Annotated in this window: 43 protein-coding genes (2 of these 43 cut by a window edge); 19 read left to right on the top strand and 24 right to left on the bottom strand. The window is 62.4% G+C overall.

All coding sequences use genetic code 11. The annotated features are described in order from the left end of the window. The 6 genes from G3N95_RS12170 to G3N95_RS12145 form a co-directional block, all read left to right on the top strand. Positions 1–539, top strand: partial view of a hypothetical protein gene (locus G3N95_RS12170; RefSeq protein ID WP_205970234.1) — the 3' portion only. It extends 145 nt beyond the left edge of the window; the window shows 539 of its 684 coding nt (coding positions 146–684); the start codon falls outside the window, past its left edge; it ends in the stop codon at positions 537–539. A gap of 546 nt (positions 540–1,085) precedes the next feature. After that, on the top strand, positions 1,086–1,589 hold the full coding sequence (locus G3N95_RS12165) for a lysozyme (RefSeq protein WP_205970233.1): 504 nt from the start codon (positions 1,086–1,088) through the stop codon (positions 1,587–1,589). A gap of 14 nt (positions 1,590–1,603) precedes the next feature. Further along, positions 1,604–2,701, top strand: coding sequence for a hypothetical protein (locus G3N95_RS12160; RefSeq protein ID WP_205970232.1), 1,098 nt, complete (start codon positions 1,604–1,606; stop codon positions 2,699–2,701). A gap of 76 nt (positions 2,702–2,777) precedes the next feature. Beyond that, positions 2,778–4,208, top strand: coding sequence for an alkaline phosphatase family protein (locus G3N95_RS12155; protein ID WP_205970231.1), 1,431 nt, complete (start codon positions 2,778–2,780; stop codon positions 4,206–4,208). A 138-nt stretch (positions 4,209–4,346) separates the two neighbouring features. After that, positions 4,347–5,195: a hypothetical protein gene (locus tag G3N95_RS12150; protein WP_205970230.1), complete on the top strand. Its 849-nt coding sequence runs from the start codon at positions 4,347–4,349 to the stop codon at positions 5,193–5,195. Further along, complete coding sequence (locus G3N95_RS12145; protein WP_205970229.1) at positions 5,195–8,962, top strand: hypothetical protein; 3,768 nt, start codon at positions 5,195–5,197, stop codon at positions 8,960–8,962. Before G3N95_RS12150 ends, G3N95_RS12145 begins: the two co-directional genes overlap by 1 nt. Positions 8,963–9,040: 78 nt before the next feature. Here G3N95_RS12145 and G3N95_RS12140 read toward each other — a convergent pair whose 3' ends face one another. From G3N95_RS12140 to G3N95_RS12070, 15 genes are all read right to left on the bottom strand, one after another. Beyond that, positions 9,041–12,889 (bottom strand): DUF4157 domain-containing protein, encoded by a 3,849-nt coding sequence (locus tag G3N95_RS12140; protein WP_205970228.1) that lies wholly within the window; start codon positions 12,887–12,889, stop codon positions 9,041–9,043. Continuing rightward, the gene (locus G3N95_RS12135) at positions 12,886–15,069 is read right to left on the bottom strand and encodes an ATP-binding protein (protein WP_241018425.1); all 2,184 of its coding nucleotides are present in this window, start codon (positions 15,067–15,069) and stop codon (positions 12,886–12,888) included. The genes G3N95_RS12140 and G3N95_RS12135 overlap by 4 nt, the downstream gene beginning before the upstream one ends. Positions 15,070–15,082: 13 nt before the next feature. After that, positions 15,083–16,333 carry a DUF4255 domain-containing protein gene (locus tag G3N95_RS12130; RefSeq protein WP_205970227.1) on the bottom strand — a complete coding sequence of 417 codons (1,251 nt, stop codon included), beginning with the start codon at positions 16,331–16,333 and terminating at the stop codon, positions 15,083–15,085. 29 nt (positions 16,334–16,362) lie between these two features. Then, entirely contained in the window at positions 16,363–19,716 is a 3,354-nt protein-coding gene (locus G3N95_RS12125) for a hypothetical protein (protein ID WP_205970226.1), read from the bottom strand. Between the two features lie 114 nt (positions 19,717–19,830). Continuing rightward, the gene (locus tag G3N95_RS12120) at positions 19,831–22,401 is read right to left on the bottom strand and encodes a hypothetical protein (protein ID WP_205970225.1); all 2,571 of its coding nucleotides are present in this window, start codon (positions 22,399–22,401) and stop codon (positions 19,831–19,833) included. Then, on the bottom strand, positions 22,398–25,151 hold the full coding sequence (locus tag G3N95_RS12115) for a hypothetical protein (protein WP_205970224.1): 2,754 nt from the start codon (positions 25,149–25,151) through the stop codon (positions 22,398–22,400). Before G3N95_RS12115 ends, G3N95_RS12120 begins: the two co-directional genes overlap by 4 nt. After that, positions 25,148–27,685, bottom strand: coding sequence for a hypothetical protein (locus tag G3N95_RS12110; protein ID WP_205970223.1), 2,538 nt, complete (start codon positions 27,683–27,685; stop codon positions 25,148–25,150). Before G3N95_RS12110 ends, G3N95_RS12115 begins: the two co-directional genes overlap by 4 nt. A 1-nt stretch (position 27,686) precedes the next feature. After that, positions 27,687–28,067 carry a GPW/gp25 family protein gene (locus G3N95_RS12105; RefSeq protein WP_205970222.1) on the bottom strand — a complete coding sequence of 127 codons (381 nt, stop codon included), beginning with the start codon at positions 28,065–28,067 and terminating at the stop codon, positions 27,687–27,689. A gap of 11 nt (positions 28,068–28,078) precedes the next feature. Then, positions 28,079–28,408 carry a hypothetical protein gene (locus tag G3N95_RS12100; RefSeq protein ID WP_205970221.1) on the bottom strand — a complete coding sequence of 110 codons (330 nt, stop codon included), beginning with the start codon at positions 28,406–28,408 and terminating at the stop codon, positions 28,079–28,081. After that, complete coding sequence (locus tag G3N95_RS12095; RefSeq protein WP_205970220.1) at positions 28,408–28,917, bottom strand: phage baseplate assembly protein V; 510 nt, start codon at positions 28,915–28,917, stop codon at positions 28,408–28,410. The genes G3N95_RS12100 and G3N95_RS12095 overlap by 1 nt, the downstream gene beginning before the upstream one ends. Positions 28,918–28,927: 10 nt before the next feature. After that, entirely contained in the window at positions 28,928–30,127 is a 1,200-nt protein-coding gene (locus tag G3N95_RS12090; RefSeq protein WP_205970219.1) for a hypothetical protein, read from the bottom strand. Further along, complete coding sequence (locus G3N95_RS12085) at positions 30,127–30,411, bottom strand: hypothetical protein (protein WP_205970218.1); 285 nt, start codon at positions 30,409–30,411, stop codon at positions 30,127–30,129. Before G3N95_RS12085 ends, G3N95_RS12090 begins: the two co-directional genes overlap by 1 nt. Positions 30,412–30,420: 9 nt before the next feature. After that, positions 30,421–31,161 (bottom strand): hypothetical protein, encoded by a 741-nt coding sequence (locus tag G3N95_RS12080; protein WP_205970217.1) that lies wholly within the window; start codon positions 31,159–31,161, stop codon positions 30,421–30,423. Positions 31,162–31,166: 5 nt separating this feature from the next. Then, positions 31,167–31,409 carry a hypothetical protein gene (locus G3N95_RS12075; RefSeq protein ID WP_205970216.1) on the bottom strand — a complete coding sequence of 81 codons (243 nt, stop codon included), beginning with the start codon at positions 31,407–31,409 and terminating at the stop codon, positions 31,167–31,169. Next, entirely contained in the window at positions 31,410–31,769 is a 360-nt protein-coding gene (locus G3N95_RS12070; protein WP_205970215.1) for a hypothetical protein, read from the bottom strand. It lies immediately after the preceding gene. Positions 31,770–31,944: 175 nt separating this feature from the next. Between G3N95_RS12070 and G3N95_RS12065 the strand changes: the two genes are divergently transcribed. Further along, on the top strand, positions 31,945–32,262 hold the full coding sequence (locus G3N95_RS12065) for a hypothetical protein (RefSeq protein ID WP_205970214.1): 318 nt from the start codon (positions 31,945–31,947) through the stop codon (positions 32,260–32,262). 55 nt (positions 32,263–32,317) lie between these two features. On the opposite strand, the gene G3N95_RS12060 is transcribed toward G3N95_RS12065, so the two are convergent. The 3 genes from G3N95_RS12060 to G3N95_RS12050 form a co-directional block, all read right to left on the bottom strand. Beyond that, positions 32,318–33,055, bottom strand: coding sequence for a hypothetical protein (locus tag G3N95_RS12060; protein ID WP_205970213.1), 738 nt, complete (start codon positions 33,053–33,055; stop codon positions 32,318–32,320). 111 nt (positions 33,056–33,166) lie between these two features. Further along, entirely contained in the window at positions 33,167–33,676 is a 510-nt protein-coding gene (locus G3N95_RS12055) for a phage tail protein (protein ID WP_205970212.1), read from the bottom strand. Positions 33,677–33,726: 50 nt separating this feature from the next. Beyond that, positions 33,727–35,523, bottom strand: coding sequence for a phage tail sheath C-terminal domain-containing protein (locus G3N95_RS12050; RefSeq protein WP_205970211.1), 1,797 nt, complete (start codon positions 35,521–35,523; stop codon positions 33,727–33,729). Between the two features lie 390 nt (positions 35,524–35,913). On the opposite strand from G3N95_RS12050, the gene G3N95_RS12045 reads away from it, so the two are divergent. The 3 genes from G3N95_RS12045 (at position 35,914) to G3N95_RS12035 (ending at position 40,320) form a co-directional block, all read left to right on the top strand. Beyond that, a complete protein-coding gene (locus G3N95_RS12045) occupies positions 35,914–38,262 on the top strand; it encodes a class I SAM-dependent methyltransferase (RefSeq protein ID WP_205970210.1) in 2,349 nt (782 codons plus the stop codon). Positions 38,263–38,560: 298 nt separating this feature from the next. Continuing rightward, positions 38,561–39,184, top strand: a complete 624-nt coding sequence (locus G3N95_RS12040; protein ID WP_205970209.1) for a response regulator transcription factor — start codon at positions 38,561–38,563, stop codon at positions 39,182–39,184. Beyond that, complete coding sequence (locus tag G3N95_RS12035) at positions 39,181–40,320, top strand: ATP-binding protein (protein ID WP_205970208.1); 1,140 nt, start codon at positions 39,181–39,183, stop codon at positions 40,318–40,320. Before G3N95_RS12040 ends, G3N95_RS12035 begins: the two co-directional genes overlap by 4 nt. A 118-nt stretch (positions 40,321–40,438) precedes the next feature. On the opposite strand, the gene G3N95_RS12030 is transcribed toward G3N95_RS12035, so the two are convergent. The 4 genes from G3N95_RS12030 to G3N95_RS12015 form a co-directional block, all read right to left on the bottom strand. After that, a complete protein-coding gene (locus tag G3N95_RS12030) occupies positions 40,439–41,785 on the bottom strand; it encodes a glutamine synthetase family protein (protein ID WP_205970207.1) in 1,347 nt (448 codons plus the stop codon). Positions 41,786–41,933: 148 nt separating this feature from the next. Next, positions 41,934–42,488, bottom strand: coding sequence for an XRE family transcriptional regulator (locus G3N95_RS12025; protein ID WP_205970206.1), 555 nt, complete (start codon positions 42,486–42,488; stop codon positions 41,934–41,936). Positions 42,489–42,503: 15 nt separating this feature from the next. Beyond that, positions 42,504–43,793: an FAD-binding oxidoreductase gene (locus G3N95_RS12020; protein WP_205970205.1), complete on the bottom strand. Its 1,290-nt coding sequence runs from the start codon at positions 43,791–43,793 to the stop codon at positions 42,504–42,506. A 106-nt stretch (positions 43,794–43,899) separates the two neighbouring features. After that, positions 43,900–44,790 carry a LysR family transcriptional regulator gene (locus G3N95_RS12015; RefSeq protein WP_205970204.1) on the bottom strand — a complete coding sequence of 297 codons (891 nt, stop codon included), beginning with the start codon at positions 44,788–44,790 and terminating at the stop codon, positions 43,900–43,902. 179 nt (positions 44,791–44,969) lie between these two features. Between G3N95_RS12015 and G3N95_RS12010 the strand changes: the two genes are divergently transcribed. From G3N95_RS12010 to G3N95_RS11990, 5 genes are all read left to right on the top strand, one after another. Beyond that, positions 44,970–45,746, top strand: a complete 777-nt coding sequence (locus G3N95_RS12010; protein WP_205970203.1) for an SDR family oxidoreductase — start codon at positions 44,970–44,972, stop codon at positions 45,744–45,746. 45 nt (positions 45,747–45,791) lie between these two features. Next, complete coding sequence (locus G3N95_RS12005; RefSeq protein WP_205970202.1) at positions 45,792–46,979, top strand: YncE family protein; 1,188 nt, start codon at positions 45,792–45,794, stop codon at positions 46,977–46,979. 39 nt (positions 46,980–47,018) lie between these two features. After that, a complete protein-coding gene (locus G3N95_RS12000; protein WP_205970201.1) occupies positions 47,019–48,002 on the top strand; it encodes a D-glycerate dehydrogenase in 984 nt (327 codons plus the stop codon). Between the two features lie 13 nt (positions 48,003–48,015). Further along, on the top strand, positions 48,016–48,867 hold the full coding sequence (locus G3N95_RS11995) for a shikimate dehydrogenase (protein ID WP_205970200.1): 852 nt from the start codon (positions 48,016–48,018) through the stop codon (positions 48,865–48,867). Positions 48,868–48,978: 111 nt separating this feature from the next. Then, a complete protein-coding gene (locus G3N95_RS11990) occupies positions 48,979–50,400 on the top strand; it encodes an MFS transporter (RefSeq protein WP_205970199.1) in 1,422 nt (473 codons plus the stop codon). Between the two features lie 112 nt (positions 50,401–50,512). On the opposite strand, the gene G3N95_RS11985 is transcribed toward G3N95_RS11990, so the two are convergent. Next, complete coding sequence (locus G3N95_RS11985; RefSeq protein ID WP_205970198.1) at positions 50,513–51,370, bottom strand: AraC family transcriptional regulator; 858 nt, start codon at positions 51,368–51,370, stop codon at positions 50,513–50,515. A gap of 238 nt (positions 51,371–51,608) precedes the next feature. Here G3N95_RS11985 and G3N95_RS11980 point away from each other — a divergent pair, with 238 nt between their 5' ends. The 4 genes from G3N95_RS11980 to G3N95_RS11965 all read left to right on the top strand — a co-directional run bounded on the left by G3N95_RS11980 (position 51,609) and on the right by G3N95_RS11965 (position 56,541). Then, positions 51,609–53,147, top strand: coding sequence for a GMC family oxidoreductase (locus G3N95_RS11980; RefSeq protein WP_205970197.1), 1,539 nt, complete (start codon positions 51,609–51,611; stop codon positions 53,145–53,147). Between the two features lie 15 nt (positions 53,148–53,162). Continuing rightward, the gene (aroE, locus tag G3N95_RS11975) at positions 53,163–54,011 is read left to right on the top strand and encodes a shikimate dehydrogenase (RefSeq protein WP_205970196.1); all 849 of its coding nucleotides are present in this window, start codon (positions 53,163–53,165) and stop codon (positions 54,009–54,011) included. Between the two features lie 174 nt (positions 54,012–54,185). Beyond that, entirely contained in the window at positions 54,186–54,863 is a 678-nt protein-coding gene (locus G3N95_RS11970; protein ID WP_205970195.1) for an esterase, read from the top strand. A gap of 55 nt (positions 54,864–54,918) precedes the next feature. Further along, complete coding sequence (locus G3N95_RS11965) at positions 54,919–56,541, top strand: ATP-binding protein (RefSeq protein WP_205970194.1); 1,623 nt, start codon at positions 54,919–54,921, stop codon at positions 56,539–56,541. Between the two features lie 40 nt (positions 56,542–56,581). On the opposite strand, the gene phaC is transcribed toward G3N95_RS11965, so the two are convergent. Continuing rightward, positions 56,582–57,671: the 3' portion of a class I poly(R)-hydroxyalkanoic acid synthase gene (gene phaC / locus G3N95_RS11960; protein ID WP_205970193.1), read on the bottom strand. Its footprint extends 605 nt past the window's final position; the window shows 1,090 of its 1,695 coding nt (coding positions 606–1,695); its start codon lies beyond the right edge, outside the window — the gene reads right to left on this strand; it ends in the stop codon at positions 56,582–56,584.

Genomic DNA, 57,671 nt, shown 5'->3' with positions numbered 1-57,671 from the left:
ACTCGCCGCTCTCTGCGCAATTGCACGATAACGGAGCGGCCTCCGCTGCGGTTAAAACACTGGCGTATCACCTGGCGGACTGCCTGGGGATGTTAGGTGGCAACTATCGTCGACTCGATCGATTCGACGAAGCCCAGGCCTGCTTCGAACGAGGACGAATTTATGAAGATTCACCAAGACTGGAAGTTGCGAGTTCGTACAATCTGGTGAACGCAATCACTTTGCCGTTGGAGAGAAGATCATCTCGGCTCGACGAGCAAACGGAAGAATTGCGTCGGGCAGTGGGAGCAATCAGTCGACAGATACAAGGTGAACGGAGAAACGATCGTTGGGCGTGGGCCGATCTTGCAGAATGTCAATTGCTCCTAGGGCTGGGCGATGAAGCTTGGCGGAGCTACCGGCGAGCAAGAGACCTTGGCGATGAAGATACGGTAAATTCAATCGTCTCCGTCTTGCAACGGCTAGAGGCAGTTCTGCATAACGGCGAGCAGGAGGCTGCAAAAAATATCAATGAAGCAATCCAGGCTCTGCGTGGATAGAGATGTTGTCGGTTCATATCACCGATCAGCGCCCCCGGCGTTGATGGGCGAACGTCGGCGAATGCCGATATCCAACGAGTGGGGCACGGTCGTGCTGGTCCGTTCGTTCATTTTTGAGGCGCCAGTTCGGAGACCTCCTGGATAGGTGCTACCTCATAAGGTTTTCGATTGCGTGCGCGCTACCGATGCGTGCAACTGCCTGTCCCCTGGTCGCCACGATCAACGCGGTTCGTCGCCTCAACTCATGTCACGTCTAGTGCAGATCCACGTTGTGTGATGCCCCTTTAGATTGACGAAGAATCGCGCTGACACCGAAACCGGTAACGCGCGGGTGCCGCTTGTGAATATTGGTAAGCGTGCTGAAAGGGATGTGGGCGATAAGTCGGGTCTCGCAGTGCCGTTGTGAAATGTCGCCGGATTGTGTGTGCCAGCGAACATATCTCCGTCCATTCGACGTGACAGATTCTTCAGATAACAACTCACAACGAATACCGGATAGCCGGTTAGAAACACGAGAGAAACGGGGTATCAGACGAAGAGGGCACCATGGCACAACCACGTCCTGTCGATCTCGACACCATCAACCTCGTCAAATGCTTCGAGGGCATTCCCGGCCTCGCGGTCGGCGACATTCATCCGTACATGGACCCCGTCGGAATATGGACGATAGGGTGGGGTCACGCAATTTCCGTCGACGGGCAATTTCTGCGCGGGAGCACCAATCTGAACAGAGTCAAGGCACTCTACCCCGACGGAATCAGTCTTAATCAGGCAGACGCGCTGCTCGCCACGGATCTGATGCAGGCCGGAAGCGGTGTGCTGTCGGTGGTGACGGTTGCGCTAAACAATTTTCAGTATGGCGCGTTGTCGAGCTTCGTGATGAATTTAGGGTTGGCTAACCTCCGATCGTCTACGTTGCTCAAAGAGATCAACGCAAACCAGATGCAGGCGGCCGCCAATCAGTTTCCACGGTGGTGTTACGCGCAGGGGAAGTTTCTAAAAGGTCTTCTCGATAGAAGAAACGCCGAACGCGCACTGTTTCTCAAATGACAACGGAGGAGATCATGAGAGCGATCACGCGTTGGTTCGCGATGCTTGTCATCGTGTCGGTTTCGTCTTCTATGCATGCAGTCGCGACACCCGCTGCCGGTTCACCCGACTCGACGGCACTGGGCGACATAGTCTCCGTTCCCATTGGTACCCCTTGCCCACCACTTTCTGTTGTTACGAAGTACAAGCTTCTTGTCGACGGCGCCTATACGGGCATCGCGGCGCAGGGTTGCAGAAACTATAAAGATCATGTCGCAGCCGGCACGCCCGATCAGGAGATCGGGCACATACAATTTCTATTGCGAAAGGACTCGGATCCTCCTGCGCCTGAAACGGCCGTCGCGTGGCGCACGTTGATCGGCTCGCCCTGGGCCGGACCGGGTACGGCCAGGGTCCGGCAGATCGATGTCGGCGTATCCGACGAAAGCGACAAGGACATCGCTGTGAGCGGCGCCTCCGCGCAGTTCGTCTGGTCGCCGTTATGGAAGTTATGGGCGGGTGTGTTTGCGTTTGTCGTGGTGGTCGCGCTGTTCGTTTATCTGGGTGCGAAGACGTCGCTATTGCGTGACGTCGGGAGCAGTACGAGTGTTGACTTCAACAAGAGAACATTCAGTCTTGCGCGCACGCAGATGGCGTGGTGGACCGTGATCATAGTGGGTTCATACATTTTCGAATGGATCGCGTCAGGAACGATGCCACCGCTTTCGGCGCAGGCACTTGCACTCATGGGTATCTATAGCGTGCTGACTGTCGGTTCTCGCGGCGTCGATCTGGCGCGGGAAACGAGCTTTCCCAGTGAAAAGATGCCGCGCTTTTTCCGAGATCTCGTCAGCGATGAAAGCGGTGTCGCAATACATCGCGTGCAGATGCTGGTGTTCACGGTTGTCGTCGGTGTGATGTTCATCTATCAGGTGGTCGCGACTGCGTCGATGCCGGCTCTCGAACCCTATACGCTGATCATGATTGGCATCAGCGGGGCGACGTATATCGGTTTGAAATCGACTGAACCACAGCCAAAAAGCGACAACGAAACGGACGCTGCTGCAGGATCGGGGCCGCCGGCAGGCAACGACATCAAATCTGGCTACTCAACGGTCGAATCGACTCCTTGAGCGCGACGCATTCGCCTGTCGTTGAGTCATACAGCGCCGGGTCTTGTACCGTACTCACCACATTAAAGAGTGTGACATGGCTAACCTTTCCAACATAAAGCACATCGTTGTTCTGATGCTGGAGAACCGCTCCTTTGACAACGTCTTTGGATTTTTGCAGCCCGCATCAAGTCAGTTTGACGGGCTCAAGGATAACGCAACTGCAGGAAACGACGGTGTGGCGCCATGGACCAGAAAGAATGGTATGACCGACTACAGCAAGATTCCGAGCCCCGATCCCGGCGAGAGCTTCAAAGATATCCAGCAGCAGATTTTCAATGGGGGCGCTACTCCAACCATGGGCGGTTTCAGGGCGAATTACGCGGCAAATGACGGCGCGGCGGACGACATCATGCATTGCTTCCAACCGGATGATCTTCCCGTGCTGAGTCAACTTGCCACCAGTTACGCCGTCTCGGACCGATGGTTCGCCTCTGCACCATGTCAGACATGGCCGAATCGCTTCTTTGCTCATGCCGGCACCGCGCACGGCTATGAGAACAATGCCGTCGAAGGTTTTCCCTTTCCGATGCAAACCATCTTCAATGAACTGGATGGCATCGTTCCATGGAAGATCTATTTCCACGATTTTCCTCAAGCTGCATTGCTGTCGCGCCTATGGCCGCACTTCGATCATTTCAGGCAATTCAGCGAGTTTCTCAACGATGCGGCGCAAGGACACCTGCCCGGATATTCCTTTATCGAGCCGATGTACTATCCGAATCTCGGTGTGCCGCCAAACGACATGCATCCGCCGCACGATGTCGAGATGGCGGAAGCGCTGGTCGCGAAGGTCTACAACGCTGTGCGTGCATCTCCGAACTGGACATCCACGTTGCTGGTTATCACATTCGACGAGCACGGCGGGTGCTTCGACCACGTGCCTCCTCCTGCGGCAACCATGCCCGAGCCGCCGCGAGAAGGGCATTTTGCGTTCAACACGTTCGGTGTACGCGTACCTGCTGTGGTGATATCTCCATACACGAAGAGTGGCACGGTACTGAGACCGCAAGGGAGCACGCCATTCGACCATACGTCGATTATTCGCACGGTGCGCAACTGCTTCGGTATAGCAGGACCGCTTTCCGCACGTGAAGCCGCCGCGCCGGATCTCTCCTGCGCGCTCAACGACGAGTTCGATGCCAATCGGAGTCCCGTAGCGGTGACGCCTCCCAATCCCGGACAACTGGATGTGTCGGCTGTGCTGCAAAAGCAGGTCAACGATCTGCAAGATCTCCTGCAGATCGTTGCAGTCAACCTGAAGCGATACGCCGATGAACCGACCATTGAAGGCTTGCTGCAACGCATTCTCGAGTCGAAAGATCCGGATCCGCCACGGGCGAATACGGCGGGTAAGGCAAGCGAGACCGTGCGCAGCGCCATGGAGGCCGTACTTGCGAAATTTTCCGCGCCGGGTACGCCCGGGGCGAGCGGCAATGGAGCGAACAACATCTATCGCGGACATTGAAGCAGGGGCGTCGTCACCAGAGGAAAGGGGGACGCAATGACGGAGATTGGATACGACAGCAGGATTTCCAGGCGGATCCTCCCACGTGCGCGCAGAAGGCGTTGCACGGCTTGTATGCGCGCGGCCGGGGTTGTGGTGATGCTGACGCTTCCCCTTTCGACGTCCGTTCGGCTTGCAGTCGCGGCAGAGGTGTTGATGCAGGGAGCGCAGCAAGCATGCGTCGACACCGGACGACGCTCGGATACGCATTCGTCGCGCGCTGCATCGAGCCGGTATAAGCACATCGACAACCTGAACGTCACGTTGGATTGCGTATACCCGATGGCGGCGGCGTCCGACGTGATGCCACATCGTCCTGTTGACGAACTCGTAATCGCGAAGCCAGGTGTGGCTGACGTCATTGTGGTTGCTGCATCCAATGTGGCGGGTTCCAGCGCGAGTGCGAAACCTGCGGAATCGAGCGGTGCAAGTCGCGTCGATAGCGCGGCCAGTCACGGTGCTGATGCGGCCAGCCAGGCAGACGAAGGCGCCGGCGGTCGGGCCGTTGCACCGCAGACTGACTGGGCGCATCTGGTTTCGCTTCTGTTCACCGGCGTCGTACAGGTGATCCCACTTATGGCGACGGGGCTGGTCAGGCTGATCGCGATTGGGGCGGTCGCTGCCGCGACGGTGATCCTGGCACGCGGCGCACTCGGTATTTTTACCGTCATGCTTGGCGAGCGAGCCGATTCCTTTTCGTTCCGACGCCACTGGGGCGGCTTCGGCGGTGCATCGTCTTCGGGCTGGTATGTTTCGCCGGCGCTGATCCGGCTTATCGTGGCTCTGGCGCTGACCGGCGGCGCGGTGCTGTTAGGGATCGTTGTGCTGGAGATGGCCTTCGCGCCTGCTGCGGGGCAGGACGGGCGGCACGGCGCGGCAGCGTCCGAGGCATCGTCGGCGGCGTCCGCGCCACACGCATCGCGGCCGGCGCACACCTCAAGTGAGTGATGATCATGGTGATCCGGATCAGACCGACGTGCGACCCGCTGAACCCGAGCGAGGACGAGTCGGTAATCACGGCCCGCTCTGAAGCGGGACGGATTCTCGAGCACGAACTTCGACGGTATTGCAACGGACAGATTCAGGGGCGCTCGTTCCTGATTGCAGGGCACCGGGGCGCGGGCAAGACGACGATGGTGTCCGACGTCATCCACCGGATGACGCTGGAGTGCAAGGCGACTAATGCGCGAATGCGGCCACTGGCAGTCTATCTGCATGGGCCGAGCCTGTTCCTGTCGTTGAGTGAAGTGTCCGACGACGACGATCTGGAAGGTGATGAGCCGTCTGGGTTCGAAGATAGACCCGATCAACCCGTTGGAGCCCGGGTTGGATCCGGCGCAGAGGCTGCGGATAACGAAGATGAAAGAGACGCTGTAGTCCGACCCGCCGCGATAAACCGTGCAGAAGGGCCCACCAACGAGTCATTGGGCAACACGCTTCAACCGAACGGCGAAAAGCCCGCTTTCGAGCAGGTCGTACGCGGACTCTACGACGCCGTCACTACCGCGCAAAACAAAGAGAAGGCGGAGAAAAAGAAGGAAGTGGGTGACGGAGTCGAGGCGCACGCGCAACATGCATTAGAGCAGGTGATACTGGGTTTGCATCGGGCGGTGGTCGGGGAGTACGCGGAAGCATACCGTCGATGGATACTCGAAGCGATGACTCCCGTCATACCGCCCGCCGATCCATTGACCACCGCGCCGCTCCCGGTGCAGCCGCCCGCGTCTTCCTCGTCGGACGGCGCACTGGTTCAGGACAGTCAGGAATGGCCTGAGCTCGCCGCCCAGTTCGAAATCGAACTGATGGAAGACCCGACCGCTGTCCGTCTGCGGGAGTTCTACGCGGGTATCGGCGCGCTTTCGACGGGTATCCTGCACGGGCCGGCGCGGTCGGGAGGCACCGTACACGCGCCCGCGGATCAAGGCGCGCGCGAACTGGTCGCGCTCAACGGCATCTGTATGGCGCATCAGCGGATATCGGGCGAACTCAACGAGCGCAGTCGAGATGCCGCACGCGCTGAACAGGAGACGCGCACGGAGTTGAGATCCACGTGGCAGAACGGCAACGTCGTCAAACCGCTCACGTCGGTGCTCTCCGGTGTGCTCGTCATGGGCGGCGCCGCTGCGGGACAACACGCGCTATGGTCGTCAGCGTTGCTGGGCCTCGCGACTGCAATCGGAGCCTCGTTTGTCTTCAAACACTCGTCTTCGCATATGACCCGGCGCGAGCGCGAAGTCGATCGTACCTTCATCCCCGATCTTTCGTTGCGAACGCTGGATCGCGTGCTGCCGACGTTATTGAAACGGTTGATAAGCGCCGGGCTTGCGCCCGTGCTGGTGATCGATGAGCTGGACAAGCTGGGTGAAGTGTCGTGGCGGCTCGAGTCGATGGTGCGTCATCTGAAGAAGTTGATGGCCGAAAATGTGTTTTCGTGTTTCCTGACCGATCGCGGCTATCTCGAACTCGTTTCGCTGGCTGAGCGCAACAAGGCTTATGCGAAGACCTATTCGTACTTCTCGCATCAGCTTTTCGTCACTTACGAACCGGGTGATCTGGACGTGTACATGTCCAATCTGTTCGATACGTCGGGCGATACATCCGCGATGATCGACTGCGAAGTGTTGAAATGGATGCTGCGGCATCGGTCGCAAATGCATGCACTCGCGTTGAACCGGGAAATTGCAGCGATCCGCAGTGATATGGGCATGGTGTCGATTGCCGATGGCGATGTTCGTTCGTTGCCCGTATACAAGATCGACGTGACCCTGCAGGTTGCCATCGAGCATCGTTTGAATAAGGACGACGTGACTGGCTGGCTGATGCAGCGAGGCAAGATGCGCCTGACGCTGCTGGATGCGCTCTATTACATTTCGCGTGAATGGCGGCGCGGCGCGGCAAACATCGATCTCTGCGAAGAGGGGATCAAATCGCTCTGGAAGGACCTGGAAAAGCGCATGAATCTTGGCGAAGTGCGTAAATCGTCGACCCAGCACGCGTATGCCGCCAATGGGCGCACCGCTGTGTTGACGGACGACGACAAGCGGATACTCTCTACCGTCGTCCGGGATCTCGCGATAGCGTTGTCGGATTTGTTTCCGGAGTTCATGCAGATCAGTGTGCAACCCACCCCTCAAACCGGCGGTCAGGCACGATGGGTTCCCGTACCCGATCAACGGGTTCTCGATGCGGTACTGTCAGGTCCCGATTCCGTTCTGATCAGGCTCGATGAGGCCGGCACCTGCTTCGGCTTCCGGTACTGGCAATCGGGCAAGATGCGCGACAGTGCCGATATAAAGATGTGCAAGCGGGAAGCAGGTGATCAGGTGCCGCCGGAAGGCCCGGTGCCGCCGACCTCCGTGGCAGAGCCTGTGCCTTCACCCGTGCCTCCACCTGTGTCTGCGCCGCCGCCTGCGCCGAAAGTAGAGCAGCTTCGTGCATTGCGCGATCAGTCGCTGGCATCTGCGACGTATCTGGACAGTTTTGAAAGGGAGCTTTGGCCGGTTCTTTTTGATGAGCCTCTTCCCGCATCGACAGGTGGACGCCTTTATCAGTTTCTCGCCGACCAGCTGAGTGTACTGCCCACGACACCGGCGTGGTCGCATGTTCAAGCGGGGAAGGTGCGTCTCGATCAGGCGGTCTACGGGCAAGGTGTTCCTGCCGATCTGCAACTCGATCTCAACACGCTAGATCAATTTGCCGCCATCGTCCGTGCAAACACGGATCTGATCGCACTCGTCCTCGGCACTGCGGCGCAACTCACAGCATTTGGAGACATCGCCAGGACGCCGAATGAAATGTATAGAAGTCTCAATTCACTTTCCGAAGGACTCAAGTTCCGGCAACTGGATTCTGCGGGGGTACGTCTCGTCGTCGCCGAGTTTCGGAAGGATTTGCGTGTGAGAGTCCCGAATCTCATCGAGTCGACGAACTGGGCCGAACGCGATCAAGCGGGAGCAGTTGAAGATGTTACGCGTACTATCAACGATTCGTACAACAACGGAATCACGGCAAGAAAACAGGTGGACTGGGTCGCGATTGCTGACCGGGCGTGGACGAATTTCATCATGGGTCACGGAGGTGAACTTTTATCGGATCTGAATCGGCCCGCACAGGTCGATCTGATCATATGCGGGGCCCTGGCCAAGGGACCTGCCCGGTTCTTCATGTTCAGTGTGTTCGCGCCACCGTTGGAGGACTGGACGAATGTTGTCATGGCCGGCTTATCGGGGCCGCAAAACGTGGCAAAGGAAGACATGCTGCCGCCTGAAAAATTCGCGCTTGCCTTGCGGGTGCTCGGCTTTCATCTTCTGCGCCGTGATCTGTTGCAGCCATTCCTTGATGCTTGCGGACCGCAAGCTGCGATGGCATTCGATGACCTGATGCGCACGACGGGCGAAGGAGAAGGGAAGGAGCGGTCAGCGAGCGAATCGTATGTTGACGCGATCGTGCTAGTCTTGGGCTCTTTTCCCTACAACGCAACGCTCAGTTGGACTGCGCCTCAGCGGCGTGCAACGATGTTGGTCATGGGGTCCTGGAAGCTTTCTTCTTTGCCGCCACTTGGTATGAGCTTGCTTGCGGTGACAGGAAAAATTCGTCTGTGGTGGGACGGAAGTCCGACCCAGATGGAGCGTGAGAGCGTGCGGAGCTTCCTCTCAGATAACCTGGGGAAGGTAACTGTTGAAATCGCGGCAACCGAGCCGTCCGCATTCGGATGATCTTTTTGCCGCAATGACCTGCCTGTTTCAAATCTTCGCGCAAGCCCCCACGTTCTTGTCGTCCGGACAAAAGAGCCGTTATTTTTTGCCCTTGGCTGCTTTATCGTCAACGGCATCACAGGCCTCTTCCACGGCACCTTCCGGCAATGACATATCCGATCCAGGCGCGTAAGGAAATTCCGGCACGTTCTTGATGAGTTCTTTCTTCGACGCTCCTTCCGGATCCCGCTTCCATTGTTCGGGCGGCTTGTTCGCGTTCGGTTTGAGTTGATACCACTCGCAATCGAAGCCCCGCGTCAATATGGTTTCCGCCGGGGCCACGCTTTCAGGGACTGTCCCGCCCTCGGGCGGAAGAACCTTGACCGTGTAATTGACGTAGATGACATTCGACTGCTTACCTTTGGCCATCAGATCCTTGAGGGGCTGTTCGATTTGCTTGAGGTGATTGCTGTTGGCCCTGTAGGTGATCGGCCGGAGATTCTTGTTCGTGCCCGGGCCGCCCAGATTGTGGTTGAGCAGATGTCCCCTGACATATAGCCGAACGCATCCGCCGCCCGGGCGCCGGCGTTTCAGCACGCCAGGTTTCACGCCTTGCCACTCGCTCGACTCCTCTTGCGGCGTCGCTCCACCGCCCAGATCATTCGATGCAAGCGGCGTCGCGGTCATCGTCGTTTCACCGTTTTCGCTCTCTGGAGTCCAGCGGACCATCGATTTGACTTTCCCGGGCGCAACGTTCTTTTCCGTTTTGGATTCGCTCGGACTGGCGCCCGCAGTGAGCACGAACGTACCGTCGTCCTGGGGTGTCAGAGATAGCTGGTTGAGCCGATGCTGCTTTTGAATAACAGGAAGCTGCTTCGTAACGGTATCGGCGTCGGCATTTTCCGCATTACACAACTTGTCCGCCTCTATCAGCCCCTGATGCACATCGCTAGCCTTCTGCTCAGGTGTCCGCTTATCCGGTTCCTCGCCTAACCCTAACGCGCCGGCCAATCCCTTCGCGGCGGCGATGGCCTGTCCAACCAGCCAGTCGAGCGCCGAATCGATCCGCGCCTGAATTCCCAGCACGATCTCACGAATCTTGGGCCCGGGATCGCTAAACCCCAGCCACTGGGCAAAAAAACCAATCAGCGACGAAACACTGCCCGCCAGCGCTTTTTCAATCGCGTTGGCCGCTGCATCGATCTTGCCCGCTGCGATGTTCGCAATCGAATTGACCACGCTGTCGACCAGCGCAAGAATCTGATTGACCTTCGACGCAATGAAGGTGAGCGCCTCATAGATGGTATGCAGCGCCTCGATGATCGCGCCCGCGGGATTCGACATCTCGACGAGCTTGACGATGCCCGCCTTGATCAGACTGGTGGACACCCATTCCGCTATCCCGCCGATGATGCTCGTCCACAGGTCGGACAGTTTTCCCTTGAGCTTTTCCCACAAGCCACCCCAACCGCCCGTGATCAGTGCGGACAGCCACTCCCACGCTTTGTCGAAGATGCCCATCGCCTTTTCGCCGATCACCTCCTTCGCCTTCTTGCGCAGTTTGTCCCGCGTGATACCCAGAATCTGCATCGCGAGATCGAGCAGGCCGGACAGCGTGAGCGGCGCGCGCGGCGGCGTGACGCCGAGATCCTTGACGGACCCCAGCAACCAGCCGAGCAGTCCGTTCATCAGATGATCGCCAAGCGCACCCAGAAACTGCCCCGTGCCTTTCTTGAGCGCGCCGAACAGATTCTTCAGAAATTCGACCGGATGCATCATCACGTCGTCGAGGGTATCGATCGCGTTGGCGAAGACACGCAGCATCAGGTCGACATCGACGCCGATGGCTTCGAGCACGAAACGGATCACCTTCATCACGGCGCCGCCCAGATCGCCTTTGACGAACACGGACTCGAGAAAGCTCATCACGAGCTTTTCGATCTTCTTCCAGATGTCCGGTACCTTTACGAACGTGCTGATGACAGGAATCGCGCCCAATATGTGCTCGATGATGAAATCCTTGACGGGATTGCGGATGCAGGCGGGAATCGCATTCCAGAACCTGCCGAGCACCAGGCTCGGCAACTCCTTCACGACATTGGCGAGCACGCTCACCAGTTTTTGCAGCATGCCGTAAAGCGGATCGACGAAATCCGAGAGCTTCGCGACGGCCTGTCCCGCCACGCCGAATACAGCTTTTACACCGCCGCCCACCCATTGCGCCAGTTGCGTGGCGCGCTCGCCGAGCCAGTTGACGGCCCCCGCAATCCTGCCGATCATCGGGTTGTTGGCGAGCGACGCGAGCATGCCCGTGAAGTCGGTAGCGAGCGTGCCGATGCCGTCCGCGATCCAGGCGCCCGCACCCGTGATCGCAGCGCCCAGCGAAACGATGCGCGCCTTCACGGCGGGCAGGATTTTCTCGCGCAGCGACACTTGTTCTTCTGCGGCGCCTTTTGGCTTTTGCAGCGCCGTGACCATCGATTTGACGTGCTGCAGCCACTCGTGAACCGTTTCCCGCATGTGCAGGATCTTGTCGAGCGGAATGATCGAGAGCACCTTGTTCGCCACCTGCTTGATCGGCGCGATGATGGGCGCGATCTGGGCCTGCACCCATGTCCACGCGTCGGCGATCTTGCCTTCGGCCCATTGCAGCAGGCCGTCCTGCGAATCCGGCGTATCGCCGATGCCGAGCTCTTTCTTGATCCAGTTCCAGAACGGCGAGAACACCGACGATAGCGCGTCTTTCGCTGCCACGAACAGGCTCCAGATGCCGTTGCCGATCGTCTTGATCTGATCCCAGACATCGCTTGCGTAGCTTTGCAGAAAATCGACTGCGGGCGCGCCGAATTTCTTCCAGAGATCGGAGAAGAAGTCGCCAACGGGCGCAAGAAAGGCTTTGATCTTGTCCCATGCTGCGCCCGCCATGTTCTGCAGCATGTCGCCGAGCTGGCCGAGTGCGTCGAAGAGCGGCTTGCAGTCCTGATGGCCGAGTGCGGCCAGGATTTCGTGCGCTTTGCCCGACAGCTTTTCAAAGCCGTCGATCAGTGTGGGGATGAACCCTTCGCCCTCGCGAAGCCGGCTGAATATTCCACCCAATGCGCGGCTCAACGTGCTGCGCAAATAATTCAGAATGCCACCCTGTTGCCGGATTCCGTCGACGATAGCCGCGACGGGAGCGGGCATTAGGCGATGCACCGCCGAGACGAAGAAGTCGCTGCCTACGCTGATTGCACCGGATGCGGCGTCCTTGACGCGATCCCAGAAGCCCGGCTCGCCCTGGGCGGCTTGCGCTTCGTCGGCGGGCGCACGCTGCACGCTTGCCGTCTGTGCATGCGTGGCGGGCGCTTGCGCGTGAGCATGTGAGCGGCTGCCGAGCGAATCGGCGGCTGCATCGGCGGCCTGTTCGAACGCATCGTTCGCCGGGCCGATGTGCAGCGGCGAGTCGGTCCTTGCGCCTTCTTGCTGGACGACGTGCGCGAGTTCGTGACCGAGCAGTTTCTGACCTGCGGGCGTGTCGGGAGCGAACCGGCCGCTGCCGAACACGATGTGATCGCCCACGGTATAGGCACGCGCGTTGATGGCGTGCGCCGATTGCTGCGCGGCGCTGTCGGTGTGGACGCGCACGCCGCTGAAATCGTGCGAAAAATGCGACTCCATATCGCCGCGCACCGACGCGGGCAGCGGCGAGCCAGGTGTCCTCAGCGTCGCGTGGACGCTGGCGGGAACCTCGCTTGCGGCGGGCGCGCCGGGGATACGCTGTGGCAGTAGCCGGGTGCTGGCGCAAGCGGCGCACTCGCCCGACACGCCCGCCGCCTGTCCGCATGCGCAGGTTCGCTGGATCAGCCGCGCCGCACTGCGCGCCAGATACGGAGCGGGCGCCGCACTCGTACTTTTCGAGGTGGAGGCCTGGCAGGGCGCGATGTTTGTTCTGGCTTCGCCGCTCATCATGGCATCCCCGTTTCGGCGATGGTCAGCGGCCGCTCGAGCTTCGCATATTCGGCTCGCGCGGCACTGAGCACGTGATCCATGCCGATCGCTTCGCCCGCGTGCGCTGCGAGGAATGCCGCGTTCATCGCGATGTTGCGGATGTTGCCGCCCGCCAGCTTCATGCCGCCGAGCCGTGCCAGATCGAGTTGACCGATCGGCGCGGAGGAAGGAAACACGTCGCGCCAGATGGCGACGCGCTGCGCCGCATCGGGGAATGGAAACTGAACCACGAACCGCAGGCGCCGCATGAAGGCGGAATCGAGTGCCTGTTTCTGGTTGGTGGTCAGGATCGCGAGACCGCGATAGGCTTCCATGCGTTGCAGCAGATAGCTGACTTCGATATTTGCGTAGCGGTCGTGGCTGTCGCGCACGGTACTGCGCGCACCGAACAGCGCATCGGCCTCGTCGAACAGCAAGATCGCGCCGCTGTCTTCGGCTGCGTCGAATACGCGGCGCAGTTCCTTCTCGGTTTCGCCGATGTACTTGCTGACCACCGACGACAGATCGATGCGGTAGAGATCCAGACGCAACACGTTGGCCAGCACTTGGGCGGCGAGCGTCTTCCCCGTACCGCTGACGCCGTGAAAGAGCACGCTGATGCCCAGTCCCTGCGTGCCGCGTGCGCCAAAACCCCAGCGTTCGTAGACTGTGCGGCGTTGGCCGACCTGTGCGGCGATCGTGCGCAGGATATTCAGCTGATCGTCGGGAAGCACCAGGTTGCACCAGTCGACTCGCGATTCGAGCCGATGCGCGAGACCGTCCATGCGGTCGCGCAAGTACAACCGGCACAGATCCCAGGCAGCTTCGGCGGCCGCGCGTCCAGACCCAGCGCCTGCGACGGCTTGCGCCGCAATCGTACGGATGCCGTTCAGGCTCAGGTCGAACTGGAACGCGAGTGCATCGAGCGTATCGTCGGGTGGAAGTTCTGGGGGCGATGTTTGCGCTGCCGCTTGAGCGCCGCTCGCGGCGGAAGCCGTCAAAGGTCCAACCGCTTCGCCTGTGTTTGCTTCGGCGGATGGCATCGGTTCAGCCGTCGCGTCAGCGGGTCGCTCGTCTGTGGCGGCATCCGCCGCGTCGGCCTGTGTGCCGGGCGCGGGTGGCCGCGACAATGCCGCTTTCCACGCTAGCCGCTGTTCTGCTGAATCCGGATGGTGTACATCGAATGTGACGGTGATCTGCCCCTGCACGTGCACGCGCTCTCGGCCCGCGACGACGATGCGGCCACGCGCGTGACCCAGCAGATACGCGACATGCGGCGAGATGGCATTGCGTTGCTCGGAGGCAGCCGTCATGTCGTTGCGCTCGACGATGAGCACGCCGCCCATATCGAGGACGACTTCGCGGTCCCACAGCCGCACGAATGCGTCGAGCTCCATGCCGTTCGATGGAACGCGATCCGCACCCGTGAGCGCGGCCCGTACGCCCTGAACGGCGGCCGCTGCCGACACGATCGGCAGATAGTCATCCGGGTCACCGCAAAGCTGCACCACGGGCGCGGTATCGAGCGTCCCGGCGGTGCGCCACAGCGCGACGATCTGGCTGAGAGTCAGCACGTGCGACGGCGGCAGGCGCTGCGCGGTAGCGATGGGCAAGATGCTGACCAGATGGGCGATACGCTCGTCGATATCGTCGATACCCAGCAGGTAATGCAGGATCCGTTCGTCGAGCCTCATGCCCGCCGACGCGACGCGTGCCGTGTTGTCCAGTTCGATGATGCGCCAGCGGCGCAGCGCGCCGTTCGGTGCGATCGCGTTCCAATATGCATGCGGCAAAAACGCGAGGGCCATGCCGAACGTCGGGCGCGTCAACTGCTCGTCGCCTTGCAGGCTTGCGTACAGCGCCGCGAACTCGGGTTTCAGTTCGGGCGCCATGCACATCAGCACGATGTCCCGTTCGAACGGCGAGAGATCGAATGCTTCGCATAGCGTATCGAGCGCGGGAGGATGGTCGTCGAAGGCATCCTGCATGTCGGAGTGCTTCGCGGCGTCGGCTGTATCCTGCAGGGGCGTGGCGTCGGGCGGCAGGACGATCCCGGTGCCGGGCGCGGCGGGTTCCTGAGGGCGTAGCAGCGCGCGCAGGCGGGCAAGCTGCTGCATGAGATACGCGTGGTTGGCTTCGAGCCACTCCTGTTCGGTTGCCATCGCGATCGCTCCGTCAGAGGGAGACGAAAGGGCCGGCGGGCGAACCGCCCGCGCCCGGCTGCAACGGCGTTTCGGCGCCGTCGACCCGCAGCCTCACCAGATAGTCGCCCGTCGCAGGGCGCGTGAAGGTGACACTGACAAAGTCGCTTGCCACGGTCATGGCGCCGCCGTCGAACAGTTGCACGGCCGTTGGCTTGCTGAGGGGAATCAGCTCCAGCAGAACCCGTTGTCCAACCTGGACGGTCGGACTGAGTCTGGCCGTCAAGGTAACCCGGTCGGGAGAGCCTGCGGACTCGACGGCGATCTGCGCCGGGCTGCCCGCTTCCCCATCCTGGATGACGGGGTGAAGCACGAAGGCCGCCAGGCCCGACTGGATCGTTCCTGGAGGCCCGCCCGCAATGGGGCCGAGCACCACTTCCGCCGTGTTGGCGCCGGCGCGCAGCCCGGCGGGCAGCGGTACGCGCAGCTGCATCGGCGTGACGCTGCCGGGCGTGGCGGTCACACCGCTGATCAGCACCTGCACCGGCGCAGTTGCGTTCACGCCGTTCACCCGTTCCTGTCGCACGAAGTTCCGGCCGGACACGATCAGCGTCGAAGACGGCAAGATCAAGGTTCCGGTGTCAGGCAATATCTGTTCGATCGACGGCTGGGCGAACGACGTTGCGTACACATTGAAGTTCAGGATGGGCAGCGGCGGCGGCGGCTCCGTATCGTCGGTTTCGAGCAGAACGACGCTGGCTAGATACGCGGTCGAGAGCACGTAGTCGGTCTTCAGAAGGAACGACCACAGCTTCGAGAGCTCTTCGAGTGAAAAATTGATGGGCGTGAAACGCACGAGTTCCGCCTGTGCGTCGAGATCCGCGCTGTTCAGGAACGGCACCGAACCCTGCACGGTGCCGATCGTGTCACGGCTCAAGCCGGGAAACGCATGCATCTGCGTGGCGACGGCGCCGAGCAGCCGCTGCTGCTGCAGCGTCAGGTCTTCCCCGTAGAACGTGAACAGGTAGTGCAGATCGAGGGCCGCTTGCGGACGGCGCAGCAGCGTGCCGTCCGGTGAGCGTGTCGGCAGATCGGCGTTGCGCAGCGCCACGTTCGGCGAGACCTGATAAAGAAAAATATTGACGCCGGGATTTGGCAACTGCGACGGCTGATCCGGGCGCACGGCCGTCACGGTCGCGCCGCTCACGCCCGAGCGGTCGAGGCAGCCGGTGAGCACGTGAAGCAGCGTCTCAGTGACGCTTGCGATGGCGAGTGCATTGCTCATGGTGATCTCGCATGGAGGGGCGGCCCGGATCAGTTGCGCATCGCATTGAACGGCATCCACGTGTTCAATGGCGCCGTCTGGTTTGAGCGTGTCAGCGAAGCGAGATTGGTCGCACGCTGAATGACATTGCCCGTTATCGCCGTCGCGTCGCCGGAATTACCGGCAGTTCCTTTTCCGGCAACTTGCGCAACGGACGCGTAAGTGGGCTGCAGTCTCAAGCTGTAGCCACCGTCGTTGTTGCCATTCGCGATGTGATTGGCCGTGAACGTGCAACTGCCCGTGTACAACGCACTGACAGCCGGAAGCCAGTCGACGGGATTCGTATTGAGCCGGTTGTCCGTGATGGAGAGCGTGCTCTCCGAGGGGCCGCTTTGGGCCGACGGGTCGGCGAAAACAGCGAGCGCGGCGGAGCATTGCGGCAACGGACTGCCGTGCCGCAGAGTGCAGTCGATGTCGTTGCCGCTCACGTGAACCGCCGAAGCTGTGAACGCTCCGGTCGCGGGTCGGACCCGCACGGGCGGTTTCAGCAACATCGGTGCGAAGAGGGCAAGCAGCGTTTCTTCGAACATCAGTGCATAGAGCAACATTTGCTCTGCGCCGCGTGTGTGTGGATCGGGACTGCGCAGATCGAGTTGCAGGTAGTTCGACGACTGCGCGTAGATCCAGAAGCCAGCCGCACAATTCGTTACCTGATTGTTTTCGATGCGTACCACTCCCGTCGACGCGATGCTGAGCGCCGCACAGGTCAGTCCTTCGAACCGGTTGCCGCGGATTTGCACGCCGTCCACGATACCTTGCAATCCGAACTGTAGTCGTAGCAGATTTTCTGGCACATCGGCCTTGGGCTGTACTACGGCAGGGTCCATCGCTTTCGCCCCTGCAGTGATATAGGGGGTGATCAGGATGCCCGCGTTGATGACGAGGGGCGGTGCGTCCGCCATGGTTGGCCGCCGGACGAAATCGGCGAGGCTCGGCAGATTGCGGATCAATTCGTTCTGGTCCGGAACGAGTTGCAATGCGCGTACGGTTGCGACGCCCGCTGCGCCGGCGAGTGGTTCTTTCACGTCGGCATTCGGCTTTTGTGCGCCGTCGGCTTCGTTTATGGGCTCTTTCGCGGGTTCCTTCGCAGCTTCATCGAGGACGGCCGGTTTTGGCGTCAAGCGCCTGGTGGTTTTGCTCGCGCCGCGCGCCGCTTCCTCGACAGCCGTTTGCAAAGTTTTCGAAACGTCCAGTGAACCCGCTAGCGTCGGGCCAGGCGTTAGCGTCGGCGTTGTTCCCTCGAACGTGCAGTCGTCGATTGAAAAACCGGTGCAGTCGCCTTGAGCGAGCACGCCGATCGACAAGGCGTTGCTCAACTGACCGGGCGACGCCGGCGTCGCGCCGACGAAGTTGCAGGCGTCGATGGTGAGGTTGCTCGCGCTGACGGCGCGCACGCATACGTGCAGAGCCAGACGAGCGATCTGGCTGGTCAGCGTTTCGACCGGCGACTCCCACAGCGGATTGGACGTGACGACGCCATTACGCGTGAGCGCCATGATCTCGACGCTGAGCGCCTGAGTGAGCCATGTCATCCCCGAACGCACGTCTGCCGATGGCGGGTGCGCGACACTCGCAAACGCAAGTCCGCGCAGCGTCACGTTGGTCGCTCCCTCGATGACGATCAGTCCGTCTGCAAAGAAGCTCGCGTCTGCGCCCGGAGCCGGAGTGAGCAGGGCGCCGCCGTTGCAGGCTTCGAGCACGATGCCCGCATGCAGCGGCGTCAGGCGCAATGCATCGCGCAGCGCGAAGGTTCCCGGTTCGAAACATACCCGGATGTGGCTCGCGGTGTGGGCCGCTGTGTCGATCAGCGTTTGCAGCGTCGTTGCGTCGAGGTCGGGGGGGCTGACGCTGAGCGTGCAGCAGCCCGCCTTGCGGCGGCTCAACTCGACGAGATTCTGGAATGTCGAACGACAGCCTGTGACGCTGGGACTGCCCGCGTCGGTCCAGTCGATCACGGCAAGCGGACATGCCCACCGATGCGGGCCATCGGGCGGCTGCGGGCTGTCGACGAACCGTGCGGGGTAAACGGTTTGCGGTGTGGCGGGCCGCAGGGCGATCATCCAGTACGCGCCCGCGGCGGGCGCGCCGCCGGCCATCCCGGAGAACGTCAGCACCACGCCGTTCGCACTGCCGTTCGTGGCGTCTTGCAACGCACTGCTGCCGCCGTCGGCGGGCAGTGTCTGCCTCGCTTGCCAGATTCGCACGAAGAGCGGATTCGGGTCGTCTAGATAGTCGGCCGGCAACGCCTCGCTCAGCGATAGATAGTTCGCCGGGCCGCCCTGCACGATCGCGCCATACGCCGCGCTCAACGAGCGCACCACGCCCGTGGCTTCGGCCACGCAACGTACCGTGGCGTCGCCGCCGTCAGCGGATGGTGCCGCGTCGTTGAGAAAGTGCGCCGTCCGCAAGACTTCGATCGCCTGGCCGCTTTGCGGCCGGTGATAGGCGTCGGGCGGCGTGTCGGCGAGTTGCAGTTGAGTCCCCTCGCCGCTTATATCCGACACGCGGTAGAGGAAGCTCGCGTTGTCATAGCCCCAGACGAACGTATCCGGCGATGCGGACGTCTCGGACGGCACGATCTTGATCCTGATCAGCTGGTTATCAGCGTACAGATAGCCGCCTTTGACGATGGGGTCGCAGGGATTGGGCGGAGCCGGGTCCTGTTCGAACGAGACCTGAAGGCGGACGGCGGGCTCGAGCCGCATGGTATCGGGGTCGAACATGAGCCCCTGCGATGACCATGACGCGGTGGCGTCCAGCCATGCCCGGGTGCAGTCGGCGTGGCTCACGGGCGTGCGCCGCACGCGGCGCGCGGTGCGCACGCGGCCCGTGGTGTCCGGGCCGCCGAGCGCGACCTCCTTGAGGTCGGGGTCTTCCGTTGCGCTGACTTCCTGGTCGAACACATCGAGCCAGATGGCCTCGATGCCTCCATGCCGGGCAGACGGCTCGGCCACTACGCGAGCAGGGCTGGTCAACACGGGCAGGGGATCGTCCGGTGCAAGCCAGTCAGGCTGCGTGAAATACGACCACGGCGCCGACGCATCCGGTGCGGTCGGCGGCCACGTGACGCGCTGGCCGCCCACATACATCGTGCCCGCGGCGACGGCGAAGTCCCAGGCCTGCGTGAGTCGTGTGCCGCCGGAAGGCGGGGACGCGGGCGACACGGGAAGCGGCGGAGAAGCGGGCAAGGCAGGGGATGCCGGAGACACAGGTGATGCAGGCGGCGCGGGGCTCACGACGGGCACGCTGATCGCAAAGCCATCGTCGGGCGAGCCGGACGGGCCGACTATCGCCAGCACGTCTTCGTCGGTGCGCTCATGCAGGATGTCCTGCAATGCGTTCAAGTCGCGTTCGACAAAGACGCGACCTTGTTGTGCCGATACTTTTCGATAGCCATATCGGCGATCGTCTGAGGTTCGACTGAGGTCGGCTGACATGGTCTCCCCTTCTCGTCGCGTTCAGGTGACGTTGATAACGACGGGCATCAAACCCGCCGGCATATATTCCTGATATTTGATAAGCAGTGCGTCTGTTTTGATGGGAATGTCTTCGCGCGCGAACGCACCCATTTCCGTGCCGTTTTGCGCGCCTCGGGAAATCGTGTTGAGAGGCACGCCTGTTTCGGCCGGGGCAATGACCGCCGCGTCCACGCGCGGCAGAAGCTGGCCGTAATCAGGCATGCCGAAGCGGTCCGACGCGAAGAGCGGGGCGAGCGGCGCGATGCGCACGCTCTCGTACTGACGCGGCAATACGCTGCCGTTGGCCCACGCGCTGAACCGGACGCAGCCGTCCTGCGTGTTCGCCGTCAAGGCGAGGTCCTGAAGAATCGATTCGCTTGCCTCGATCGTTCTCACGACGATCCTGCCCATCACGGTCGTGCGTATCAATGTCGCGTTCGTTTCGGCTAGAGCAAGACACGCGTCCGCGACTTCCTGCGGATAACTGTCTTCCAGCAGATGCAGGTTGAGACTCAGCGTCGCAGCCGACGGCGGACTCGAAAGCGGCGGACTCGAAGGCGGACTCGAAGGCGAACTCGAAGGCGGACTCGAAGGCGGACTCGAAGGCGGACTCGAAGGCGAACTCGAAGGCGGACTCGAAGGCGAACCCGAAGGCGAACCCGAAGGCGTACTCGCGCTATCGCCGTCGAGCAGGTTGCGCGTCGCCGTGCTGAGCACGACATCGGCAAATGCAACAGGGTCGTAGATCGAGCGGCTTGTCACGAGATCGTTCAATGCCGCCGCTATGGCAGTGACGTTAGCCGGCGGCGAGGCGGGCGCGGCGACGAGCGCATCGAGTGCGGGCGACAGCACGCGCAAATGACGCGACACCGGGTCGTCTGCCTGCGTGAGCACGCGCAGCAACCGCACTGGATCCTTGATGCTGTCGACCGTCAAAACGCCCGTTGAGGTCGGGATCGCATGCAGGATACTGTTGGAAACCGAGAGCGTCTCGATCAGCCCACCCGCGCGTGTACGCACGCCCGCCAGAATCGAGCGGTCGATCGTCATGGTTTGCACGACGCCTTCGACCCATAGGCGAACCGGCACGAGTGGCCGTCCGTCGGCGGCGCGATCGAACGGGTCGAAGGGCGGCGGGGCTTCCGGCACTGCGCCCGACGTGTTGCCCGGATCGAACGTTGCGCACGAGATGGTGACGCTACCGAACGAGCCTTTCAGCACGATATCGGCACCGGACACGAACAGGCCGTCGACGGCGAGGTCCGCTGCGAGCCCTGTGATCGTCCAGTCGCGATCAAGCCGCAGCACGGGACGGGTCTGCTGCCCGGCGCGCAGCGTCAGCGCACCGTCGACGCCCAGGTCGGGCGCTTTCGTGTAGGTGAGGGAATCGGCGATCGTCACCGTGCCGCTCGACTGCATGCCGGTCGCGAGGGTCTCACCGCCGTTCGACATGATTTGCGCGGGTTGAGGCGTCGCGATATCGATCGTATCCAGCCGGCGATCATAGGCTCCTGCGCCAATGGCAGACGAGAAACCATAGCGGTACTCGACCGTCAGGGCGGCGCTGGGCGAGCCCGCTGCCGCATTGCCCGTGACGGCGAAACGGCCGCGTTCGGGACGCACGGTCAGATTGCTTGCCGGGACGATCTCGGGCGGCGACGTCGTCGTATAGACGACCGCTGAGTTGGGATAGAGTGGCGCGGTGGCATTGAGGCTCGTATCGAACAGGGTCTGGCTGATCGGGCCTGCTACTTCGGCGAGGCCGGGCGACTGCCAGGACTCGCATGACGTGAGTACGCGCGAAGCGGCGAACAACGGCACGTCGCGCCCCGTCGGATCGAAGGTGTACCAGCCCGGGCAGCCTGCGACGGCGACAGGCGTTGAATGGCCCGTTGCGAAACTGTGCAGCCGCCAGAGATAGACGCCGAGTTTCGGGATGGCATGCCAGCCCGAGAGGCCGGCAGGCGCACGCACGTCGGCCGTATAGAAGTACTCGTCGAAGGCCGTGCGGACCTGCTGTGCGCCCTTCACGTTGCGGAGGTCCGCAAAACCACCGATCGCCGTTCGCGTCTGCGGGCCGCGCAAGCCTTCCGCGAACTGAAGGCGTTCCGTATCGTCGCCGGGTGTGAGGGCGACGCCGAGCGCCGGGTCGAGACCGTGGCGCGTGCGGCCAAGCCGGCGGAAGAACTCGACGACACGTGCATCCCATCCGGTGATGTCATGTGCGATCTCTTCGAGCACGCCGACTGTGCCTTTTCTGCGCCGGTAGTAGATGGTTTTGCGCACATCGAGCCGCTGGCCGCGTGCGTCGAGGGCAGCGACCAGATTCGTCGCCACCAGGTCGCCGATATACGGGATCACCCAGTCGTCGCAGGTTTCGATCGACTGATTTGCCCAGAGCCGGTCGAGGTCCCGCCGCACGATGGCAGCCTGCCTGCCGATGCGGTTGACGAGCTCGCGCAGCGGGCCGTTGGTGCCGAACTGGTCGGTGTCTTCCGTCCGGTAGATGGCGGGCAGCAGGTTCCACAGCTTATCCGCGTAGTAGACGTCATAGTGGTCGGACAGGCTCATGACGCTGCCTCCCCATGCAACTTCAGATGCACGCTGTCATCGGGCACCCGGTAATAGCGTCCATCGCCGGGCGCATAGCGCGCGGGACGGCATTGGGTGCGCAACGCGGCGACAGGTGCGCCCGAGGTCTTCGGCGCCGCGGGCTTGCGCAACGGCGCAAGTGCGCTGGTAGAGACATGGGCGGCGCTGCCCAGGCGGCTCGCGAGCGTCGATCCGGGGATCGACACATGCATCGGTACGGCGGCCCTGCGCGACGCCGCCACGTCGATGCGGGAAACGCCGCGCGCGAACAGGATGCGCCGTGGAAACGGAACACGCCGTGGAAGCGGGATACGCAGCGCGGGAGCCGGTGCGAAAGACAGATCATGCACGGCGACGACACCCGGCACCGCGAGGCAGGCTGCATAGATGTCGCTGTCGTACAGCGGCGCGCCGATCACGACGCGCTGTGCGCCGAACAGCCCGCTCTGGGGGGCGACCAGCGCGTCGTGCAATGCCTGTTGCACGGCACTGTCGAGATAGCGGGCATCGCGCACATACGACAGGCTCAGCACCATGTCGACGGGGACGGCAGCCTGCACATTGAAGGGCCGGTTGCTGTCCGCTGCGCCTGCCAGAGCGTTGCGCGCCGCGTCCGCTGCACCTGCGTCGCCCGCCACCCACACATGGACGGCGGGACGCTGCGTCTGCTCATCGAACGCAAAGGCGGCTTGGGCCGCTGTGACGCCCGGCGCGGCGGCCGCGATCGCCTGGAAGTCGAACAGCGAAACGGCGCGGCCAAAACTCAACACGGAGTTGGGGGCCAGCGTCCGGACGCGTTCAGGCGGGTCCGCGTCCGCGCCACCTGTCGGCGCAACGGGATTCACAAAGGACGCGAGCCCCGGCTGCGTTTGCAGAATCGAGACGAGGGTGGCAGGCGGTGGCGCGTCAGCACCCGCGCCATAGCGATACGATGCGCTGACGTTGTTGACCCCGGTCGGCAGGCGCGCGCCCTGACGTCCGTCGCCGAACACGACATGCGTGTTGCCCGCTTCGTCTTCACGCGTGGTGAATACTTGTGCGTCTCCCGGCTGGCCGAAGAAGTCGGGCACTTCGCTCCACTGGATACCGTTGACCCAGATCCGGACGGTGCTGCTGAATCCGTCGCCAGAACGTCCCGCAGGGTCCGCGAAGTAGGTCACCGGTTTTTTCTGGAGCGTGAAGTTCTGGTTCAGGATGGTGCCGTCGCCGCTCCCCAGTGTTTCGTCGACGGATTGGCCGCGCGAGACGGGCACACGATTGAACAGCACCGACAGCGGCGGCGACAAAGCGGGCGCGGCGGGGTCAAGGGTGATGTTGCCGTTTGCGTCGACGCTCGCGGCGCTCCCTGTGCCGTCGCTATCGACCACGAACGCCGACGTGACGGCGGGCGCGGCTGCGCCATCGCCGCTCGACGTTGAGGATACCGATGCAATGGCCTGTGCCGTCGACGTGGGCGCCGCTGTACTCAATGCAACCCCCGGTGCCGACGACCCGGCTGCGGTGGCAGGCAGATTGACCAGCGTGCCGACATCGCGCCATCCGTAACGCATCACGACGGTCGTGGCATCCCCGGAAGGGCTGACAGGCATCTGCACGGTGAGCACCGTGTGCGGGACAGGCACGGCGGGTACGGGTGTATTGGCGTCTTTGGATGACGGCGGGTTGCCGGGGTCGCCCGGGTTGTTCGCGTAGAAGATGTTTTCGGTGCATGCGGTCACCACGCCCGCGCAGCGCGCCGCCGCGCGCGGCACCGTCATGTTGTCCACCACCACGATGTCGCCCGGCTGGATCTGACGGAAGATCGACGCGAGGCGCAGCGAGACGATATACGGGCCGCCGCCAGTCGGCGCGAGATGCGTGTCCGGCAGATATGGGTACAACGTCGCGCTGCCCGTGCTTCTCAGCAGGCGCCAGTGTGTTGCGTCGACATCGGCGAAGCTGGCGTCCGGCAACGCGTCAGCGTCGAGCGCGATGCTGGTATTGCGCGAGCCATCGGGTGCGCGGACTTGCACGAGACTCTGCAGCGTGCCCGTCACGTATTGCGCGGACGTGCCGTCGAATCCGTTCCTGATGAACATCACGCCATCGCCTGGCTTGACCGTGCTAACCGCGCCGGCGACCAGCAGCGTCGCGCTGGCGCTGCCATCGCTGGCGGCGTTGACGAGAGAAGCGGCGAACTGAGGTGCCGCGGTGACGGGCTGAATGTCGGGTTGTCCGACCGTCGTATCCACGTCGACCTCGAACACTTGCGGCGGCTGGCCTGGGCCCGGCTTGTTCTGCACCTGCAGACCGGCCGGAACGAGCGTCGGGCGCGCGCGGTTGACGAGGGCGCACAGTTCGCCCCGCGCGCCCAGCGCGGGCTTTGGGCGATAACCGAGCAGCCTGACCAGCCGGTTGACGTTCTCGGGCAGTATCGCCGTACGTAAGTACGATTCGTTTGCGCAGCGCTCGCTATAGAACGTCACGATGTCCGATACGTACGCCCACCATTCGATCATCTGCAGCGCGAGATCGCCCGTGGCCGGCCGCCATAGCAGCGAGGCGCCGCTCGTATCGGTGCGGCTGAGCGACATCTCGCCTGCGAGGGCCATCAGCAGTGCGCGGCGGAACGCGGCATAGTCGCCGGCGCGATACACCAGCGCGGACAGGCCAGGCGCGTTGTCCGGCACGGCGGGATGTTCGAAGGTCCCGCATGGGCATGCCGGCTTGCCGGATGCGTTGTCGGTCATTTTCCCCCCATCACGGATAGCTTGATGGCGCCGCGCTCGGGGCGGGACGGATCGTTGTCGCAACGAATGATTTCGTCGACGGCAACGGTGATTTCGTCGGGCATAGGCAGGAATACGAATGACCGGCCCCGCACGCGGGCTTCGATGCACAGCACGCCGGCCACGCCCGGTACGCTTTGCAGCACGGCCTCGAGTCGGCTGCGTTCGAGCGGTGCGCCGAAGGAGAATTTGTCGAATGCGAAGAATCCGCCGTTTGTCGACAGCGCCTCGCCGAGGCGGCGTTCCACGTCGGCGCGAAACGCACTTGCCTGAGCGCAGATCTCGATTAGCAGATCGATGGATACATAGCGCGGATCAGGCACATACGATTCATATCCCGCCATCCGATAGCGGTTGAGCAGGGCGACCAGGGCAGTGCGCTCGTCAACGGTGATGTCGTCGCTGTTGTGCGGATCTGGGGTCGTGAAAGCGGTCAGCCAACTGCCCGTCCAGCGGAACACGCAACCCGCGCGCTGCACCCAAGGCAGCGTTTGCGCGGCCGCCGCGTAGTCGTCGGGTTTGACGGCCCGGAACTGAACGGCGCGGAACGCCGCTGGCGCCAGCCGGCGCACCGAGTCCAGCGACTGCGCGTCGGCGCCGCCGCTCGCCGCGAGCGGATTGGTGACGCCTTGAACGCCCGCAAACCTGACGGGATCGAACCGGGTGATGGTATCGGCCGATACATTGCCGCCTGTGCCGCGCGTGACGCGATAGGTCACGGTGAACGTCGTGCCGTCGGGCGGAATGAGCCCGAACACGCCGTCGCCGAAGCGCAGCGTGCTGCTCGCGTCGCCGTCGTAGTCGAACTGGTCTGTCCCGTCCGAATTGCGCACGAGTTTGCTATAGCGCGCATCGTCCAGCGTGAACGACAGATCGAAATTGCCCCCGTCGAGCAGCGAAGCGCGCCAGTTCCATACGGGATGCTCCGTCGCCGTGGTGGCCGAACTCACGACGATCTCCGGACTGGCAGGCGTGTTGAACGGCTGCCCGGCGCCAGCGCCGATGCCCGTGTCGGCACAGCCGGGCTGGGCAAGCCAGGCGAGCGAGCCGTTGCGCAAGGTGTACAGGTGGATGGGCGGCGCTTCCGGCGTTTCATCGACAGATTGCGCTGCGGACGGATACGGCCCGTCGCGCACGGTCGTCACTGTCATTCCGAAGACGGGTAAGCCATCCGTGCGCGCTACGAAAGTTTCGTCGGCGCACGTCTCGCCTTGCGTGGCGGCGAGCAGATTGCCGACGACACAGGTCTTGCTCAGATCGCGGGCCTGCGACAACGCATCGTTGCTCTGCCAGCGCAGAATCGTCACAGGCGTGGGCTGCGGGCCGGCCGCAGGCGAGGCAGGCGCCGCGCCCGCGCCGGGGAGCAGGTTCGTTTGCGGATCGGTCAGGAACACGTCATCGAAAATAGCCTCGGCAAACGGACCGGCCGGGCTGTTGGCGGGCAGCAGATGCACGATCTGGCGCACGGGTGGATCGGCTGGCGTGAGCGGCGCGGTTTCGATCAGCAGCGCCTGTCCGGCGATGAAGCCGAACCCGTGGCCGAGCACCATCATCGACGTGGCGCCTGCAGGCAGGCATACGCGGCTGTCGTCGAACCAGTACGGATTGATCCGGCCGCGATTCCACAGCGCGTTGACGGGTTGGTTCGGCGGCTGGATCAGCAGCGTCGCACTGTCGTCCGCGACTCTTCTCGCAGCGAGCGATGGTCCCGTCTCGAAGACGACACGATTGCCGGCCGGATCGCTCGCGTACGCCGCAAATCCGTACGGCAATTCGGTGCACGCGGAGTCGACATCCACCTGAAGCATCACGGTGGCGGCCAGCGCAGGCTGCGGCTGGTAGTCGACAAGGCGCGCGTGACGCACGACGGACGCGCGCTGCGTCGCCGTGTCGAGCGATGCTTCGGCGAATACACGGTCCTGCGTATAGCTCAGGTCGTCGCCCAGCGCGCTCAGGGCTTCGAGAAACATGACGCCGAAGTCCGCCTCCGAACGCTCCTGCCAGTTCGGATAGCGCAGCGCGGAGAAGTCGAGCAGTGCCTGCCGAAACGACAGAAAGTCTTTTGCGAGGTAGTCGATGGGCGGCGCGTCGGCGGGCACTGCGGGGCAAGGCGGTGCGGCGTTTTCGCAGTCGAGGTCGGATGGGCAGCCCGCCTTGAACGAGAAGGGCACGCTGTCATAGAAGTTGTCGAGTACCGGGCTTGACAGCGTCAGCGTGTAGGTGGAGAAATCGCCGGGCGCGGCAGTGTGCAGCGTCAGGCTCACGTGGCCGTCAGCGTTAGACCAGTCGGTGTCTGAGACGGGCAGTACCGCGACGCTCGGGATCGTTTCGCCGCCAGTGATCGACGGAGCCGACGTCAGGGTTCCCTTGACGGCCACCTCGTTCAGAAAGTGGACCTTCAAGGTGGTCTGGGCCGCATCGGCAATCTCGACGAAGTCGATACCGTTGTAGTGATCGGAAGTGATGACGGCGGCGCGCCGGTCGCGAGACGACATGTCAGTTCACCCGTACTTCGGTGCGTTGCAGCGACTGTGTTTCGAGCAGCGTGTAACCGATCTGGATCAGCATGGTCGCGTCGTCGCCGTCGGGCCCATTCGTCACGTTGACGTACTGCACCGTGATCTGATCGCCCAGCCACCGCTTGAGGCTTTGCAGAACGAGCAGGCGGGCCGACGCTTGAAGTGCGTCGGAGTTCGGCGCGAACAGCATCTGCCGTACACCACAGCCGAACTCGGGCAGGTCGGCGCGTTCGCCGGGCGCGGTCAGCAGGATCTGGCGGATCATCTGGTCGACATGGTCCGTGTAGGGCGCCTGCGCAGCTTGTCCCGAGCCCGGATCGAGGTGGAAGGGAAAGGCATAGTCGGCTCGTTGCGCCATGATCCGGCTCCTCAGAGACCTGTTACCTGCTGTTGCGCCATGTTGATCAGCACGGTGCCCTGCACCGCCTGATCGGGTGCGATACACAGGCCCACGCTCGATTGCGTCAGCAGGAAATCTCCGTCCGCCTGGCTTTTTGCGGCCGGCTGGACCCATTTGACCTGTACGCACGGATGCGGCGCCGGGCCGAGCATGTACGGGCAGCCCGTGATGATGAAGGTATCCGTCGACCGCGCGGCAACGGCGCCGCCTATCATCACGTTCTGGTTACCTGGGATGGTCTGCACCGTGCCGCCGTGCGGGCACATCAGCATGCTTTGCGTATTCAGCAATGCGGGCATCAGATCACCTCCAGCGCGCCGTCGTTGACGTTCACAGCCGAATCGCTGATCTCGATGCTGTGCGCGCCACGCGTCAGCGTGATGCCGCTCGCGGACAGTTCGACGGAATTCTGATTCGGGTCCGAGATGGTGATGGTCCCGGCGCTGTCGTCCAGCACGATCTTGTGACCCGAGCGGGTCACGATGACCTTGACGTCGGGTGCAGCGTCGGCGGGCAGCTCTCCGTCTCGCCAGTAGCAGCCGGTGAAGATCGGAAAGGACACGTCGCCGCCTTCGAATTCGATCCAGACGCCCGCGCCCTTTTCGGGCAGAAACGTCATGCCCATGCCCGCGCCCGCGAAGGGCACGCAGCACACGCACCAGCCCGTTTCCTGATCGGTCAGCACCGAGGGCACTTTTGCCTTGATGCGCAGCGTCTTGCTGTCGACCTCGGTGACCGTGCCGCGATACTTGCCGTAAAAGCGGTTGCGCAGCCGGTCGATGACATCGGTGAGCGTGGTGTCCTGCATGGCCAGTCTCCTAAAGACCCGGCAAGGCCGGTAGCGACGCACCGGCGCTTGCCGCACCGACGGCATTGCGGACCAGGGTGAATTTCATCGTGTGCGCATCAGGTGTGATCGAATGACGCACGCTCCAGACGAGATACTTGCCCGAGTACAGCGAGCCGACGCCGGCAAGGGCGACGATCATGCCGGCACGCAATATCACGCCGAGCCGTTCGAGATCCGAGTCGCCTTCGCAGCGCAGGAACCAGAGCGCATCGCGCAACAGCGCTTTGGCGCGCAAGGCCAGTTCGCCGGCGTCGTCGACGGGCGTCGTCAGCAGCACGCTCATGCTCTTGCCGGTGAAGTCCGCGAGGCCTTTGGCGCCCAGCAATTTGAGGCCGGAGTCCGAGGTGTCGGCGGATACGCCGGATGGATCGGCGTCAACAAACGTGCTTTGCCGCGCGACCACGGATGTCGCCCGTGTGGCGTCCCATTCGATATTCAGGGAGCCGACCGTCCAGTTGTCCTTGTCATTGAGCGTGAGCGTGGCGACGGGATCGCCGTCGAGATTGGGTTTGGCGAAGTAGCCAGTGCGCTGCCCCGGCTTGTCGGCGCAGGCTACCCGGCAGACCTTGCCGTTGCGCCGCGCGAGCATGCGCAGGAACTGGATATCGGAGCCACGCTGCATCAGGCTGTGTCCGGCTTCCGTATGCGACGCCGAATCGTCGTCGAGGTTCTGGTCCGAAGGCGTAATGCCGTAGTCCCCAAAAATGCTGTTGGCGACGGCTCCGTCGGTCACGTCGACCCACTCCTTCGTTTTTTCGCTCATGTTCATGAGCCAGCTTGCGTCCTGTCCCCACACGTCGAGCGTGGACGAGGTCGCGCCCCGTTCCAGATGTAGACGTTGCGACAGCACGTAGCCGTCGAACAGGCATTGCATGCCGGGCGAGCCGGCATTGCCGATCAAACTCGCTGCCGCAGAGAGTGCACCGCCTGCCGCACCCGCCGGCGCACCGCTGCCCGTCTGAGCGACGACGGCGATATTCGCCAGCGGCGCGAGGCGCGCATCGTCGACAAAGAGCAGACCGCCCGACGCGCTGCGCGACACGGGCAGGGTCAGTTGCAGCGCTGCCGGCATGTCCATGCTTTCCTCGACTTCGACGGTCGATACGCTCGTATAGAAGTCGGAGTCGGGCGACTGGCCGTTCAGCAGGATCTGGTAGCCGCCGGGCATCAGGAGGTCACCGGTGCGTTGCGTGGAATGCCGATCAGCTCGCGCTGGGCGAGTGCGTCGGGCACGACGCTGTTGTTGGCGTCGCACAGTGTCCAGAATTTCGTCGCATCGGCCATGTAGTGGCTGGCGATGAGGTCGAGGCGCTGTGACGCGTCGCGATGGAAGTAGCCGAGTACCAGCGCCGGGCCCGGCAGCGGTAGACGTGTGAGCTGGATGTGCGCGCCGTCGCTGCGCGTGAACGTGTAGGCTGACTGGCCTGCATAGCGGCTGCCTGGGAAAAACATCGTCGTCTCCTAAAAGGGCGTGGGCAGCATGCCCACGATCGACGCAGCCGCATCGCCAAGGTTCGCGAGTGCCTGCGTTTGCCGCAGTCCTTGTGTGTAGACGTACGCGATCTTCGCGACATCGGCCATGGGCGCGCTCAGTGCAAGCAGCTCATCCGGGGTCAGCACACGCAAGGTGATCTGCGCCTCGGCATGCGTCGGGTTGAGCATCGCGTCATAGAGGCGTTCGTTTATCGTCAGTCCCGTCAGACGCACGGGCACGATGCGCTGCGGTCCCCAGACGAACAGTACGGTAGGCATCTCGAGGCGCGGCACCGGTTCGTTGTTTCCGCTCGCCGCGGCCGTCGCGCTGCCTATGACCGGCGCGGCCCCGATCGACGCGGACACGGTGCCGATCAGACTTGAACTGCCCGCCGAGGGCATCGGATATTGCAGCATTTCCAGCGCCGCCAGCCGCGTATACACGCCACTTGCCTGTGCCAGTCCGGAGGCAATGGGGTTGGCGCTGCCGTCCGCAATCATGTCGTTCGCGTCAAGGTAAAGCGTGAAGCTGAAGGTCTCGCCGGGTGTGCCTTTGACCGCCTGCGGATTGCGTCCCGCCTGCGAATCGGCTCCGCTGTCGCCACCGGCCGCTGTCCAGGTGTGTGTGATGGTTTCGGGGTTGTACTGGAAGACGATGACATCGGGCGTCACGCTGATGAAGCCAGGTGTGAAAGAGATCAACGCGCCCTTCAGGAAATCGGCGGCCATAACTGTTACTCCAGTGCGCGCAACAGCGATGCGACGATACGCCGGGCCAGTTCGGACTGCGTTTCATCGGCCTTGCCTTGCAGTTGCAGCTCGACGTGCGGCAGATCGACACGATGTGGCATCGCCGACGACTGCCCTAGCAGCGTGGCGATAGCACGCGCAAGCTCGCGCGTGTCGTGCTCGCTGTAGCCTGGCACCCCAAGCGCGAGGCGTTCGATGTTCCACTCGTCGGGGCGATCGTCGGCCATTTAACTCTGCCTGAATCCGAAGATGGAAAAACCTCTCGCAAGCGCAGCCGCGGGACGCGGCTGGAGCGCGGCGGGCGCCGCAGCAGGGGCCGGCTGGGCGAGGGGAGGAGGAACGAGCCTGACTTCGAGCGTGCCGATGCGCACTTGCGTCTGCGCATGCGGTGCGGTAACGGGAGAGGCGGGCGACGCTTGCCGAGGCAACCACGTCGGCTCTTCGGCGGGAGCCTGATGGCGCAAGCTGGACGGCGGGTCGCCAGGCGATACGCGACGCAGCTGCACGCTGCCTTCATCTGCCCTGCCGGCCGTTTCCGGCTGGCGCGGTGGTCGCGGCACATTCACATCGGGTTCACTTGCAGCCATGCGAGGTTCAAACGAGGCACGGTGTGTTTCGCGCGATGGGCCGAACGCCGACGCCGCCGGTTCAATAGCCGGAGGCTGCGGGCGGAGAAGATCGGCCGGATTGCCGTTGTCTACGCGTCGTCGGTCGCGGACGGGTTCGAGGCGGTCGGCGGGCGCGTGCGTCGCAGGCGGTGTGATGTGCGTGACGGTAGCCGATTCGACCCGCGTGTGCGGCGCCGCGCGCTGTGCGGACGGCCGCGACTCCGTGACGCTCGCATCGGGCCTCGTGGCCTCGTCGGACAACGTGCGCTGGCCGCGCTGGCCCGATGGATTCCGAAGGTTCGGCAAGTGTGCCGACGGGCTCATCGGCGCGATGCTGCTGGAGCGCGTCCTCGCGCCGCGCTTCCCGTCCAAGGCTGAAACGGGCACGCTGGTGTGCTCTTCGATCCCCGCAAAGCCGGCTGGATCAGGCAGCGCACGAAACAGCAGGCGCGGCGGCACAAGAGTGGCCTGAGGCACCTGCGCAGTGGCGCCTCCGACCAGCTGGGTGAGGTAGCCTCGGCGCGTCATCATGTCACCACGTGCGAGTGGCGTGCCAGTTCCGCATAAGCGACACGTCTGCGATTGGGCATCGCGAGAATTTCGCTTTCACTCCAGTGATAATGCTCGGCCAGCAGATGGACATCTTCCAGAACGAATTGCGCCCGCTCGCGCAGTTCGGCGAGAAAGTATTGACGCGGCTCGAACAGAACCGAGATGGGTGCGCCGCAAGCAGGACAGTAGCCGCTCAGATTTCCGGACAGACAGGGCGCGATCAAGTGCATTGCACCTTCTATGACGCGCCGCTCATTGTGTCCCCGGCCGCGCGGCCGGATGCAACGCTCGGCGAGGCGTTCACTCGCGCCTCGCGTATGCTGCAGTTCGACGAGGTCGCGTGCCGTGGGAAGCCGGAACAGCCCCAGTTCTGTGCCGTCGGCTCGGCGCATCAGCCGGTACCAGTGCAGTTCGGCCTCGACGGCTTCCCACGTGCGCGATTTCCACGGCTGTCCAAGCGGCCTGTGATGACGCAGGTAATCGTCGATGCCGAACGAAATGTCGACGCGCGCCGCGCATCCGGGGGCCTGGCACGCGGTATCCGTCGCAATGCGGTCGCCGAGCAGTTGCTGACGCACGCGAAACAGCAGGAACTCGAGATCGTAGAAAGGTATGGCGGCTGCGTCGAATTGCTCGCCCTGCCCGGCATTGACCAGGCGTTCGATGAAGCGCAGCGCCACGGAGAGCGCCTGATCCGTTTCTTCGATCAGCATGAGATCCTCCGCGCCGGTTGGGGGCGCGACACTCACGGCGGTGCCGCTCAACGGCAAGCATAAGGACATCGAGCGCCCCCCCGGTAGGCTCATGTCGAGCGTCGCGCTCATCTAGATTTCCGGTATTTCGAAGACGCTCGAGTCGCGTTCCCAGCCTTCGTTCTCGAGCTTCACATGTTCGAGAGCGATAGCGGAACCGTTCGCGTCGAAATCGTGTACCTGATATTCCGATACCCAGCACCGGTGCACGATGTACGCGATCACGGGTTGCCCCGCCTCGTTGAGCAACTGGATATGAATGTCCTGGCGCAGATTAGCGAGACTCGTTTGCGCCTGGCCTTTGATGATCTGCTGGGACATGTCCGCCCAGTGGATGAAATCCATGCCCTGCGTGATCCCGCGTTCGAGCGTGATCGATTCGTACTTGGTGCGGCCCAGACCTTTGCGGATGATCGGGTCACCGCCTTCCTTGTAGTCGATCACGTCGGACGAGCGTTTCAGACCGGTCACCTTGTTGACGCCGAGGATCGGGTCGGTGCCAGTGCCAAAGAACACCAAAAAGCGAAACGACTTGTACGGATCGTACCGGTTGATGTTGACGCTAAAGCCCTTGGTTGGCATGGTGGAACCTCAGCACATGAAGTGGGTTCGTGGCGGATACCCGGGCTGGATCAGGTTGTCTGTGTCTGTCCGGCGATCTGCGCGATCGTGATTACGACGAATTCGGCAGGCTTGAGCGGCGCGAAGGAGACAACGATGTTGACGATGCCGTTATTGATGTCGTCCTGCGTCGTGGTCTGGCTGTTGCACTGGACATCGAAGGCCGTGGTGGTGGTCGTGCCGGCGAATGCACCCTGGCGAAACAGTCCGTACATGAACCCCGTCACTTCCAGCGTGATCGCTTTCCATGTCGGATCGGCATTCGGCTCGAAGACGACCCAGCCTAGGCTCGCGTACAGGCTCTGCTCCAGAAAGAGCGCCATCCGCCGCACGGGCACGTATCGCCATTGCTCGTTGGTCAGTGTCACGAGCGTGCGAGCGCCGAAAACGACAGTCGGGATATTCGGAAAGTCGCGCAGACAGTTCACGCCGATCGGATTGAGCACACCCTGGCGCGGGTCCGTCATGCGGCCGCGCTCCACGACGCCCGTGACGTTTCTTGCCGTCGTCTGGAAGCCAGCCGGTGCTTTCCATACTCCGCGTGCGAGGTCGGTGGCCGCAAACAGGCCCGCGACCGTGGCGCCCGGGGGAATCTCGTTCAATTTTCTCGTCGATGAATTGATTGTCGCGCCAGTAAAGGGGTCAGGCGAATAGAGATAGGGAAAATACAGCGCGCCGTTCGCGCTTTGCGGAATCTGGCCTGCACCGACGGTGTCCTGTATCCGGTCCGAAAAGCCTTCGAGCGTGCCGTCGGCGGAATCCGTGACCGGCGGATCAACGATCAGGAACGCTCGTTTGCGCTCGCAGAATGCCTCGGCGGTGCTCAGCACGGAGACATCGACGACGCCCGGAATGTTCATCAGGTTGAAGACGGGGAGTTTGTCGAGCGCGAAGTCGTCCTGCATGACCCGCTTGAAATCGTCCGAAGCGAATAGCGGCGTTGGGAGGGTCGCTTTGGTTACCGTGAGCGTACTTGCAGCCGCAGGAAATCCGGTGGGGGCGGGAGAGCCTGAACTCACGGTCACCAGGTTCGATACGGGCGAATCTTGCGTGCCGAATCGCGTGAAGATGTAGTTGGGATTGAGCGTGCCGTCCGACTGGTGTGTATCGAGCGATACGCGACGATAGGTCTCCGTAATGGCGGGTGCCGGCTGCTGTCCCTGACTCACGCCTTTCTGCCGATACGTGATCACGATGTCGGCCACCTTGGGCAGCTTGGGTGACACTACGGGCGGCGAGCCAACGGGTGGCGAGACGACAGGCGGAGAGGCCACAGGTGGCGATGCAACGGGTGGCGATGCCGCGGGCGGAGATGCCACGGGTGGTGATGCGACAGGTGGCGATGCTACGGGAGGCGAAGGCTTCACGTCGGTCGGTACAGGCACGATTGCTATCTGCATTTCCCACACGTCATCGGTGATTTCCCGTGCGGTGAACGTGATCCCGGCAACCGTTGCGGTGCCCGCCGTTACCTTGGTGTGGTCGAGCGACACCACATAGGCATTGGTGCCCCCGTTCAAAAAAAACTGATTGACGGCCTGCGCCATGTCGCCGAACGACTGCCCGGCAGGCGCCGCGACCGAACCGGCGTTCGCGTACGCCTGGCTGTGCAGAAACCCGCCGAACTGCCGTTGATAGTCAGCAAACCCGAATATCTGATAAGGCTGATCAAGGTTCTTGGGCACCGTTTTCAGCGGATGCGTATAGCCGATGAACACGGCGATATTGGTAGGCGCTGCGGTGACCGTATGAATCAGGCTCTGCCGCTCCTGAATGTAGATGCCGGGGTACGACGTGGTCACGGGCATGGCCATCTCCATTGCGAATCGATCGATCCGGCACACCCAGCAAGGCGTGACGGGTGTTCCCTATGCGGTTGGTCCCGTGATGAGGCGAGGTTGCACACATTGGGATTGCCTGCATGATCAAGTCTTGGTTGCGCATGGACATGCGTCAATCATCCAAAGGGATGAGCGGTATCCTCCCGGGCTGTCATCCCTATGGATGAGGGATGACGTCGCGGATGATACGGCTGCGATCCAAGCCGGTCGCGTCGTCGGGCCTGCAGCGCGCCGCAGGCGGTTGCCGCTCGCGTGGTTCGATTGCGGTGAGGTTTTGCCGGCTGCGTGCGGTGTTCTATGCTGAGTCCAGCTTGTCATGCGCAGCGATGACAGCAGCCGCACGAGGGAATCACTGTCATGACGACGACCGCGCGACACGCAGGCAAGACTTCAGCCCTTTCGCTTTCCGATTTTCGGAATTGCCACCGCGATGAAACGATCATCGTCTGCGGTTGCGGCACGTCGTTGCATGAACTGATCGAGCCTCGCCGCACGATCACCATCGGCGTGAACGATGTGGGGCGATTGTTCACGCCGGATTATCTGGTCGTGTTGAATCCGCCGGCGCAGTTTGGCGGCGACCGTTACCGCTATGTGGAGGAGTCCGGCGCTCGGACGTTGTTCACCCAGCTCGATCTGGGCCGAGTGCGCCCGCCCATCGCGTCGATCCGGTTAGGGCATTTCGCCGGCATCGATATCGAGCAGATGAATCGCGAGAACGTGTTGCACTATACGCAGAATTCGCCGTATGTCGCGTTGTGTCTGGCGGTGTACATGGGCGCACGCCGCATCGGGATCATCGGCGTCGATTTCACCGAGCATCATTTCTTCAGCCGGACGAACGCACATCCGTTGTCAGTGCGGCTGGCGGATATCGACGCGCAATACCGTAACCTCTACGGAGCGCTGCAGAGGGGCGGCATCGAAGTGTTCAATCTGAGCAGCGCGAGTCGTTTGACGGCTTTTCCGAAGACGGCCTGCAGTGCGTTCACAGAACCTCGCGCCGCTTCCGCTGGATCACGGAAGACCGCCCGGTCGCTTTCGATCGTTTCCTATGCAACGACGCCGGTCGTCGGCGTCCCCGCTGTGCTCGCCCGGTGCATTCGCGAGCGGACCGGTCACGACGCTCAATGCGTCTGGCAGACGCGCGCATATGGAAATGGTGTGCGCTTCGATGGCGACGATACGATCGAGTGGTCAGTCGACCCGCTGGCGGCTGAGGCGGCACTGCACAAGGCCGACGTGATCATCGTTCACAACGGCAAGGTGGACGCGCGGCATCGCACGCTCGTGGACAGCAAGCCGGTTGTCACGATGGCGCACAACTACATGTCGAATGTCGATCCGGCTTTTGTGAAGCGTGGATTTCCCGGCATGGTCGTCGGGCAGTATCAGGCCACGCTGGCGGAATTCGAAGGATGGTTCATCGTGCCCAATCCGGTTCCATGGTGGCAGGCGTCCTGGCAGGTTCGGCCGAAGCCTGACATCGTGACGATCGCGTATACGCCGTCGGGAAAGCATGAGAGCTACCCTCAAGGGCATCAGCTGTATTGGCATGGGAAGGGCTATGAGAGCACGATGCGCGTGCTGGAGCGCGTGGCGAGCCGGTGGCCCGTACAGATAGAAACGGTGCGTGACCGTTTCCTGACTCACGCAGAATCGCTGAGCGCGAAGCAGAAGGCCCATATCCTGATTGACGAGTGCGTCACGGGCAGTTATCACCGCAACAGTCTCGAAGGCCTCACGCTAGGGTGTGTCGTCGTCAATGGCGTTGGGCTTCTGCAGGGTGTGAAAGAGGTGATCAGGGCGTGCAGCACCCATGCGCAGGATGCGCCGTTCGTCTTCGCCACACGCGAGTCGCTGGAAGCCGAACTGACATCCCTGATTGAGGCGGGCCCCGCGAAACTTGCGTCGAGAGGACAATCCTGCCGATTGTGGATGGAGCAGAACTGGGATTTCACGCACCAGTGGGAGCGGTTCTGGCAACCGGTTATCGAGCGCGCGATTGCGCAAACGGAACCTCGGCGCGGCAGTGCGGCGCGGCTCTGCCAGCCGGTTCCGCAAGAGGCGGGTGTTCTCGAGAAGAGATTCGAGGCGGCGTTTCTTCGCGGAGTGAAACATAGTGACGAATCCGTTTCTGGGCCGGGTTCATGCCTCGTTCAGACGGAAGAACTCCGCCGCAATCTTCCGGATCTGATACAGGGCATCGGCGTGAAATCGCTTCTTGACGTCGGATGTGGCGACGTGAACTGGGTGAGGCGCGTCGAGCTCGGCATCCAGGAATATGTCGGGATCGACATTGTCCAGCGCCTGGTTGACGAAAACCAGCGCCTGCATGCGCGCGACGGCTGGCGGTTCATACGGCGCGACATCACGCGCGATGATCTGCCCGCTGCCGATCTGATCCTGTGCAGAGATCTTCTGGTTCATCTGTCGTTCGCCGATGTAGGCCGAGCCTTGGCGGCTTTCGCGCAAAGCGGATCGCGGTACTTGCTGACAACGACTTTCCCGGCTCGACGGGAGAATATCGATATCGCGACGGGCGGCTGGCGGACGTTGAATTTTCAACTGTCGCCGTTCGACTTTCCTGAGCCGCTAAGAATAATCAACGAGAAATGCACTGAAGTTGGCGGGCGTTTCGCGGATAAGAGCCTCGCACTGTGGCGAATGGATCAGATCGAGCGGTTCACGCGAACCGTTCGCTGATCACGGTATCAATTGCGCGATTGAGTTGTCTGGCGTACAGAACCATGCAGCGTTTTATGCCTCTCTCAAACGGAGGGGACAGTGCGTCCGATTGTGATGGAATGAAGAACAAGCACCAGTTTTGACAATAGATATCGGGATTGTTTAACGCTATCGTCCGCGAGATGAACGGCCAGCGGATGAAAAGCGGAACCTTGAATTTGGCTGATGTAATGCATAGTCTGTTAAGGCAAACCGATCACCCTGCCATGTGCATTTTTCGGGTTGATCTGAATGGCATGCCAAAACGAGAATGACCATGCGCGTTCTACTCGTCGAAGATCACCCCTTGTTTGCTCGTGCGCTCCGGGACGAGATAGTACGCCTGGCGCCGGGTTGTCATGTCACGCTCGTAGGGAGCGTATCGGAAGTCGTCAAGGCGCTTGTGTCGACATCTTTCGATCTGGTACTGGCGGATCTGAATGTGCCCGGCGCGACGGGACTGTCTCTACTAAGAACTATCCGCAATCAGTGCGATACACGCGTCGCCGTCATATCGGCAACGGATAGCCCCGAAGTGGTGCGCGAAATCTTCGACGAGCGCGCAGTGGGATTCATTTCCAAAGCGACCAGCAACGAAGGGTTTTCACACGCGCTTTATTTGATCCTTGCGGGCGGCTCGCATTTCCCGGATCTCGTGTACACGAAGGTTGAAACGCGGAAAGAAGGGCGAGCATTGACGAGCCGTGAGCGGTCCGTCATGCGGCTGATCGTCGAGGGAAAACAGAACAAGGAAATAGCAAAAGAACTGGCGCTCGGCATTCCGACGGTAAAAAGCCACGTGAAGCATATTTACGCCAAACTCGGCGTACGGTCGCGTGTCGCTGCTTCGATCAAGGCGGGAGAAGCGGGCATCGTCCCGGATGTGCGGAACGGCCGATGAGCAGCATCGCAACCGGTCCGTCGCGGACTGAGCGCCCGCATCATACGCCGATACGCGAGCATGTCATGGCAGCGTTCTGCCACGACGTGCGTCAACCGCTCAAGGCGGCCATGCTGCGCATTACATCGCTCAGACGCAGCGAGCCGGATGGCCAGCGTCAGGAAATGTTCGACGAGCTGGAATCGAATCTCGACGAAATCGCCAACATGAGCGAGACGGTGCTCGATGCGCTCAGAGTGACTGGCACGGCGGCGACGCCGGCCGCGAGCGTAATCGAAGTTGGAGATCTGCTTGCGAGGGTGTGCGGAGATTTCTCGTCCGTCGCGGATCGACGCGGATTGAGACTGCGGGCGCGGCCTTCACCGTATGTCATCGTATCTGACGCAGCGCTGATCCGGCGGATCCTGTCGAACCTCGTGATGAACGCGCTTCAATACACGCGCACGGGTGGCGTAATGGTCGCAGCGCGGCGTATCGGCCGTGACCTTTCCATCGAGGTATGGGACACCGGGCCGGGCATACTCCACGCGGAACTCGAGGATATCTTCTCGCTATATCGGCGCGGCGATCGCGACTGCGGCACGGGATCTTACGATAGTCACTGCGGTATTGGCTTATGGAGCGGTCGCGAATTCGCGCGCCTGCTGGGTGGTACGCTGACGGCGGCGTCGAGAAGCGGACGCGGCAGCGTCTTTCGTCTTCGCTTGCCTGCTGACGCGATCAGGCTCACACGGGCTACGCCGCGCCTGAGGCGCTTCAGGGCACGCGTCGCGCTGCTCGGCCCGGACGCCGGAAGCATGCTTCCTCTCGTGCATGACATACACGCCGCTGCGCTGGTCGCGTTCTCCGATCCGCTTCAGCTGCTTGAGGCGCTCGGCGATCGATCGAGCCGGCCACACATTGTGTTGATTGACATCGGGACAGGCGAGGCAGAGGTCGATTTGCTCGTGAAGTTTTTGCGCGCACGATGCCAGGAATTGTGTGTAGGGATTCTCGCCGGCAATGCGATCGACTGCACGGCGTCTGTCGTCGCGAAACTCGGTGTGCCTGTCTGGTCGAAACCTTTGAGCCTTGCGCATCTCCGCGACTTATGCGAGACGGTGGCGTTGCGAAAGCCCGTTCGGACGAGGCCTTGACGAGCGCCGGAACGGCTTTCGGAGCACGCTATTCATCGAAGGCAATCGAATCCATGGCGCCATGTACGATCGCGCTACCTTCGATGGGCGGCTCAAAGCCCCTCCCTTCAGCCCGGCGTTACAGATACCACCGATACTCCCGCCCGCTGATCTCGTTTCTGAAATCGAGTTCCTCGTTTCGCTTGTTCTCGCAATACACCATGACGAACTCGCTGCCCATCCCTTCTCGAACGGCCGCATGATCCTGCATCGCGGCGACGGCCGACAGCATGTCCTTCGGGAAGCCGATGCCGCTGCCGCGATCCTCGTTCAATGGTGCGATCGGCTCGATGCCGGCGTCGAGGCCCTGTTCCATGCCGGTCAGAATCGCCGCGAGCACCAGGTACGGGTTCGCGTCCGCACTAGCAAGACGATGTTCGATCCGCAGGTTCTTTGCATCGGATTCGGGAATCCGTATGCACGCGTCGCGATCCTCGAAACCCCAGCTTGCGCGGCTCGCCGCGTTCACCATCGAGCCATACCGCCGGTACGCGTTGTGGTTGGGCGCGAACACCGGCATGCAGTGCGGCAACAACCCGAGACAACCCGCCACCGCATGACGCAGCGGGCGCTGGCTATCGAGCGCGAGCAGATTGCGGCCGCCCTCGTCGTAGAGGCTCACGTGCACATGCATTCCGCTGCCCGGTGCGTGCAGGTACGGCTTGCCCATGAAGCTCGCGCGATAGCCGTGCTTCAACGCGACACCGCGCGTGCTGCGGCAGAACATGGCTGACCAGTCTGCGGCGCGTAGCCCGTCGTCGCAATGGCCGAAGTTGATCTCGAACTGCCCTGGCCCGAGTTCGGCGGTAATCACGGTGGCGTCGATGCCCTGCTCGCAGGCGACGTCGACCGTCTCGTGCAGCACGTCGGAGAAACGCGTCAGCCGCTCGATATGCATGTTCGGCTGATCGTCGGGATCGTCGCTCAGGCGATCGCGCGGATAGCGGGGCATGCCGTGCTCCAGCTGCGCATCGAACAGATAGAACTCGAGTTCAAATGCGACGACGGGCCGGATGCCGCGCTGCGCGAGACGTCCCAGCACACGTGCAAGCACCTCGCGCGGCTCGAACACGACTGGCGCGTCGGTGCCGTCGGTCGTGATCAGCATCTGGCCGAGCGGCTGCTTTTCCCAGCTCACTCGCTTCAGCGTGCCTGGAATCAGGCGGCGCACCGCGTCCGGGTCGCCGTCGTTGAAGCAGTAGTCGCCGATCTTGTAGAGCCCACCCTGCGTGCCGAGCAGGATGCAGTTCTGCGGCAGCTTGAGCAGCGAGCCCGCTGCAACCTGTTCGAGCGCGTCAACGGGATAGCGCTTGCCGTAGAAGTGCCCCGGCAGATCGAGGCAGATCAGATCGACGTAGTGGATCTCCGGATGCGCGGCGCGAAACGCGCGGACTTCAGCGAGCAGATCGGCAGTGGCGGCATGCATGATTCTCTTCCTCGGCGTGCTGGAGCGACGGTGTGTGACGACGTTGAGACGAACTCGAACGGCGAACGTTCGCGATGCGGCAGTCCGCCGAAGCTGCGTGGTATGCGAGCTGATCTGCGCGGACGAGCGATACGCCGCCCGTGCGAACTCAGGTGAAGACCCAGATGACCCGTGTCGGCTGGTCGGTGAGATTCGCGTAGCGGAAGCGTGCGCGCGCGGGCACCTGGAAAGCGTCGTTCGGTCCGAGCGTGACGGGTTCATCGTTGTCGAGCCAAACGGTGAGTTCGCCTTCGAGCACGAAGCCGCCCTGTTCGTCGCGGTCGTCGACGGGGCGCTCGCCGCTGCTTGCACCTGGTGCGAGATGGCTTTCGAGCATCGAGAAGCGCGCGCGCATGTTCGGCGACACGAGGATGTCCGTGATGCCCTCGGCGTAGTACAACGTGCGACGCTCTCCGGGACGCGTGACCCACGGCACCGAGCGAGGTTTGCTCAAGCTATAGAAATAGGTGTGCGGCGTGTCGAGCGCGTCGCAGATCGCAGTCAGGTCGGCGACCGTCGGTCGTGACAGCCCGCGCTCGACCTGCGACAGAAAGCCCACCGAGCGCCCCATCTTGTCGGCCAGTTCGCTCAGCGTGACCTTGCGATGCTTGCGCAGATCCCGGATCAGGATCGCGAGGCCTTCTATTTCTTCCTGCTCGTTCATGAAGCGGTTCCTTGTTCAGACTGTGTCGCGCAATCGGTACCAGGCCTTACCGATTGCTTCGAGCGGTGCGGCTAGCCGCTCGCCGCCAGGAAAGCTTGGGTTGCGGATGCCCTGATACAGCGCGAGCAGCCTGTCGTCGCCGAGGATTGCATCGGCGACGGCGCGCGCGCCCGCGAGCGTGGGCAGCACGCCGTGACCCGAATAGCCTTGCAGCCAGTAACGCTGAGCGTGACGGCCGATGTCAGGCGTGCGGCGCATGCTGATGTCAAGGTGTCCGCCCCATGCGAACTCGACCTTCACACCGCGTAGCTGCGGGAATGCGCGTTCGAGCGGACGGCGCGTGGCCTCTGCGATGTTCGCGGGAATACCGCCGAGATACGTGCAGCCGCCGCCGAACAGCAGCCGGTTGTCGGGGCTCAGCCGGAAGTAGTCGGGCACGAACTGATTGTCGATCACGCAGCTGTTGCGCGGCAGCAGCGAGCGGGCCTGTTCGGGATCGAGCGGTTCGGTCGCCACCTGGTAGGTGCCGACGGGCAGCAGGCGCCTCGCAAGTTCTTGATCCAGCCGGTCGATGTAGGCATTGCACGCAAGTACGAGCACGTCCGCCCGCACTTCTCCGCTCGTGGCGCGCGCGACGTAGCCAGACGACGTCTCGCGATAGTCGAGCACACGGCTCTGTTCGAAGATCCGGCCGCCTGCGCGCACGAATGCCTGCGCGAGGCCTAGTGCGAGCTTGAGCGGATTCAGATGACCGGCTTCCGGATCGTAGAGCGCGCCGAGATATCGCGGGCTGCCGATCCATTCGGACATCTCGTCGCGCGCAATCACGCGCAGGCGATCGTAGCCCCAGCGCTCGGCCGCCTCGTCGCGCGCCCGTTCGAGCAACGCGGCACGGCGGGAACGGACAGCGGCCCACAAACTGCCCGGACGATAGTCGATGTCGAAACCATGCCGTACCGGCAGATCGCGAATTTCGGCGGCGGCCCAGCGCATGCTGTCCCAGAGTTCACGGGCACGCGCACGACCCAGTGAATCCTCGAGCGGCTGCATGTCGCACGACCAGCCCAGCAGCGCCTGCCCACCGTTGCGCCCGGACGCGGCCCACGCGACGCGGCTCGCCTCGAGCACGATCACGCGCTTGCCCGCCGACGCGAGCCGCAACGCGGTGTGCAGCCCGCTGAAACCCGCGCCGACGACCAGCACATCGGCCTCCAGACGCTCGTGCAGCGCGGGATGCAGCGGGATTGGCGCGGACAGCGTACCGGCGTAGTAGCTCGTCACGTGTTGGGCCGACTGCGCGAACATGGGCGCTCCCGTGAAAATTCATTCGTGAAATTTCATGAAAAAATAACACTGAATTTTCATGCGGGCAAGGAGGGGAATTGCCGACGAGCACGCATTGCACGAACGCTTATGCCGATTCGCGTCCGATCCGTTCATCGACCACGTCGACAAATGCACGCTTCGTCGCGCTGTCGAGTTGCGTGTACGCGAGACCAATACCCGTACGAAGATTGCGAAGGTCGAGCGGTCTCGCCGTGACTTTGGGCGGCAGCGCGATTGCCGCTTGCGCGGGAATTACCCCGATTCCAAGTCCCGCCGCGACGAGTGCGAGCATCGTCGTGTATTCGCCGAGTTCCTTTTCGATCTGAAGGGTCACGCCTTGCTGTTTGAAGGCAACGAGAACTTCGTCGTAGAAGCCGGGCGCGTATCGGCGTGCGAGCATGAAGACGGGACGCTCACGCAGATCCGTTGGCCGTATCAGCTTCAATCGGGAAAGCGCATGACGTGCCGGTACAGCAACGACAAAAGATTCCTTCAGCACGACGCGTGTTTCGACGCCTGTGCCATGCACGGGGAGGCGGATGAGGCCGAAGTCGAGCTTGTTGTCGTGCAGTGCTGCAATCTGGTCGGGCGTCGGCATGTCCTTGAGTTCCAGCGTGATGCGCGGATAGCGCTCATGCATCGCGCGCATGAGAGCGGGCAGCAACTCGGGCAGCACGGACGACACGAACGCAATCCGCAGCGTGCCGATTTCCCCCTGGGACGAAAGGCGCGCGGTTTGTTCCGCGCGTTGTGCCTGATGCAGCGTCGCGCGCGCTTCGGGCAGGAATAGCGCACCCGTCTGCGACAGTGCCACCTTGTGGCGGTCGCGCTCGAACAGCTTGGCCTGCAGTTCTTCTTCGAGCGACTTGATCTGCATGCTGAGCGCGGGCTGCACGATGCACAGGCGCTCTGCGGCGCGACCGAAATGCAACTCTTCCGCCAGGGCGACGAATGCGCGCAGATGTTTCAGTTCCATTGTCGTCTCCAACCGTCCGTCCGGGTCGTGTGTTCGCAAGCGGCGCCAGCGTTCTGCGGTCATCACGATTCATGATAACAGCGTCACGAAAGACTATTGGCGCGGCGGCTGCCGTTGCGGTGAACTAGACGTCATGGAGGAACGGCGCGGAACCGACGATCTCACGCGCTACGCACGCAATGACGAATAGAGCACTCGAACGATTCAATCTGACCGGCCGGCGCGCCCTGATCACAGGATCTTCTCGCGGCATCGGGCTGGCGCTCGCACGCGGACTTGCCGAGGCGGGTGCGGCTGTTGTCATCAATGCACGTGACCAAGACGGTGCACGAGATGCACTGAGCCGCCTGCACGAAGAAGGACTGGACGCAACGGTTGCGCCTTTCGATGTGACGAAAGCCGATGATGTCGCGGCTGCGATCGATGCGTTGGAAGCGCATACAGGGCCCATCGACATTCTCGTGAACAACGCCGGTATCCAGCGCCGCGCGCCGCTTGAGTCCTTTTCATCGCAGGACTGGAACGAACTGATGAGCGTGAATCTCGACGGCGTGTTCCATGTCTCGCAGGCCGTGGCGCGTCACATGCTGCCGCGAGGGCGCGGCAAGATCATCAACATCTGCTCGGTGCAGAGCGAACTGGCCAGGCCGACCATCGCGCCGTATGCCGCTTCGAAGGGCGCCGTGCGCATGCTGACCAAAGGAATGTGCGCCGACTGGGCGCGCCACGGCATTCAGGTCAACGCGATCGCGCCGGGTTACTTCGCGACCGATCTGAATCGCGCACTCGTCGACGATCCGGAATTCTCTGCATGGCTCTGCAAGCGGACGCCGGCTGGACGCTGGGGAAATGTCGACGAACTGTGCGGGGCTGCTGTGTTTCTCGCATCCGATGCATCGAGCTTCGTCAACGGGCAAACGCTCTTTGTCGACGGCGGCCTTACCAGCGTGGTCTGACGCGCACGCCTGAACGACATCGACAACGAACAGGAGACATCGATCATGTATTGCCAAGCGACGCGCCATCGTCGTATCCGCATGCTGACGGGCATTGCCTTCGCATTCACGGCCTGCTGTGCCCACGCTTCCGACTGGATCGTGTCGGGCAATGACGGCAAGTATCAGCGCGTCGAGGGACGCGACACCTATCCCGCCGATCCTCGCCCCGACACGCTGACGCTGCTCGACGCAAGCCACTTCCCGCCCAACGTGACGGTCGAGGTCGAGGTCGAAAACGGCATCCAGGGGCCGCCGCAAGCCGTCGCCATCACGCCCGATGCATCGCTCGCATTCGTCGGCGCACCGACGCGCTACGACAGGGACGCGAAGAAACTGCTGATGGATTCGTTCGTGCAGATCGTCGACATGCGGGCTTCGCCGCCTGCCGTCACGCGGCTCGACATAGGAAGTCATCCGCAAGGTATCGCAATCGATCGCAGTGGCCGTCTCGCGCTCGTCGCATGTGTCGACGGCAGCGTGGTGGTGCTCGGCATCGACGGTAATCACGCGGCGATCGTCGATACGCTGAAGATCGCGAAAAAGCGTCTTGCGGGTGTGAGCTTCACCCACGACGGCCGACACGCACTCGTCGCACTGCGCGACGAACAGGGCGTGGCCGTGCTCGACGTAACGCAAGGACATGTGACCGACAGCGGCATGCGTCTTTCGAGCGGCGTGGCGCCCTATACCGTCGACGTCTCCAGCGACGGCAAGTGGGCAGTCGTCAGCGATGTCGGCCTCGCCGGACTGCCGTCGTACGAGGGCAAGCTCGCAGGCGATGCAGACACGGTGACGCTCATCGACGTATCGCACGAGCCGTTTCGCGCCGTTCAGCATGTGAGCGTTCCATCCCTGCCGGAAGGTGTCGCGATCTCGCCCGACGGCAAGTGGATCGGCGTGCAGGCAATGGACGGCTCGAATCTCACGCCCGACAACCCCGGCCGTCACGCGCGCGGCAAGGTCGTGCTGTTCGCCATCCGCAACGGGCAGGCGGCGAAGGTGGCGGAAGTCCCAGGCGGCGAAGCGGCGCAAGGCATCGTGTTCACGGCGGACAGCAAGTATCTGATCGTCCAGTTCAATGTCGAGAAACAGCTTGCGCTGTATGCGGTGGACGGTGGCCATTTGCATGATACGGGTACGCGAATCGCACTCACGGGCGGTCCTTCGTCGCTACGCACGACTCCGCGCTAACCCTTCCTCAACTTCATGAATGAGCGAGTCAACATTCGTATGGGCACTTCACGCAAGCACGTAGTTGTATTCCGCAAGATTCCCGACGATCTGCTCGGGCGCATCGCTGAACGTCACGACGTGGTCGTCGCCGATCCGAGGCGCGCCGACGAGTTGCCGCGCTTTCGCGACGCGCTGCGCGATGCATGCGGCCTGATCGGTTCGAGCTACAAGCTCGGCGCCTCCGAGCTTGCCGAAGCGGTTAACCTGCGCGTCATTTCGAGCATCTCGGTCGGTGTCGACAACTACGAGCTGCCGTTTCTCAAACAGCGCGGCATCACGCTCTGTCACACGCCGGGCGTGCTGACGGAGACCACGGCCGACACGGTATTCGCGCTCATCATCGCGACGTCGCGACGGCTGGTCGAACTGTCGAATCATGTGCGCGAAGGCCGCTGGACGCGCAACATCGGCGACGACCTGTTCGGATGGGATGTGCACGGCAAGACGCTCGGTGTGCTGGGCTTCGGACGCATCGGCCAGGCTGTGGCGCGGCGCGCTGCGCTCGGCTTCGAGATGCCTGTGATCTATCACGATCCGTTCGACGTGCCCGTGCCCGCCGTTCTCGACGGGCGCGTGCAGCGCGCATCGTTCGACGACGTGCTGGCGCGCGCCGATATCGTCGCGCTGACGCTGCCGCTCTCCGACGAGACACGCGGCCTGATGGACGCCAGGGCCTTCGCGACGATGAAACCCGGCGCGATCTTCGTCAACGGTTCGCGGGGCGCGATCGTGCGTGAAGACGCGCTTCTGGCGGCGCTCGACAGCGGTCACTTGCGTGCGGCCGGGCTCGATGTGTTCGCCGTCGAACCGCTGCCGCACGATTCGCCGCTGCGCAGCCACCCGAAGGTCACGCCGCTGCCTCACATCGGCTCGGCCACTCACGAAACGCGGCGGGCCATGGCCGAACTCGCAACGGAAAACCTGCTGCGCGTGCTCGACGGCGCAGCGCCCGTGTCGGCATTCGACCTGTCCAGGATCTGACGGAGAAGCCACCATGCCCCATTCGATTCCCACGCTATGCGGCTCATTGGCGGGCCAGCCGTTCACGTTCAACGTGAAAGTGCATAACGCAGCCTATCGGGCAATCGGCATCGACTACACGTTCGTGAGCTTCGGCGCGGACGACGCGGCGCTCGCCGTTCAGGCGATACGTACGCTCGGCATACGCGGCATGAACGTGACGATGCCGCACAAGCAGGCGGTCATTGCGCACCTCGATGCCCTCGACGAGACCGCGCGCGAGATCGGCGCAGTCAATACGATCGACAACCGCGATGGCTATCTCACGGGCTACAACACGGACTGCACGGGGGCCGTGCGTGCACTCGAAGAGGTGACGGCGCTTGCGGGTCAGCGCATCGCGCTGCTTGGCGCGGGCGGTGCGGCGCGCGCGATTGCCTGGGGCGCGAAACGCGCGGGTGCACAGGTCACGGTGTTCAACCGGACAGCGTCGCGCGGCGAGGCGCTCGCTCGCGATTTCGACATCGCATTCGGCGGCGTGCTCGACGATTTTCGACCTGGAGATTTCGACGGCGTGGTGAATGCGACAGCCGCGGGCTTTCGTGCACCGGACGTCAATCCGCTGGCGGGGCGGCAACTGCAGTCGCATCTGTTCGTGATGGACGCAGCGTTCCTGCCTGTGCGCACAAAACTGGTTCGCGATGCCACCGCGATCGGATGCCGTGTCGTCGACGGAACGCGAATGCTGCTGCATCAGTTCTGCGGACAGATCGAGCTTTATACCGGCAAGCCGGCACCGCTCGACGTCATGAGTATCGCGCTGCTCGACGAGATAGCGCGGGTGGAAGCAGGCGAAGCACGACAGTGCTCGACAAGCGAAGCCTAGGGCGAGACTGCATCGAGAGCCTCCCGTCAGAGGAGGCCTGGCAGATTGGAAGGGTAACGACCCGCGCGTCCGCAAGGTACGGCTGCGGCATCGAGATCTGAAGGAGACGACATGAAGCATCAGCACACCGTTGCAGCCAATCCTGACATTGGCGCGGGCATCACGACGACCAGCGAGAGCGCGAGCCGTCACAACGTGACGAACGCGGATCTATATCGGGCGGCGTGGGCCGCCTCGCTCGGCAGCGCGCTCGAGTACTACGACTTCGCGCTCTACAACCTCGCGTCCGCATTGATATTCGGGCCGCTGTTCTTTCCGTCGAGCGATCCGGCGATGGGGCTGATCGCGAGCTTCGGTGCGTACTTTCTCGGCTTTGCGATCCGGCCGGTGGGCGGGATCGTGTTCGGTGCGCTCGGTGACCGTTACGGGCGAAAGTTCGTGCTCACGGCGACGATTCTGCTGATGGGCATTGCCAGTACGATGATCGGCGTTCTGCCCACTTACGCGAGCGCGGGCATCTGGGCGCCCATTCTGCTGGTCGGCTGCCGCCTGCTGCAAGGACTCGGTGCCGGCGCGGAGCAGGCGGGCGCGGCCGTGCTGATGGCGGAATACGCACCTGCAAAGCGACGTGGCTACTTTGCGGCGCTGCCGTTCATGGGTGTGCTGCTGGGAACCGTAATGGCGGCGGCGATCTACTTCGCGCTCGTGCGCGTCGACGACTTGTCGCAGTCGTGGCTGTGGCGCGTGCCGTTCCTGTTGAGCGTGGTGATCATCGCGATTGCGATCTGGATTCGCCTGCGGCTCAAGGAATCGCCGTCGTTCTCGAAGCTCGAAGCGCGTCAGCAGGTGAAGGACAGCCCGTTGACGCACCTGATGCGGCATTCGAAGCCGATGGTGCTGAAGGTGATCGGCCTGCGCATGGCGGAGAACGGCGGCTCGTCGATCTATCAGTCGCTCGCGATCAGCTATATCGCGACTGCAACAGGCCTGAAAGGGCAGATCGGCCCGGTCGCGCTGTTGCTGGCCGGTGCATCGGGTGCCGTCATCATTCCGTTGGCAGGCGTGCTGAGCGATCGCTTCGGACGCGTGCCCGTCTATCGCGCTTTCGCGCTTTATCAATTGCTGCTCGCGTTTCCGACCTGGTGGGTGCTGAGTCTGGGCAATCCGGGCGCAAGCATCGCGATGCTGTGTGTGGCGCTTGCGGGTGTCTGGGGCATGTTCGCGACGCAGGGCGCACTGCTTCCCGAACTCTTCGGCGCACAGCATCGGTATGCCGGCGTGGCCGTTGGACGTGAGTTGTCGGCTGTCGTCGCCGGCGGAGTGGCGCCGCTCATCGGCGCGTCGATTATCGCGTGGACTACGAGCCATTGGGGTGGAAGGGACGGGACGATCCTCGCGTGGATTCCGCTCGCCGCGTACGTGGTGATACTGAGCGTGATCGGTGTGGTCACGACCTTCTATCTGCCGGAGACTCGGGGACGTGATCTCGATGACCTGGAGGATGCCGGCGTTGTCGAGCCAGGCAATCGATGAAGGTGTAGATGGACTCGTCCGGCTCGAACCCGTGTCGGACGAGATGAACACACAAAAAACGCGTGAGCGTTGCATTCGAACTGCCACGAATCCATATACGTCCGGGCGCGTCTCATTTCGGACAAAAAAGCCTGCGATACTCGGTCGGCGAACATCCTTTCATCGCCTTGAATTGACGGGCGAAGTAAGTCGGGTCCGAGTAACCCACTCTCGCGCCGACTTGCGCAACAGGGAGTTCGCCTTGGGCGAGCAGGGCGCACGCGTGACCGATTCGCCGCTGCATGATGTATTCGCTCACCGACAAGCGCGTGCTGCGCTTGAACAAGCGCTGAAGCTGGCTGGTGCTGAGGTGCGCAATTTCGGCCAGGCTGTCCAGCGCCACCTGCTCCGTGTAGTGCTCATTGAGCCAATCGAGCACACGGGTTAGCCGCGTTCTTTCGCGCGCCCCTCCAACCGGCTTGATCTCATTCGATGCGAGTGTCGATCGCTCGATGTCGCCGCACAATTCGAGGAGTATCTCCAGGAGTCCGAGCCAATGTCGTGCGGGCGGCGCTCCGACCAATGCCTGTAGGCGTGTACGGATGTTCGCGCTCGCCGTGGAACTGAATGAAATCCCTCGGCCTGCCTCGACCAGCAGCCCATGCACCGGTCGCAATTCCGGCGAGTGATCGATGAGTGCGGTAATCCAGGGCTCTGTAAACCAGCATACGAGCGCCTGGTGTCGAGGCCCCTTCAGCGTCGCGCGTGACTGCCACGCGTGAGGCAAATTAGGCCCGAGCATCACGAGGTCGCCGTCCCCATAGTTCTCTACGTGATCGCCCACGAATCGCATCCCGACGCTGTTCAGCGTCAGCGTGAGTTCAAACTCGGGGTGGTAGTGCCAGTTGAATGGGAACTCGGGGAGTTGTCGGTCGAATAGCAACCAGGACCGGTCCGGCGGAATCACCACGGTTTCAAGCCAGGGGCGCACGACTAGACTCCTTCACGCATCGGACCACGCTCGGAATGCGGTAATTCTACAAGATCACGCCGCGGCGGTGACACTCCGCAAAGCCGATTCGCGACATCATCCCCTCACGAACAAGGGAGACGGCAATGACGGCAAGCAGTCTGAATCTGAAGGTCCGAGGAAGCGATCGGCGCAAGCGCGTCGACGGCCAGAGCGGCGGATGGCCGGTGAGTGAGTTCGGCGCAAAGGCCCTGGCATCATGAAGTGTCCCGACGTCGTCATCATAGGATCGGGTGTTGGAGGGGGAGCGGTCGCACGCCAGCTCGCGCCGACTGGCGCACGCATCCTGATCCTCGAGCGAGGGCCGCGGCTTCCCGCGGAACCAGAGAACTCGAGTGCGGAGGCCGTTTTCATTCAGCAACGCTATCGAGCCAAGGAGGAGTGGCAGACGGAGGCAGGCCGACGGTTCACTCCGGGCCAGTTCTACTATGTCGGCGGCCACACCAGGTTCTATGGCACCGCGATGTTTCGGTTCCGGGAAAAGGACTTTGAGGAGATCGTCTTCCGGGATGGAGTGTCTCCTGCATGGCCCTTCTCTTATACCGAACTGGAACCCTGGTATGCCGAAGCGGAGCGAATCTTTGGTGTTCATGGCCGCGCCGGCGACGATCCAACGGAGCCCTGGCGATCCGGGCCGTATCCGCATCTGCCCATACCGCATGAGCCTGTGATCGGGGAACTGGCGCAACGCATGGCAGCGATCGGTCTCAGACCATTCCACATGCCCTCGGCCATCGACCTTCATCCCGGAGGCACTTGCGTAAGGTGCGGTACGTGCGATGCATTTCCTTGCCGGATACGCGCCAAGGGCGACGCAGAGACTCGGTTGATCGACCCTGCATTGCAGTATCCGAATGTGTCGCTGTTGACGGAGTGCCGCGTGACGCGTCTCATCGCCGACGACGCCGGAAAGAACATCATTGGCGTCGAAATAGTCAGACAGGGCGAGAGAGAGGTCATTCATGCGCCGCTGTTTGTTCTGAGTGCAGGCGCGATCAATTCTGCATTGTTGCTCCAGCGTTCGGCGGATTCGCGTAACCCACGCGGACTTGCAAACAGTTCGGACTGTGTCGGCCGCTATTACATGAACCACAACACGACAGGCCTGATGGCGCTGATGCCCGGTGTCAATGAAACGCGGTTTCCAAAGACCTTGAGTGTGAACGACTTCTACTTCGGAGCCGATGACGACCGCGAGCCACTCGGCAATCTGCAGATGCTCGGGAAAATACAGGAACCCATGATCCGCGCGAAACATGCGTCGATACCACGCTGGGTTGGACGTGCCATGGCACACCATAGTATCGACATGTTAGTCATGTCCGAGGATCTGCCGCACGCACAAAGCACGATCCGTCCGCTGGCCAACGACGCCGTTCAGGTCAACTGGACACGAACGAACCAGGACAATCATCGACGCTTCGTGGATCGCACAAAGAAGCTCTTGCGTCGCCTCGGCGCTGTCGCCGTGTTGTCTCACCCATTCGGCGTCGAGACTCCGTCTCACCAGTGCGGCACTGTTCGCATGGGAGCGGACCCGGTCCATGCGGCTCTCGATCCTCTTTGTCGTACATACGATCATCCAAACCTCTACGTCGTCGATGCGAGCTTCTTTCCGTCATCTGCGGCGCTAAATCCCGCGCTCACTATAGCCGCACAGGCGTTGCGAGTCGGAGACCATATTGCGAGGAACTGGTTTGGAAGAGAGCGCGAGAACGTACGTCCCATCGAAATGTAAAGGAGGAACCTGGATATGCAACGGACTTTTCTTCAACCCTTGACTGGCTCATTTGCTCAGCCCGCGGCCGAGAATCCGACCGTGATCATGATCGAGGCAGCGTATCGGCAGTTGGGCATCGACTGGCGATACATCAATTGCGAAGTGCAGCCCGAAAATCTGGCCGACGCAGTGCGAGGCGCTCGCGCAATGGGGTGGCGCGGCTTCAACTGCTCGATTCCTCATAAAGTCGCCGTAATCGAGCATCTGGACGGACTAGGGGAATCCGCAAAAATCATCGGCGCTGTCAATACCGTAGTACTGCGCGGGGATGCGCTCATTGGCGAGAACACCGATGGAAAAGGATTTGTGAAGGCGTTGGAAGCGATCGCATCGCCTGCCAACCAGTCGATTGTCATTTTCGGCGCGGGTGGTGCAGCACGAGCGGTCGCCGTCGAACTGGCAATGGCCGGAGCGGCGAAAATCACAGTAGTCAATCGCGGCCGGGAACGCGGCGAAGCTCTCGTCGATCTGCTGAATCATCGAACGAAGGCTGATGCAAGCTACTACGCTTGGGAAACCACATATTCAATTCCTCCCGAGACCGACATCGTCATCAACGCCACCTCGATCGGCTTATATCCCGATGTCGACAAAACCTTGGACATCGATCTCGAAACGCTTGATAGTCGGATGATCGTGGCAGACGGCATTCACAACCCGCCGCTCACACAACTATTGCGTGCTGCACAGTCGCGTGGTTGTCGAATCGCGGACGGGCTCGGCATGCTGATCAATCAAGGCGTGATCGGCATCAAGTATTGGACCGGCCTGGATGCCGACGCCGATGTGATGCGGCAGGCACTGTTGGACCTCAAACTTTAGGATGTGTACGCCGCCCCATCCACCATGATATATTACATATCAACGTATAACCTCTGACCGGAGGACAGCGGCCGAAGCGCTCTGCACCGGCGATCAAGGATCACAGCGGGCACGTAGTCGCTTGCCGGCAGGAAGATTCGTTCATGCGCGACACGCGCTCAACCGGGTTCCACCATGTTCGATCCATCACTGCTTGGCCGCCTGTCCTTCACCCCCGCCGATGCGGTCAAAGGTCCGTTACCGCCCGGCCGCAACCGGCTCGGCATCGCCGGCGAACGCGACGCGATCCTGTACGTGCCGCCCGGACTCGAACCGCACAAACCCGTACCGCTCTTCGTGATGTTTCATGGCGCGGGCGGCTTTCCGGAAAAAGTGCTGCCCTTCATCGAGGAGCACGCGGATCGCGACAAATTCCTGGTGCTCGCGCCGCATTCGCTGTATCCGACCTGGGACATCGTGATCGGCGGCAGCGGGCCGGATCTTGAGCGGCTCGATCGTGCGCTCGTCGAAGTGACGTCGCGCTATGCGATCGATCGCAATCGTCTTGCCTTCGCGGGTTTCTCCGACGGTGCGAGTTACGCGCTGTCGATGGGCATCACGAACGGCGACATCGCGAGCCACGTGATCGCGTTCTCCGGCGGCTTCATGTCCGTCTTCACGCAGGAAGGCGCGCCCAAAGTCTTCATCGCGCACGGCATGCGCGACGAACAACTACCCATCGAAACCAGCGGCCGCGCGAACGCTGCCAAGCTGAAAGCGGCGGGCTATGACGTGCAATACGTCGAATTCAACGGACTGCATGCAATCCAGCCTGCCGTCGTCGGCATGGCCGTGCAGTTCTTCCTCGGTTAGCGGGCGGCCCGTCGCCGGCCACGAAGCCCCGCCATCATCAGATACGAGTGCGTCTATGGACTTTGAAATACCGGAATCACTGGTGCATCCGCTGCTCGCGATGATCGAAGCGGGCTCGCCGCTCGCGCGGCAGCTCAATCAGCACGGCACATGTCATGGCAGCATGGTGGTGTCGAGCAAACTGTTCGATGCCCGCTCGCTGAATACGCTCTATTCGCTGAGCAAGGCGAACAACGAACGCGCGCTGATGTTCCAGATGCTCGCGCTCGACAACATCTACAACGCGCCGCAAGCGCGCACGATTCCGAGCCTCGAACAACTCGTCGCGGGGCTGATTGCGTATCTGGCGCGTGACGCGATTGACGGCTGGCTGTACAGCCGCGCGAAGGACGGCACGCTGCTGCCGTGGCTCGTGCGCCGCATGCGGCTGGTGGAGCCCGATCAGGGCACGCCGTATGTCGTCGTCGATATGCTCGCGAACACGATGCAATCCGCGAACTCCGAGCGCACCGAACATCACTTGCGGCTCTCGGGCATGACGACATCGCTCGTGATCAACCGGCACGACATCGTCGACCGCACGATTCCCGAGTTGCTTGCCGAGTTCGGTTTCTACAAGGAATGCGCCGAGTTCAAGCGCGAATACGAGGGACATGCGCAGCGCTTTCTGCAATTTCAGCCGCGTTTTGGCGCGCAGTTCGTAGTATCGAAAGCGGCCTATACAGTCGATGCAAAAACCGGCGCGGAGCTGATCCGCATTCCCGACGGCGTGAGCGCGAAGTGCGTGAACGATGAAGAGACGCTGGAGCGGCGCTTCCAGTCGACGGCCGATGCCGCGTTCTGGCGTGCCGCGAGCGTCGACAGCGGCTTCGACAAGGTGCCGCTGCATTGCTACGTGTGCCTGTTTCATCTGGAATGGCACAGCGCGATCTGGGTGCACGTGCAGCACATGAGCGAGTATCGCTACCAGCCGGAGTTGCGCGACAAGCTCGTGCTGCCGAGCCATCATCGCGATCTGATCGACATTCTGACGTCGAGGACGAATGTGTTCGTGCAGGACTTCGTGCCGGGCAAGTCGGGCGGCACGACGATTCTTTGCCAGGGGGCACCGGGGCTGGGCAAGACGCTGACCGCCGAGGTCTATTCGGAAGTGGTCGGCAAGCCGCTGTATCGCGTGCATTCGGGGCAGCTCGGGACCACGGCGGCGTCCGTGGGGGCAGCGCTGTCCGGCATCCTGCAGCGCGCGACGCGTTGGGATGCGATCCTGCTGCTCGATGAAGCCGACGTCTACATCCGTCGCCGGGACAACGACCTGGAGCACAACGCGATCGTCGCGGAGTTCTTGCGCACGCTCGAGTACTTCAACGGCCTGCTGTTCATGACGACCAACCGCATCGACGATGTCGACGATGCGATCCTGTCGCGCTGCATCGCGAAGATTCACTACGAAACGCCGCCGAAGGCCGACGCGATACGCCTGTGGAGGCTGCTCGCCGACCAGCTGGGCGCCGATCTCGACGATGACCTGATCGAAGCCCTGACGAACGCGTGGCCGCATTCGAGCGGGCGAGACATCAAGGAACTGCTGAAGCTGACCACGCGCTACTGCCGCGCCAAGGAGATCCCTCTCTCGCAGGAAGCGTTCAGAACCTGCGCGCTGTTTCGCGGACACGCGTGATGCTGCGAGCGCGTGTCCTGCGTGCGGCGCGCGTAAGCGATCAGCTTGCTCGCACTTTCACGTAACGGCCCGGCGCGGGCTCGATCGGCTTGTGCTTCGCGCTGCCCAGCGTCGTGCGAGCCTTCACCTCGTCGCCCGCATGCTGCTTCGCCCAGCGTATCCAGTGATTCCACCAGCTGCCTGATTGCTGCGTAGCGCCTTCGAGCCATTGCCCCGCATCGCTGCCCGGCGTACCGCCCGTATAGTAGCTGCGCTTGTTCTTCGAAGCAGGATTGATGACGCCGGCGATATGGCCGCTTGCGCCGAGCACGAACTCCGTTGGTCCGCCGAGCAGTTGCGTCGACTGATACGCGGATTGCCACGGAACGATGTGGTCTTCCTCGGTCGCAAGAAGATAGGCAGGGATATCGACGCGCCCGAGATCCACGGGCGTGCCGCACATGGTCAGGCGGTTCGGCACGCGCAGGTTGTTCTCCAGATACATGTTGCGCAGATACCAGGCGTACATCGGACCGGGCAGATTCGTCGTGTCCGCGTTCCAGTACAGCAGATCGAACGCGGCGGGTGTCTTGCCCTTCAGATAGTTGTTCACGACGTACGGCCAGATCAGATCGTTGGCACGCAGCGTCTGAAAGACGAAACCGAGTTCGCGTCCCGGATACAGACCGCCGCGACCCAGTGTGTGTTCGCGCATCGACACACCGGCTTCGTCGATGAACACGCCCAGATCGCCGGGTTCGCTGAAGTCGAGCAGTGCCGTCAGCAGCGTCGCGCTGGCGACGGTATCGTCACCGTTCGCGCGCATCACGGCGAGCGCCGACGACAGCAGCGTGCCGCCGACACACCAGCCCAACGCATTCACCTTGTCCGCGCGAGCGATGGCGCGCGAGACTTCGATCGCCTTCATCACGCCGCTTTCCACATAGTCGTCCCATTGTGTGTGGGACATGCTCTCGTCCGGATTGCGCCAGGACACCAGAAACACCGTCAGCCCCTGTTCGCATGCGAAGCGCACGAACGAGTTGTCCGGTTGCAGATCCAGAATGTAGAACTTGTTGATGCAGGGCGGAATGATCAGAAGAGGCCGTTGCGCGACGGTCGTTGTGAGCGGCGCATACTGGATCAGCTGG

This window comes from Paraburkholderia sp. Tr-20389 (assembly GCF_017104565.1).
In the GTDB taxonomy this organism is placed as follows: Bacteria; Pseudomonadota; Gammaproteobacteria; order Burkholderiales; family Burkholderiaceae; genus Paraburkholderia.
This window is presented reverse-complemented; position numbering and strand designations above follow the sequence as displayed.

Excerpts from the sequence above, each read along its gene's own strand:
- G3N95_RS12045 (WP_205970210.1), top strand. The coding sequence starts at position 35,914 with ATGACGACGACCGCGCGACACGCAGGCAAGACTTCAGCCCTTTCGCTT.
- G3N95_RS12115 (WP_205970224.1), bottom strand. The coding sequence starts at position 25,151 with ATGACCGACAACGCATCCGGCAAGCCGGCATGCCCATGCGGGACCTTC.
- G3N95_RS12070 (WP_205970215.1), bottom strand. The coding sequence starts at position 31,769 with ATGGCTGCAAGTGAACCCGATGTGAATGTGCCGCGACCACCGCGCCAG.
- G3N95_RS12150 (WP_205970230.1), top strand. The coding sequence starts at position 4,347 with ATGCTGACGCTTCCCCTTTCGACGTCCGTTCGGCTTGCAGTCGCGGCA.
- G3N95_RS12095 (WP_205970220.1), bottom strand. The coding sequence starts at position 28,917 with ATGCAGGACACCACGCTCACCGATGTCATCGACCGGCTGCGCAACCGC.
- aroE (WP_205970196.1), top strand. The coding sequence starts at position 53,163 with ATGCAACGGACTTTTCTTCAACCCTTGACTGGCTCATTTGCTCAGCCC.
- G3N95_RS12055 (WP_205970212.1), bottom strand. The coding sequence starts at position 33,676 with ATGCCAACCAAGGGCTTTAGCGTCAACATCAACCGGTACGATCCGTAC.
- G3N95_RS12160 (WP_205970232.1), top strand. The coding sequence starts at position 1,604 with ATGAGAGCGATCACGCGTTGGTTCGCGATGCTTGTCATCGTGTCGGTT.
- G3N95_RS11980 (WP_205970197.1), top strand. The coding sequence starts at position 51,609 with ATGAAGTGTCCCGACGTCGTCATCATAGGATCGGGTGTTGGAGGGGGA.
- G3N95_RS12075 (WP_205970216.1), bottom strand. The coding sequence starts at position 31,409 with ATGGCCGACGATCGCCCCGACGAGTGGAACATCGAACGCCTCGCGCTT.
- G3N95_RS12030 (WP_205970207.1), bottom strand. The coding sequence starts at position 41,785 with ATGCATGCCGCCACTGCCGATCTGCTCGCTGAAGTCCGCGCGTTTCGC.
- G3N95_RS12040 (WP_205970209.1), top strand. The coding sequence starts at position 38,561 with ATGCGCGTTCTACTCGTCGAAGATCACCCCTTGTTTGCTCGTGCGCTC.
- G3N95_RS12020 (WP_205970205.1), bottom strand. The coding sequence starts at position 43,793 with ATGTTCGCGCAGTCGGCCCAACACGTGACGAGCTACTACGCCGGTACG.
- G3N95_RS12065 (WP_205970214.1), top strand. The coding sequence starts at position 31,945 with ATGTGCGTGACGGTAGCCGATTCGACCCGCGTGTGCGGCGCCGCGCGC.
- G3N95_RS12060 (WP_205970213.1), bottom strand. The coding sequence starts at position 33,055 with ATGCTGATCGAAGAAACGGATCAGGCGCTCTCCGTGGCGCTGCGCTTC.
- G3N95_RS12080 (WP_205970217.1), bottom strand. The coding sequence starts at position 31,161 with ATGGCCGCCGATTTCCTGAAGGGCGCGTTGATCTCTTTCACACCTGGC.
- G3N95_RS12025 (WP_205970206.1), bottom strand. The coding sequence starts at position 42,488 with ATGAACGAGCAGGAAGAAATAGAAGGCCTCGCGATCCTGATCCGGGAT.
- G3N95_RS11990 (WP_205970199.1), top strand. The coding sequence starts at position 48,979 with ATGAAGCATCAGCACACCGTTGCAGCCAATCCTGACATTGGCGCGGGC.
- G3N95_RS12015 (WP_205970204.1), bottom strand. The coding sequence starts at position 44,790 with ATGGAACTGAAACATCTGCGCGCATTCGTCGCCCTGGCGGAAGAGTTG.
- G3N95_RS12000 (WP_205970201.1), top strand. The coding sequence starts at position 47,019 with ATGGGCACTTCACGCAAGCACGTAGTTGTATTCCGCAAGATTCCCGAC.
- G3N95_RS12100 (WP_205970221.1), bottom strand. The coding sequence starts at position 28,408 with ATGCCCGCATTGCTGAATACGCAAAGCATGCTGATGTGCCCGCACGGC.
- G3N95_RS11970 (WP_205970195.1), top strand. The coding sequence starts at position 54,186 with ATGTTCGATCCATCACTGCTTGGCCGCCTGTCCTTCACCCCCGCCGAT.
- G3N95_RS11995 (WP_205970200.1), top strand. The coding sequence starts at position 48,016 with ATGCCCCATTCGATTCCCACGCTATGCGGCTCATTGGCGGGCCAGCCG.
- G3N95_RS12130 (WP_205970227.1), bottom strand. The coding sequence starts at position 16,333 with ATGAGCAATGCACTCGCCATCGCAAGCGTCACTGAGACGCTGCTTCAC.
- G3N95_RS12110 (WP_205970223.1), bottom strand. The coding sequence starts at position 27,685 with ATGTCGTCTCGCGACCGGCGCGCCGCCGTCATCACTTCCGATCACTAC.
- G3N95_RS12105 (WP_205970222.1), bottom strand. The coding sequence starts at position 28,067 with ATGGCGCAACGAGCCGACTATGCCTTTCCCTTCCACCTCGATCCGGGC.
- G3N95_RS12165 (WP_205970233.1), top strand. The coding sequence starts at position 1,086 with ATGGCACAACCACGTCCTGTCGATCTCGACACCATCAACCTCGTCAAA.
- G3N95_RS12135 (WP_241018425.1), bottom strand. The coding sequence starts at position 15,069 with ATGGCAACCGAACAGGAGTGGCTCGAAGCCAACCACGCGTATCTCATG.
- G3N95_RS12090 (WP_205970219.1), bottom strand. The coding sequence starts at position 30,127 with ATGCCCGGCGGCTACCAGATCCTGCTGAACGGCCAGTCGCCCGACTCC.
- G3N95_RS12145 (WP_205970229.1), top strand. The coding sequence starts at position 5,195 with ATGATCATGGTGATCCGGATCAGACCGACGTGCGACCCGCTGAACCCG.
- G3N95_RS12010 (WP_205970203.1), top strand. The coding sequence starts at position 44,970 with ATGACGAATAGAGCACTCGAACGATTCAATCTGACCGGCCGGCGCGCC.
- G3N95_RS12050 (WP_205970211.1), bottom strand. The coding sequence starts at position 35,523 with ATGCCCGTGACCACGTCGTACCCCGGCATCTACATTCAGGAGCGGCAG.
- G3N95_RS12085 (WP_205970218.1), bottom strand. The coding sequence starts at position 30,411 with ATGTTTTTCCCAGGCAGCCGCTATGCAGGCCAGTCAGCCTACACGTTC.
- G3N95_RS12155 (WP_205970231.1), top strand. The coding sequence starts at position 2,778 with ATGGCTAACCTTTCCAACATAAAGCACATCGTTGTTCTGATGCTGGAG.
- G3N95_RS12120 (WP_205970225.1), bottom strand. The coding sequence starts at position 22,401 with ATGAGCCTGTCCGACCACTATGACGTCTACTACGCGGATAAGCTGTGG.
- G3N95_RS12005 (WP_205970202.1), top strand. The coding sequence starts at position 45,792 with ATGTATTGCCAAGCGACGCGCCATCGTCGTATCCGCATGCTGACGGGC.
- G3N95_RS11965 (WP_205970194.1), top strand. The coding sequence starts at position 54,919 with ATGGACTTTGAAATACCGGAATCACTGGTGCATCCGCTGCTCGCGATG.
- G3N95_RS12035 (WP_205970208.1), top strand. The coding sequence starts at position 39,181 with ATGAGCAGCATCGCAACCGGTCCGTCGCGGACTGAGCGCCCGCATCAT.
- G3N95_RS12140 (WP_205970228.1), bottom strand. The coding sequence starts at position 12,889 with ATGATGAGCGGCGAAGCCAGAACAAACATCGCGCCCTGCCAGGCCTCC.